Source organism: Magnetococcus sp. PR-3 (assembly GCF_036689865.1).
In the GTDB taxonomy this organism is placed as follows: Bacteria; Pseudomonadota; Magnetococcia; order Magnetococcales; family Magnetococcaceae; genus Magnetococcus.
On the sequence record NZ_JBAHUQ010000017.1, the window covers coordinates 57672 to 115259 of the forward strand.

The 57588-nt window shown below is 52.9% G+C and carries 13 protein-coding genes (1 of these 13 cut by a window edge); 3 read left to right on the plus strand and 10 right to left on the minus strand.

All coding sequences use genetic code 11. The features are described 5' to 3' along the window. A protein-coding gene (locus tag V5T57_RS11485; protein WP_332891359.1) for an MATE family efflux transporter crosses the window boundary here: on the minus strand, positions 1–142 show its 5' portion. The gene continues 1361 nt to the left of window position 1, outside the view; 142 of the gene's 1503 nt are visible here — the first part of the coding sequence; its start codon is at positions 140–142; its stop codon lies off the left edge, out of view. Positions 143–527: 385 nt separating this feature from the next. Between V5T57_RS11485 and V5T57_RS11490 the strand changes: the two genes are divergently transcribed. Beyond that, entirely contained in the window at positions 528–1634 is a 1107-nt protein-coding gene (locus tag V5T57_RS11490) for a radical SAM/SPASM domain-containing protein (RefSeq protein WP_332891360.1), read from the plus strand. Here V5T57_RS11490 and V5T57_RS11495 read toward each other — a convergent pair. Together V5T57_RS11495 and V5T57_RS11500 are read right to left on the minus strand one after the other, a co-directional pair. Continuing rightward, positions 1621–3114, minus strand: a complete 1494-nt coding sequence (locus V5T57_RS11495; protein ID WP_332891361.1) for a hypothetical protein — start codon at positions 3112–3114, stop codon at positions 1621–1623. The two genes, V5T57_RS11490 and V5T57_RS11495, sit on opposite strands and share 14 nt — an antisense overlap. A 30-nt stretch (positions 3115–3144) precedes the next feature. Then, entirely contained in the window at positions 3145–4356 is a 1212-nt protein-coding gene (locus tag V5T57_RS11500) for a glycosyltransferase family 4 protein (RefSeq protein ID WP_332891362.1), read from the minus strand. A 548-nt stretch (positions 4357–4904) separates the two neighbouring features. Here V5T57_RS11500 and V5T57_RS11505 point away from each other — a divergent pair. Beyond that, positions 4905–6071 carry a glycosyltransferase gene (locus tag V5T57_RS11505; protein WP_332891363.1) on the plus strand — a complete coding sequence of 389 codons (1167 nt, stop codon included), beginning with the start codon at positions 4905–4907 and terminating at the stop codon, positions 6069–6071. Between the two features lie 185 nt (positions 6072–6256). On the opposite strand, the gene V5T57_RS11510 is transcribed toward V5T57_RS11505, so the two are convergent. The 7 genes from V5T57_RS11510 to V5T57_RS11540 all read right to left on the minus strand — a co-directional run bounded on the left by V5T57_RS11510 (position 6257) and on the right by V5T57_RS11540 (position 16781). Further along, positions 6257–6964, minus strand: coding sequence for a response regulator transcription factor (locus tag V5T57_RS11510; protein ID WP_332891364.1), 708 nt, complete (start codon positions 6962–6964; stop codon positions 6257–6259). Positions 6965–7299: 335 nt separating this feature from the next. After that, complete coding sequence (locus V5T57_RS11515) at positions 7300–9174, minus strand: preprotein translocase subunit SecA (RefSeq protein ID WP_332891365.1); 1875 nt, start codon at positions 9172–9174, stop codon at positions 7300–7302. After that, on the minus strand, positions 9171–11327 hold the full coding sequence (locus V5T57_RS11520; protein ID WP_332891366.1) for a hypothetical protein: 2157 nt from the start codon (positions 11325–11327) through the stop codon (positions 9171–9173). The genes V5T57_RS11515 and V5T57_RS11520 overlap by 4 nt, the downstream gene beginning before the upstream one ends. A 3-nt stretch (positions 11328–11330) precedes the next feature. Further along, positions 11331–13178, minus strand: a complete 1848-nt coding sequence (locus V5T57_RS11525) for a GAF domain-containing protein (protein ID WP_332891367.1) — start codon at positions 13176–13178, stop codon at positions 11331–11333. Then, positions 13175–14107, minus strand: coding sequence for an efflux RND transporter periplasmic adaptor subunit (locus tag V5T57_RS11530; protein ID WP_332891368.1), 933 nt, complete (start codon positions 14105–14107; stop codon positions 13175–13177). Before V5T57_RS11530 ends, V5T57_RS11525 begins: the two co-directional genes overlap by 4 nt. Further along, complete coding sequence (locus V5T57_RS11535) at positions 14094–15611, minus strand: TolC family protein (RefSeq protein ID WP_332891369.1); 1518 nt, start codon at positions 15609–15611, stop codon at positions 14094–14096. Before V5T57_RS11535 ends, V5T57_RS11530 begins: the two co-directional genes overlap by 14 nt. A 123-nt stretch (positions 15612–15734) precedes the next feature. Further along, positions 15735–16781 carry a helix-turn-helix domain-containing protein gene (locus V5T57_RS11540; protein ID WP_332891370.1) on the minus strand — a complete coding sequence of 349 codons (1047 nt, stop codon included), beginning with the start codon at positions 16779–16781 and terminating at the stop codon, positions 15735–15737. Positions 16782–17402: 621 nt separating this feature from the next. On the opposite strand from V5T57_RS11540, the gene V5T57_RS11545 reads away from it, so the two are divergent. Beyond that, positions 17403–57588, plus strand: a 40186-nt coding sequence (locus tag V5T57_RS11545; RefSeq protein ID WP_332891371.1) for an LEPR-XLL domain-containing protein, incomplete at its 3' end; no start/stop codon positions are given.

Genomic DNA, 57588 nt, shown 5'->3' on the forward strand with positions numbered 1-57588 from the left:
TAAGAAAAGAGAGAAAAAGCTGGTAGGTGGCATAGATCTCAGGCGCCACAAATTTACCCACAAGATACATGACAATTAGGCTGAGAAAGACCACCACCATTTGTAGCTTGAAGAGTCGAAAAAAGGTTGCGAACAGGTTCACATGTTCTCTCCAAGCAGGGTCTTGCTGCTGCAGAAGGGGGGGGGAAGGTTCTATCTCGTGGGAACCTCTATGCTGTATGGGTACCATATCGGTTGGTTTGTGTGAAAGGTCCATCATGGTTACACCAGGGGTGATCTTCTTTTTTCTGTGGTCTAAAGTTCGTGTTCTTATCCTTTTTTCCCCTTGGTTTAGAGGACGTATGCACGAACTTATGGCATGATTTCTGACTCTAAGGTGGCAAGCTTGATGGATGAGATGGTGTAACGCTCATCAGGGGTGAAAACTTAGATGACAGGATGCCTGGGCATTGTTGGGTGCTTTACGTATCATCTGACTGGATGTCTCGGATGACAAGGCTGGACTTTGAAGGCTTGGATGGGAGTGGATGATGTTGCAACGGATGGTGAAAATTGCACGTTGGGGTAGCAAATTACTGTGGCAACGTCCCCGTGGTTGGCATGCGCTGGTCTATAATACGTTAATGGCCAAAGCCAAAGTAACCAAGCCCTTGCTCATGCCGTGTCATATCTCTATTGAGCCCACCAATGTGTGTAATTTACGTTGCCCGGTGTGTGAAACAGGCAACCACTCCATGGAACGACCCTCTGGCATGATGTCTTTAGAGGATTTTAAAGAGATTATCGATAAGGTATCTCCTTACAGCCAAAGTTTAATGTTCTACTTCATGGGGGAGCCCTTTCTTAACCCCTATGCCTATGAAATGATCCACTATGCCCGCCAAAAGGGTATGTATGTAGAGACCTGTACCAATGGTGAGCGGGTTGATCCGCAAGCGCTGATGAACTCTGGCATTAACCGTATCAGCTTTCAAATCGGTGGGATGACGCAAGAGAGCCATGAGGTCTACCGGGTTAAAGGGGATCTGTCCAAAACCCTGGAAAAACTCTATGCCTTGGTCAAATTAAACCGAGAGCTTGGTAGCCCCGTGGAAATTGAGGCGGGGTTTATTGTGATGAAACACAATGAACATGAAGTGCCACTGTTTAAAAAGTGGGCTGCGGAATCTGGCGTTGAGCTGGTGCAGGTGGTGAAACCCTGCGTACGAAATGTGGAAGAGGGCAAGCAGTTTTTGACGGAAAGCCCAGAGTATTGGATCTATGACAAAAGCAAATTTAATCAGGGTGTTTTAACCCCTTCGTCACTTCCAGATAATGAATGTACCTGGGTCTGGACCAGTACACTGGTTAACTGGGATGGAGAGGTTATCCCCTGTTGTCGGGATGCCCACGGCCACCATGGCACAGGTAACCTGTTGGAACAGACCCTGCCTGAGATCTGGAATGGGGATAAGATGGTTGCCTTCCGTCGGCAAATTACCCAAGCTCAGGGGCAGGTGGAGATTTGTAAACTCTGTAGTGGCTTTGGTATTCCCCTGCTGGTTCAGGCTAACTATCAGTCGGATAACAGTTTTGAAATCAGCCCAACCCCCCCTAAACCCCCGCAAAAAATTATTGAGATCAAACCGGTTTAGGCTCTTGGCTATTGGGGCGCTCAAAGGCCAAGAGTTGAAGGTTGTCCATATCCACCACCACCTGGCCTGTTATCTGTAGTTCCTCGGTTGAGGTGTAGCTTTTATCGATCAACAGGTGGGTTAGTTGGTAGGTCTCCATCAACTGATTGACAGAGTGCCGAAGAACCGGAAAAAAAGCCTCAGCCTTTTTGAACCCATAACCATGGGTGCCCCATAACACCGGCTTCTCGGTATGATAGGCCAGTAAATCAGACATATGGCAGGGTAGGCACATGGTTCGTGCGTGTGGGGCGCTGCGTAGATGTTCAATCACCTTCTGCATGGCCGGTGTTAATGCCCCACTGGCATCGGTTCGGCTCTGCATGAACTGCCGGATGATTTGCCCATAAAGAACCAAATGGATAAGGGTAATACTACCGATGAGCAGTTGGGTCGGCCATGTCCAGGTTGGGATAGAGAAGAGCAGTTCTGCCACCAGAACCAAGTTTAGGGGCAGTGCATATTTGATATATTTGGTCCCTTCACCAAACCCCCGTAAAGACTTGATGAAAATCGTCAAAAAAGCCCAAAGATAGATCCCCGTTACCAAGCTCAATAAAAGCGGGGTATAGGTTTGCTGGGGTATCCAGGCCAGCAGTACCAAGGCCAAGATCCATGGGTTATACGCAAACATGCGGACCATTAATCGTTTAAAGACATGGTGGAAGTTTTCCTGGTGGTCTTTGGGGGTGCCGTAAATAGGCGAATCCTGAACAGCGTGGGCTTTAAGTAGATTAATGTTCCGCAGCCAAAAAGTCACAATATCGTGGTGGGCACGGATAATTTTGATCACCAGCTCTTTGTGCAGCAGCAACGCCAAGCCATAGCCCAAAGGTAGGGGCAGGAGATAACGTAGATCCGCCTGGGTTAAAGCCATAAAGGGGAGCAGGAAAAAGACCAGCTGTAAGGTTAATTTATGGGTAAAAATAAGCAGCATGACCCCCGTAGAGGCCACCAGAATACCGATCCATAACCCCTGCTGTAGTGCCAGTACAAGCCCGATTAAAACCATAAAAAAGAGTAACACCCCCAAAGGGCGTGAGGTCAGGTTTGCATACTCCATAACCGTAGAGCCAATGGTGGCATAGAGTAACAGGCCTACCATGGCTGCGGTGGGCCCGCTGGTTGTGTAAAGCAGGCTTGCAATGCCTAAGGCAATAGGCAGATCAAGCAGGGTGCTAAGAAGCCAGTAGTAATGGTTCACAACTCTTGCAGGGAAAAAACCTAAAAAAATACTAAATCCTGGGGGGTACCACTGCTCATCCAGCTCTAATAAGTAGATGTTTGGTAACGTGATGAGGGCTTTTTTTTGTTGGCGATAAACTTGGCTGCACTGCAAAAAATAGTAGGCGTCGCAGCCACTATGGCGAACATGCCAAAAGGGGAGTATGCGCAGTACAACAAAGCCGAGAGCAAACAGTATAATCAGTGATAGTGGCATGGTTGCCTTATCCATAAGAGGTTTATGGGGTTAAGGGGTGTCTAAAACCCGTTGGAACAGGCTGGTTTTTTGGGTATGCACATGGTTTATTTCATGGTTATAAATGGCCCGCTCACGCCCATGTTTTCCTAATCTATCGGCCTGTTTAGGGTCATCCAACAGTTCTATGACAGCTTGGGCCACTTGATCGACAGCACCTTCGGGGAATAAGCGTCCGGTCACACCATCTTCGATCAACTCTTTATGCCACTGCACATCATAAGCGATGACAGGCCGGCCTGAGGCACAGGCTTCAATCAGGCTAAAGCCCCCAACCAAGCTTAGGTTAACACTGGCGGCTTTACGTAGAGAGAGCGCCAATATATTGGGTTGAAAACCGCACAAAAGCACATGCTTTTGTAAAATTGGGTCTTGCGCAACCGTTTGACGGACGCTTTCCCACTCCAAGCCTTCACCAAGCATGACAAGCAAGAAATCATCCCGTGTTTCAGCAATTTTCCGGGCGATGTCCAAACAGCCATAAATATGGTTGTCTTTGACAAAGCGTCCAACAAAAGAGAGGAGATGCTTGGGCCGGTTGGTTGGAAGAAATGTTTCAATCGGCTCCTTAGAGATGGCATCAATCTCATGAAAATCCATGCCATGGGGAAAAACCGCCATCCTGGTATCAGAAAAACCCAGTTTTTTATAATCATCAATCAAGTGTTGTCGTATGGGAAAAACCCACGGGTAGCGACGAATGGTAAAGGATTCCATCCACCAAGCCAGGCTATCACGGCTGCCAAAAATGCGCGGCAGGGCATTCTTAGTATCTAACGATGCCTGATGCCGATAGTCCGAGTGGATGGTCATGCATAGTTTAACATGAGGATTAAGACGTTTTAGGGCCAAGCCCAATAAACCACAAAGAAACGGATCGTTGGAGCGGATGATGTCGATACGCTCCTGACGGATTAAACGATGAATGCGAAAGAGTGTGCGAAGCAGATGAAAAGGGGCCAGTAGATGGCGCAAAGCTTTTGAACGGCTACCGTTGAGCCAGTCGATCCCAAAATCGTAGACACGGTGAATGGTGTTAAGATCAATACAGCGGTTACGGTAGGCGTAAGGGTGTACAGAGATCACCCGTTCAAAAAAGCCGTTTTCATCCCGTTCTAAAATAATATGGTCCACCCCTTTTTCTTTAAGTACAGCATAGTCTGCGGGGACTAGGCAGAGTAGACGGGGTTTTTGGTTGTGCATGGGGGGTGTCCTTATGGTGGAGCCATACCTGAGCCGTAAATGGCAAGCATGGCTCATCGTAGATCAGGAGGCCAAGGGATGAAAGTCTCTCTGTTCTTTTCCTCGGGCTGATGCAATGCCCTCTAAGAACACACGTTTTTTTCATAATGCTGCCTGGGTAGCGTAAGGATGGTTGCCGGTTCAGGCCATTTAGTCGGTGGGTAGACCTCTTTGGTCACAAGCTTTTTAGGTGTGGCTTTTATGCAGGAGCTTGCATCTCACAAGGGGGGGGGGATCTTTCAGTCGGTCATACTTAGAGCAAAGTCTGTGATCTGCTTAGGGTTGAGCCTACAACCTGAACGTTGCTGGTTTCTATGATCTGCTCTGTCATGGTGTGGTTGATCGGCCGGGTACCGACAAAGGCGGGAGTAGGAATTGGGTGTCTTAATCGGGAATGAGGGTGTACCCGCGAGCTTGTGGTCACACACCTGTATTGTTGCGCGGATAGGAATAGGGTAAGTTGCGTAGGGAATGGATTTTGATATGCAGAGAAAGCGCCGTGAATACCCATGAAAATTATACATATTATACCCAAACTTAATACAGGGGGCAGTCAGTGGATGCTCTTTAAGGTTCTGGTCGCGGGTCAGGCCGATGACCGGTTTGAACAGTCGGTTTTATGTTTGGGGCAAGAAGATACCATTGGTCATTTGTTGCAGAAGAAGGGAATTACCGTTCACTATTTACGCATGAGCCGCCCAACACCGGCTCTGCTATGGAAATTCATTCGTTTTTTCCGCCATAACCGGGCAGATGTTGTGGTCAGTTGGTTGTTTGTTTCTGACTTTTTAAGCTTGATCACACGTCCTTTTACCGGCATTCCTCAACTTATTTCCAACCTGCGCAGTTCCGCCCCTAACCGGCAAACCTTGGGTATGCAGGATCTTATCTTACTGCATATGAACCGTTTTTTGTCCGCACGGCTGGATGGCATGCTACACAATGCCCAAGAGGGGCGGCGTCAACTCACGGCGCGGGGGTTTGTGCCAGGTTGGTGGCACTACATTCCCAATGGTTTTGAGCTGGATCGTCTCTCACCAGATCCTGATGCCAATAGGGCGCTGAAGCTCAGGTTAAATCTCTCTGCCGAACAGTCAATATTCGGCTGCTTTGCACGATACCACCCTTCTAAAGATTATCCCGTTTTACTGCAAGCTTTTGCCCAGTTGGTTAAAAAACAACCTTCTGCGCATCTGCTGTTGGTCGGACGGGATATTGATGATCCTCATCTGGCCAAGCGTATTGAAGAATGGGGGGTGCAGGAGAAGGTGACGACACTGGGGGAGGTGACTGATGTGGCGCAATGGATGTCGGGTCTGGATGTCGCCGTCTTAGCTTCCTGTAAAGGGGAGGGCTTTCCTAACTTTCTTGGTGAGGCGATGTGTTGCGGGGTGCCATGTGTTGCAACCGACTCTGGCGACAGTGCCCATGTGGTTGGCCAAACCGGTATAATCGTACCAACCAAGGATGTTGATGCCCTTAGCGCAGCCATGGAGCAGATGATGACTTTATCCCATAGTGAACGCTCCAGGCTGGGTCAAGCTGCGCGTGAACGTATGGAGCAGCACTTTGATATTCATCACATTGCAGAGGCCTACCATCGGGTCTATTTGGCTTTGAAGAATCATCAACATCCGGATGATGTGCCCTTCGACTCTAAACAAGACTCATGTTGAAAATAGCGGGCACCAGCCCAAGCCCTTTTTGAATCGATCTCTTGACCAGGCCTGAAAAGAGGGGATTGAAGGCATAGGTTGCCCTCTAACGTAAGATGGCCTATTTTCACCCCTGTTTTTATGCATGACTATAGTTGATGATATAAGGTGTATCTTGTGGCTTGTTCGTGGTTTTGTGGGCGTGATCAGATGCGATCAATACGGTGTGAAAAGGCAAAGCCGATGGCATAAACGGTACGGATTGGCGCCTCTTCACCGGCGTTCTTAAATATCTTGGTGCGAAGTCGGCCAATCAGTGCGTCTAGGTTGCGGTTACCATATTCATCATGCTTGTAATTCAGCTTCTCTAAAAGCATGGCACGCGGAATGGGCTGACCTGGTGTTTTGGAGAGCAGGTCGACAACGCCCATCTCTTTGGAGGTCAGCTTAATGACAATACCTGAGGCGGTAATCAGGTGCCAATCCGCAAGGTTCAGGCGCCAGTTGCTCTTCGCGGGTATGTTGGAGGGGGCTTTTTCCTGACACCGTTGGGCCAGATTATAAATGGCTGCAGAGACTTCCGTGCAATGAATAGGTTTGGAAAAAACCAGATCCGCACCACAGTGGTAGCCTTCAATCCGATCCTGATCCGCTTGCGATGTGGTGAGCATGACAATACCCAGCATGGGCTTTTGACGTAAGTCGCGTATCAAGCTTGTTCCGTTTTGACTGGGTTGTGTCAGATCAAGCACAGCGATGTGATAGTTTTCAGTCTTTAGCTGTTGATGAAAGGCCGTAGAAGCTTGCACCAGATCTACCATAAAGCCCTGCTCAGCAAGACAGTTATGGAGCACGTGCTGGGTTGGTTGCTCATGACTGACAATGATGATGTTTATTTTTTTATGATCATTCATAGCCATGCCTCTCGATCATTTTACATCACCACAAGCGTAGAGAACGCACATTCATCTATTATTAAGGGGGGCATGCATGGTTCTCCCGCTTAAAAAGCCAGTATATTTGGAAGCGTTGAAGGTGATCTTTTTAAGTATAGATGAAGGCAGAATAAATTGCATGATCTGAGATTGCTATACCGACAAAAAAAATGATATGTGTAAAATTAAAGATTAGGTTGTGTGGGGTTTTCAGTAAAGCACTTAAAAATTTTAGTAGCACCACGTGTGTATAACACAAGGCCTTGCTTAAGCCAGGGTGGTCTGTTGTACCGGAAATGGTCAGGCTCCTGTGGTTAGCTTTGGTTGTGTACGGATGAGCCAAAACCAAGAGATTTAAGCTGATGCGTATGGCTCTGTTGAATGGCCTGAAGTTGCAGGTAACGGATTTTTTTGGCGCGCTGTTGTGCCACCCAGGTCAAGCCTTTCATCAGCCAAGTATATCCTGGGATGGGAAGAGGGCTTAACAGCTGTAAACTTTGGTATATAGCATTGGGCAGGTACTGCTTAAATAGGGCGGCTTGAGGAGAGAGTAGAAGGGTTATGGTGGCATCTGTGGCATGGTCCTGCAGGGGGGCGAGCATATGAAACCATTGGCGCCGGTTTTCCATGGGTTCTAAATAGAGAACATGAGCCGGGGCTGAATGGGCAGAGAGTAGTTCAGGAGCTAAATTTAACCACTGCTGCTCTGTCAGTAATATGGGATATATCTGATCTTCGGTATCTGCCCCATTTGTATCAAACAGGCTGCAGAGTGGTATGTTTTGATCCGTTAACAGATCTTTAACGGTCTGTAAAAGGGGAAGGCTGCGTCCAACCCAAAAATGTGGCCGATGTGCCTGTTTTAGGATCTGCTCACATGCCCGCTGTAGACGACCTGTGCTGAGGTGGTGAATGGTCGGCCACACAACGGGCGCAATGGTTTGTACGGGGTAGTGGTAGAAGCTAGGAATAAAGGATGTCTCATTTTGGGCCGTAGCACAGAGCCCGGAAACCTGCGGAAAGCCTGATAGAAAATGGGAGAAGTTGAGTCTCGCCAAGGTTTCTGAGGGCGGGGTTGGTGGTAACCCTTCTCGGATCTCTAACGCCTGGTGAAGCCCCAGCTCCAACATGCGTTGAGGTACAGGACGTTGGGTAAAAGGATCCAGAAGTTGAAGGGAGGCTTCATCCACACTATGGGTCTGCCCACGCTCAAAAAAATGACGGGCTTTTAAAACATAATTAAGCAGTTCAAGGCCTCGTTGAGGACCCTGCCAAATCCCAGGCAGCAACGTTACCAGTTGCTCAAAATGGCTCTGCCCTTTAGGGGTTAAGGCGATTGATAGATGCTTGTGGTTACAGAGATAATCTTGGTCCAGCTTAAGCTCGCGGGCGAGATTATGCATGGTTTGCAGGGCTTCTAAAAAGGTATCGTTCTTAGCCGGTACAGAAAGCATATGGGGGGTTGTCGCTTCATCCAGTAACAGATGGTCGGCATCCAGCAAGACCAGGGCACACTGTAGCAAAGGGCGTAGTAGGGTCTCTTCTTGTTTGCCTAACAGATAGCGCAAGCGGCGGCGCTGCGTTTGAGCTATAAGCCCGCGGGTTTGAAAACGATCATGTAGATGGTCGTTCATTAATTGGGTGGTTGTGGTCAAGACAATGGCTTGCTTATGGGCCTGTCGACGTTCATCAAGGGTGCTGGTTTCGGCCACATGGGCAAGGGGGATGGTCAGCTTGCTCAGTAAGGGGTGTAGTGCGTGTAATAGGGATTGAGCTTCAGCATCATTGCGCAGAAGAAGGTAAACCGTATAGTCCTGTCGTTGCAAAAGGACCCCATGTAATACCGCAATAAGTGCATGCTGCATACGTTCTGGCCAAAGGACGATCTTGCCTTGCTGAACAGCAATTAAAGCCTCTGCACTCTGTAAGGTCATAGATACTTCAGCCGTTTGGCTGACCAGTGCAAACAGCAGAGCCGCACCTGATAGCCACTGTTGCTGAGCCTGTTGATGATCACCCGCAGCGGGTTGTGGTGCCTGTTGCCAAGCCGTAAAAGCTTCCAGTAGAACATCTGGATCTTGGCCCAGTTTCTGTTTGGTGGCTTCCAGCAGTTGTACCGCACACGTGGTGGCCACCGTAGGGGGGGAGGCGGCAAACATGGGGTAGGTATGGCTGGGGGGCGCCGTCATAGTTGATAGCGTCGTTGTAAAAACTGGCTTAAACGGCGCTTCCACTGGCTGAGTAAGGGCTCTTTAATCAGCTCTAAGCGCATGATGCCGGTGTGCCCATGGCCAATGTTATGCGTCTGCTCTGGATCCAGGTCAGCTTGTAGAAGAAAAAAAGGCTCGCTGCTCTTTAACCCGGCCTGGTCATCCATAGAGATGGCAATATCTCCGCCCCCCAACCAACCCAGTGCCGCTGAAGGCAGCTCTTCACGTTGATAGGGAATGATCTGCATATTAACCGTTTGAAGCTGCTGAGCTTCACGGCCATGCAGCCGAACCGTAATGGCTGTAGGCGTTTGCGCGAACAGTAAAGATGCTTCTTCCTGGTTCAGTACCGCGGTAAACCGGTAACGGTCTGATTGAAGCAGGCGTCCAACCTCCATGCCTCGTGGAACCCAATTTCCCAAACTTTCCAGTTCAGCCGCTGGTAGCCAGCGACCTTGCTCTGGCGCCGTCAGTTCTAAAGCGGCATGTCGCGCCTGTAAATGCTCAATCATGGCTTTTAGAACCGCTTTACGCTGTAGTACAGGTTGTAAATCGGCCTGAGCAACACCGCCTGCCCGTTTTTCCAGCGCGGTCACTTGCTCCCATTGCCCCTGAGCAGATTCCAGTTGAAGGGCTTGGTCCTTATTCTCCAGGCGTAGTATGGGCGCACCGACATCCACATGACGGCCTGGTGTGGGATGAATAGCGACCAGTTGACCTTCGGATTGACTAACGACAGGCGTGTAGTCCAGAGCTTGTGTAATCCCTGGTAGGCGTAGCTCATGGGGGGCGGGGAGGGTGCCTAAAGCCAAGCTGCTCACAGTGAGCATGAGTCCCAGAATGACAAATGCACGAAAACGGTAACCGTGCAGGGATGCTCCATTCCAAAGATAACGGACAAACTTACTCAATAAGCCCCATATCCATGTTCCAAATAGAAAAAGGGCCATGAGTATGCCAAACAGCATGTAGCTGTCGGATACAAAAAGAATAATTCCACCAAAGACAATCAACCGGTAGATCATGCTCAACACACCGTAGCTAAAGAGACCAGCTGCGCCGCGGCGGTTCTGGGATGGATTTTCCCGGTTGGGTAACAATAGAATATAACGTTCGATCAAATAGATCAGGTAACTACGTGCTTTGGCAAATAGGTTGGGTACATCCACCAGGTCTGAGAGGATAAAATAGCCATCAAACCGGAGTAGGGGGTTGGCATTAAAAATCAGGGTGGAGACCGAAGCGATAAACATAATGTTGTAGGCCAAGCTGTGAATAACACCGGGTGCGGATGAGGCCCACAACAGGGTGGCCAATGCTGCAATAAACAGCTCCACCAGCATGCCCGCACTGCCGACTAAGACCCGGTGCCAGCGGTTATCAAAACGCCAGCTATCTGTGGCATCCATATAGGGCATAGGGGTAAAGAGCAGCAGGATTACCCCCATGGTATGTACCTCGCCACCAAAGCGCTTACACGCCATGGCATGGCCCATTTCATGTAGGGTCTTAACCCCTGCCAAGGTTAAATAGAGTAAAATTAAATTATCCGGTGCCAAAACACCCTGAGCTTGGGCCAGTAAAGCTTGTTGATGGACAAACGCTGTGTTCAAAGCCAACCCCATGACCAGAACCCATATGAGCGCCCCCATACGGCTGAACAGCGCATGAATAAGGGGTTGGAGCTGATTAAGAAAAAGATCAGGGTCCCATAGGGGTAAGCGCATGAACAAAAAACCCATAATCTTCCCCTTAAGCATACGGGCACGATACTGGGCTTGGCGTTCATACAGGTGGTCACTGTCAGCGGTGCTGTCAAAATAGAGTAGGTTGGCTTGGTTGAGCTGGGTGAGAAGTTGCAGAGCTTCCTCTTGCCCGGGTGTGCCATCGGGGTCACGCTCCAGGGCGGTTCGCCAAGTCTCTTCTACCGTCTGTTTTAGGGTAAGGTCACGGATAAAGGCATAGGCTTTGGGGCGCAGCCGAAAAAACTGACTGCTAAAAGGGTCCTGAACCAGATACCAAGGTTCACCGCGGAACTGTCGTTTAGAGACCTGAACCGTTGGGCGAAGGGCCAGTTTGATTTTGGCAATGCGGTGCCAGGACTCACTGTAGGTTTTACGGGTGGTCAGCATCGCTTAGATCCACAACATCAGGCGCATAAAGGCCAGTGTACGGTGGCCAATAACCCAGTAGAGAGGGCGCTCTTCAACTTCAATCTTAGCGATACCGCTCATCCCAGGTCTAAACCAGGGGGCCGACTGTTCTTTGAGCTGAGCCTCCACCAAAAACAAGTTTTTTCCCTCTTTGGCCTGCGCAACCGGATTGATCCGTCGGATGTGGAAGGGAAATTTTAAATTGGGGCGACCCACAAAGGCCAGTTCCCCTGTGATCTGGTTGAGTTCCCGGCCCGTTAGTTCATGGATCTGACGTTCATCCACATCTAACGTGGCATACAGATCTTCCAACCCTGCAACCGTAACCAGCATTTCACCTTTGCGGACGGGGGCGCCAATTTTCTGCTTAAGCTCCCCTTGTACAATAACGCCGTCCAGTGGGGCACGTAAAATGGCCTGGTATAAGCGGGTGCGTACCTGTTTCAGTTTGACCTTGGCCTGTTTTTGCATGGCCAGCGCAACCCGCATGTCAGCCAAGGCCCGGCTGGCCCGTGCTTTTTCTGCCTCGCGTCCATAGCGTCCAATCTCGGCTTCAATGGAGGACTCCTCCAATAAGATTTCACGCTGGTCCAGGCTTAAGAGTGGGGTCTCTTTTTTAACCTCATCTCCAAGCTCAACCTTGGCTTGCTCAATATAGCCATCAAACGGAGCTGGAAGCACCCATACCTGTTGAGATTTTAAAATAAAAGGGGCCTCAATACGGTAGGTCCATGGGGTGAACAGTCCGGCTATGAGCATAACCATGGTGAGCATGGCCAGTTTAATCTTGATCTGTTTACGCCCCAGCACCCAACTGGCCATGCGTAACAGACCGGTACCAAGCTTGGCACCAAACCAGCGATCTTGTTGGCTGCGTTGTTCCAGCAGGGGGGTGATATGGTCGGCAATTAGACGCAGGGTCCATACTTCATGCTCTTCAAAGGGGCGTTCGCGACGCTCCAACATAAGTACACCCAGGAGTTGCTTACGGAAATCCAGCGGAATACCAACCAGATGTCCCGCTTGCTGGCTTTGCACATAATTTTGATGCGCCGGAAGCGGGCGGGCCTGTTCACTGGCTAAGGGGTAAAGCGTCTCCTCCCCCAGGTCCAGCACCTCTTCCATGGCGGCTTCCAGGCTTTGCACCGATTGACGCTTTTGGTCAAACCGCTCCATATGGCTTATGGCCCTGAGCTTGACCATATTACCTGTGATCCACCCCAGACCAACCCGATCCACCTCTAGCCGTGAGGCCAGTTCGTTGCATAGGGTGATGGCACTGTGGGTAAAGCCTTCCTGTTCATGGAGCAGGATCTGAAGATCCAGCAGCGTCCCAAAACGGGTGATGTCCTTACGGGCACGGGAGAGTTGACGACTGCGCTGATAGTGGGCAGGAATATCCGCTAACAGCGCAAGGGACGCACTGTGAAGGGTCTCCTCTGCCATAGGGCCCAATACCATGACCAGATGAGGCGTGTTCTCCTGACGGGCCAGGTTAAGACCCTGGAGGATCCCCTGCTCGGTGGGGTGTTGGAGAACCGCGCCTTCTTGTTCGGTTTCGATCTGCTCGGTTAGCGCCAAGATGGCAGGTAACTGGGTGGGGAGCTGGGGGGCTGCCTCTTTGGGGTGCAAAATGAGTGGAGACCATGTTTCCTCCTCCTCTTTTTTTTGCAGAATGATGACAAAGGGCGGGCTGTGTAGCCGATGCACCGCTTCTAGAAAGCGCTGCCAAAAGGGTTGAGCCTGACCTTCAAAGAGACGTAGAGCGTTTAAGCTCAGTGCCGGTTGAGGCATGGTTTGGGTAGGTAGTGTTGCAGAAGGCTCATTCATGGTGCCATCGGGGCAGCTGCTTTAGGCAGAAAAAAACGACCGGAAGATCCCGGACGAATGCGGTTGTTAGGGTTGGTAAAACGTACTTTAACCTCCATCAAACCACTGGCTGGATCAATAACAGGGGCGATAAAGCGTACATGACCTTGCACATAAATGGTCTCAATCCCATCGTTTAAGGCCACGGTTAGGGGCTGACCATTGCGAAGCAGGCGGGCGGTGCGTTCTTCAATGTTGGTCACAAGGTTACAATGGCTTAGATCAACCAGTTGCACCACCGCTCGGTTGGACTCCACACTGCTGCCCAGCTCTGTGTTGAGCTGACTGATAATGCCAGAAAAGGGCGCACGTATACGGCGTCGTTCCAAGTTGACAACAGCCAGTTCATACTCCAGCTTCTCTCTTGCCTCGATCGTCTTTAGGCGTTTGATCTCGGTTTTGGCCAGATCATATTCCAGATCTGCACTCTCTTTGTCTTCACGGCTTATGGAGCCACCTTGGCTGAACAGTTGGCGGGCTGTGGCCCTTTTGGTTTTTGCCACATTAAAGCGCTGACGAGCTGCTTGGAGTTCTGCTTTGCTCTTCCATAATAGCTCCCGGCGTTTGACCTCCAACCACTCCACTTGGGTGTCTTGGTGCAGAATCAGTGTATCCTTTTCTACGGACTCCCCCTCTCGATGGATAATACCCATTATTTTGCCGGTACTGGGAAAACCCATACTGGTCATATAGCGGGCATGCACAATCCCTTCAAAGCCTGAATCATCAGCCGCGGGTACCTCAATAACCTCAGGTTTTTTATAGGGTGAGGTGACCATGGGCTGCAACGCTAACGGTTCAGGGCTTGGGGGCATTTCCTGGGCGTGGATGGGAGTAACCAGCAGCCAGGGTGCCAACAACAGCAGTCGGTATGGGTTAGCGCGCGGCAAGGTTCAATACCTCAAGCAGTGTTCCATTGGTAAGGAGTAGGTCAATACGTGCTTTATGCAGCAGTGCCATATGTTCCAGGTGGTTTTGCTTGGCGGCATTAAGCAGCGTCTCTCTTTCCAGAACTCTTCGAGCGTTGCCTTTGCCCTGTTTTAGGCGGTTCATCTCGATGGCCAGGAGCTCTTCTTGGCGCTCTTCTACTGTTTTAAGGGTCTTTAACTGGCTTTGTAGGCTGTGAATACGCTGGAGGGTAGAGGCCAGCGTGTTGCCGATCTGAACCTCCATCATCTTGGCTTCTGTCGAGGCTTGAATTTGACGGCTACGTGCAGCCAGCAGTTCACTTTTACTCTTACGCCCGCCATCCAGTGGGGAGGTTAAAGTGACGGAAACAGACCAGCTGGCATGGTCCCCCTTCCAGGCATCATCAAAAGCGCGGTTGACCGTGGTGGCCATGCCGTTCACCCCATAACTACCGTTCAAGTCAAGCTGGGGCAGGCGTTGGTTTTTAGCATAGGTTAGCCGTACGTGTTCCTTGGCCATTTTGGTCCGTGCGGCAAACATCTCAGGTCGGTTGTTACGCGCCTGGTTCATGTTGTGCTCATAATCCAGATCCGGTAGCTCGGGCAAGCTCAACGCAGGCACATTTTTAAACGGACGAAACTTACCGTCTGTTTGGTCCATGATCAGGGTCTGCAGGGCTGTGGTAGCCGTGGCCAGCTGCTGTTTGGCATTGAGAGATTCGTTGTACCTTAGATCTACCCCGGTTTGAGCATCCAACACTTCGGTGCGTGCAGTGCGCCCGGCACGGCTTTGCCCTTGGGTGTCGGAGAGCAGCTTTTTGGCAATAGCTACGGAGCTCTCTTGTAAGGCGACCTTCTGGTGGGCCAGTTGCAGATCCAGGTAGGCGGCCACAGCACGGGCAATGACCTGCATGCGTGTCTGCTCTGCGCTGTGTTTGGCGATATCATAATCTTTTTCGCTCATACGCAGGTTGGCTGTAGCCACTGAGCGACCAGCACCTTTAAGTAGAGGCTGTGTCAGGGTCATGCCCACATAGGTATCAAACTCACGTCCCCGTGTGGAGTCGGACTGCAAGTTGTTGTGGTTATCGGTCAGTTTGGTTTCAAAATCCAGGTTGGTACCGGTCACAAATGCTTTAGAGATGGTAAAACCAGTTTCATTGACGATATTAAAATATTCATCGTAGGTCGAGCGGCTGAGCTTCTCTTCAACGGTGTTGCGGGTAAACTCACTCTCCCGCTTGGCATAAGCTGTAAGGGTGGGTTCAAAACTGGATTGTGCATTCTCAACGGATGCTTCGGCAATTTGGCGCTCTAAAGATTGAATCTTCAACTCACCGTTATGCTCCACCAGACGGTCCAGCATTTTTTGCAAGGTAAAGGGGGGCTGCTGCTCGGTCTGGGTCTCGGTCATGGCCCATGCCGAAGAGCTGAGCATTGCACAAAACAGAGCGATAGAAATAAGAGGGCGATGTGTTGCATTCACTGTTTTTTACTCCATGAAACCCGAACGGTCGTCCAATCGTTTTTCTCTCTCTTTTCGGTTTCATGTCGGAAGAAGCTGAGGAGAAAATAATTGTTTATGGTCATCGTGGTATTTGCATGAGGGCTAAATAATGTCACCAATCCACAGTTCATAGAGGTGGTCCCCAATATTTTCAAAATGGGGCATGGTGCGGCGCTCCTGTAGAGATTTAGTCCCTTGTTTGCGGGCTTCGGATGGGGTGATGCCATACTGATCTTTAAAGAGTCGGCTAAACTGCGCGACATCATTAAAGCCAACCGCAAAAGCAACATCTGTGATGCGCTGAACAGCATCTGGATTGGGGGGGGAGACCAGTAATCGGAAGGCACGCTTGATGCGTCGGTTACGGATATAGGCCGCAACCCCACCCAAAGGCTCGAAAAGCCGATAGAGAGATGCCCGAGATAGCCCCAACCCTAATGCAATAGCCTGAGGGGTTAACTTTTCTGAACAGAGGTTCTGCTCAATATAGTTCCGTGCTTGAAGCAGTCTGTGCTGCGTTATCGCTTGGGGGTTGTTGTCCACAACATCCATGGCGCCATTCATCGCCGCCGCCGCTAAGTGGACCAAACTATTGGCGGTATGGGTCCCCACCGCCTGAGACAACGTTGGGGCTGCGATAAAGAGGGCCTCTAAAAAATCAGCAAACAGTTTGCCTTCTGCAATGGTTGAGTCCACCACTGTGCCTTGGATGGTATCCGGGTGGCGTAGTAATGGTGCTAGGCGCTCTCTGGGTATAATGACACTTAGTAGGTCAAAGTCGGTATTAACGCTATCCAGCACTTCACTGAGATCAAACCCCACGACGGTTCGGGTTGGCGCAATGATCTCTTTTTGCCCCACATTCATCTCCACCCGGCCTCGGGTGAAAATTTGGATCATATAGTGGTCTATACCATCCTGGGCAATACGGATGGGGAGGCGATCAAACTTTTGGCAGCCTGCTTTACAGCGGGAAAGCACAATGTTGTCGACCAGATAACTCTCCACAGAAGCTTGAAAGTTAGTCGCTGCAGAGGTGGTGTCTACACGGCTGTCAAGCATGACACCAATACTCTCCTGCCATGCGGAAAAACGCTGCTCAACAGGGAGGTTTTGTGTGGTGAAGAATGATTTTTCCAGTTTTTCCATGAACTCAATGGCATGAAGAACTCAGGCCGCCACCAAAGTGGTTCGCATGGTTCTTAGTCTACCCTCCGTAAAAGTGGTCCATGTGACTTGAACCTGATCTAGATCAGGTTGCCTGTGCTGTTTACGCTGTGTAACAGATTGAAACAATACTGTTTACCTCGTCTTGTTTTCTGCTCAAAAAGGCATTGTTTTCCACGGTACACCTAAGGGGTGTAGTGAGATTTAATGCCTATTGACGTGCGTAAATCTAAATCCCCATTATTCTATTACCACAAACTTTACATCCAGTTGGAGCTTTTTTTAGGCAAAACTCAATTATGAGACTGACAAGCAAAATTTTGAGACATTCACACAAACTGTGATTCCTATTTTGAATTATGATGAGGATGCTGGGGAAAAGGTGTTGGTGACCTCTGTCTGGATCTGGGTGCTTGTTTCTTTCGAGAAAGAAGGGACCGGTTAGAGGTGGTGACACATCCGGGGTACCCAATGTCGGCTGTTGCGTAGCGGCCGGTGCTTGACTCAATAAGTCTTAAAAAGAATCCCATGATAAAAGGGTCTGCTGTCTGATTGGTTCATGATCAATCAGCTAAGGAGGCTTTTATCTGGTTGGGTGAGATTATGAAAAAGAATCGGTTTGTTCTAGAAGCGTTAGAAGAGCGTATTTTGCTGTCGGCTGATCTGATGCCGATGGTGGATACCGCAGATCTGGATGATGCCACTCTGGATGCACTACCGCCTTCGGTACAGGAGATTATGACGCCTGTGCAGACCGCTTTGGCGGCCATCGATCCTGACTTAATTGAGCAGGCCAGTGATGGCAAAGAGAGTATTGAGTATCTGCCAGCTGACCGACTAAACCTGATTGAAGGGCTGGATGAATCCCTGCAGATGTTGGAGGGCAGCGCTCTAGAGGCGCAAACGCTGTTTAATGTGGATGAGGTGGCTGTCTTCACCGCACCTGAGCTTCACTTGGTGACCAATGACCCTGTTATTATTGAAGGGGCATTGGTGGTTAATGAAGATCAAACCGTCAGTGGTATTGGGACCATTGAAGGCGATCTTTATAGTCGTGGGGTCATTGCGCCAGGCAACTCCCCTGGTATTTTAAATGTCGACAGTTTTACCCAGTTTGCCGATGGCATTTTGGAAATTGAACTGGCGGGCACCAGTGCGGGTGTGAGTGATGGCTATGACCAGATCAACGTCACCGGGTCAACGGTATTAGATGGTACGCTGAGTATCTCGTTGCTGGATGGTTTTACCCCGGAAGTGGGGCAGACGTTTGATATCCTCACCTTTGGTGATATCTCTGGCACGTTTGATCATATTGAAGGCGCCTTTGGCTTTGGGGACGGCACCCTGTTCCTGGAGGTGGTGCGGTCGGAAGATCGCTTACAGCTGGTGGTCTCAGAAATCGCAGATATCGGCATTACCACCGGTAGTGATCTCCTCAACGATGCGTTGGGTGAATATTTTAATCTGGATTATTTAAAGTCACTGGATGTCCCTGTACTTGATGGCATTAGTGCCCAGATCCAACTCTCTGAATTCCTCTATCTTGAGGGATCATTCTCCTTTGAATATCTCAGTGGTCTAAGTGTCACCGTTTCCACCGGTTTGCCGGGTAATGCGACAGATCTGGCCAGCACCTTTGCGGGACTACTGCCCGATGATTTCCAGTCCTTCCTGGATGATCTTGGTGCCGATGATCTGAGTACCCTGGAAAACGTAATGGTGGGTGGTTGGGGGATCACAGGCACCAATATCTCGGTCTTTATGGGAACAGGTGGGGCTTACCTGACCGATAGTGATGGAGATGGTGATCTCAGTGATGAAACCGCCAATGGTAGCTCTGTTGGTTTGTGGATGGAGGATCTTGATATTGGTTTGAGTATGCTCAAGCCTACAGATCCTGCTTGGAGCCTGCTGAGTAAAAAACCCAGTTTTGTCGCCGCCAGTGCAAGCACAGATAATGTGCAGATGGTGGGGCTGCCTGCCTTTGATCTGGGGATCGAAAATCTGCAAATTGCGGTCAATCATGGTTCGGAGTGGCCTTTGGGTTTGGGTAATCCGGTCATTGATTTTGCCAGCAGTTTTACCGGGGATGATACCACCCCCGCAGGGTTGGCTTTGGGGGATACCGACCCGGTCTATTTGGCCTGGGATGGTAACCAGCGTATTGGGGCCAACTTTACCGCCACCATGGAGCTCTCCAACTTTGTTTATGCCCGTGGAGATTTTGGGTTTGAAATGGGCCCTGCAAGCCGGGTCAACATTGCGACCGGTTTGCCCGCCAACATCACGCAGTTGATTGAGGATGGTTCCGATCTGGTGCCCTCTGTCATCTCTGACATGATTGATGGTCTAAGCGATGCTGGTGGTATGGGTGATCTGACCGACCTATCTACCCTGGAAAATATTGAAGTTACCTCCATCTCCCTGGCGGCAAACAATGTACGGGCCTTTGTGGGGTTAAATGGCCCCCACTGGGTGGATGCCAACGGTAACGGCATTATTGATGAGGATGCCGATGGTCAGATTCTCGATAGTGAGTTTAATGGTGATGCCTTAGGGCTTGCCTTGGAGGATATGGCTCTGGGTGTGACCATTATGACACCCACTTTGGCCGCACTGCCGGGGTTGGATGGGTTAATGCCTGAGTTTTATGCCTTTAAAGCCACCGCAGACAAGGCGGGGTTTGTGGGGCTGGATGGCATGACGGCGGAAGCGACGGATATCACCGTTCGGGTGAACGCCAGCTCGGGTTGGCCGGGGGATATCGGTGTACCGGTGATCGATTTTGCCAGCAGTTTTGCGGCTGAAGATTCCAACAATAATGGTGTGCTGGATGCGGGTGAAGATCTGAATGGTGACGGCATTTTGGATGCCGCAGGGTTCAAGATTAACACCGGTCATGGGGATGGTGTCTATATTGACCACTGGGGGAGTAATCTGCTCAGTGCCAGTGTTGGCAATATGGAGTTGAATATCATGGATGTATTGCATCTGGGTGGCAGTTTTGCCATCGAGAAGGGCAATACGCATATGATGCAGATGGCTACCGGGTTCCCAGGTGATTTTACCACTATTATAGATGCCGCTGGGGATATCGTTAGTGAGATCCTGGGTTCTGATGAGATCGACCAGATCGCCAATATGGCGGTTGAAGTTCCGGTGGAGATGGAGGTGCTCACCATCGGGGCCAACAACCTAACCGGCTTTTTGGGGCTCAACGGTCCTTACTATGTCGATAGTGATGGCGATGGCGATATCGATGATGACGATATCCCAAATAATGAGGCCATGGGTCTGACCCTGGGGGATACCAGCTTCGGTTTTGCGATGATGACCCCAACCCTGCCGTTGGTTGGAAATTTTACTCCCAAACTCATGGCAGCCAAAGCCAATGTGGGTGAAGTGGCCTTTGTGGGGATTGATGAGGTGGAACTGTCGGCCACCGACATTCAGCTGGATATCAACTATGGGGATGAGTGGTTCCCCAATGATTATATTGAGTTTGGTCGCCCTACCATCAATTTTGAAGGGACCTTTGCTTCGGAAGATACCGATGGCGATGGGGTGCTGGATGAAGGGGAGGATACCGATGGTGATGGTAAACTGGATCCAGTGGGTCTGGAGATCTTTACCGGCAGTGACCCTGTTTACCTGGATTATGATGGCAACTTCCGTATTGGGGCTTCACTGGGGAACGCCACCTTAAAGCTCAGTGAGTTTTTCTATGTCAGTGGGGGCATGGCCTTTGAGTATGGTCCCTCCTTCATGGCGGTGGTGGATACTGGGGTGCCTGGTGAAATCGCCAATGCGTTGGGTAATGTTGAAGCGCTGGTTGCCGATGCCGCACCGGAAATTCAGCAGATTTTTGACCTGCTCAATATTGATCCAACCCTGGCGACCATTACCCACGAAGTCTCCTCCTTTACCCTGTCTGGTTATAACCTTAACGCCTTTGTTGGACTGGGTGGTCCCTACTTGGAGGACACCAATGGTGATGGGGTCACCGATCTGAACGACACCCCCAATGACAATGCCATGGGGTGGCGGGCGGCGGATCTAGACTTCTCCATGGGCTATTATGCCTCTACCAGTCCTGTCTTTGACTTAGTGGCCACCGCTCTACAGGCCCTGGGTCTGCCCACCATTGTGGGTAAGTTGGCGCGTCCACAGTATGTGTCGGTCTATGCCCATGCAGGGGAAGCAGGGCTTGTTGGGTTTGAGGATTACATCCAGTACCAGGGGCAGGGGTTTGACTTTGGTTTCAACATGGGTGTGCCACTGACGGTTGGCAACCTCTTTAACATGAACTTTGCCATTGATTGGAAAAAAACCCACCCCGATACCGATGGCGACGGCCAAGCTGGGCTGTTGTTGGATATGCCTGGTGATCCGGCCTACTTTGATTTTTCGGGCAACTATCTAACCGCTGAGCTGCATCGGGTCACCCTGACCATTGCTGATTTTATTCAATATTACGGCAGCTATAACTTTACGGTTGGAGAGTCTTTTCTTGGGGAGTGGAACACGGGGATCACTAGTGATACCTCAGACTTGTTCCGGGCATCGGTCGAGTCTCTGGTTGGTCCTGAACATGCGGATACCATTGCCGGTATTTTTGGTAACTATGGTGAAACTGTCGTCTCTGGTATGAATTCGGCGACCATTGGTGCCTCTAACTTACAAGCCTTTGTGGGTATCGGCCCCTATTTCATCGACAGCGATGGTGATGGGGATGTCGATGATGAGGATGAGCGTAATCCTGATGCGGTTGGTTTGGTGTTGGATGATGTGGATATGGGCTTTATGGCGTCCCGCCTGGATTGGGCTGAGATGCTGCCGGTGCTTTCGTTTTTTCTACCGAAATTTTATAGCTTCCACTCCACCGCTGGAAAAGTGGGCTTTGTCGGGTTGGATGATTTCCAATTAGAAGCCAATAATCTGGAAATTTCTGTCAACACGGCGCTGGTCGATCTTATTCCCACATGGGTTCCTACGCTGAACTATGCTGCCTCGTTCCCGGAAGATGCCGAAGCAGGAACCCCGACCGGTATTGCCATTCCCACCGGTTTTGACCCTGTTATTATCGATTTTGAAGGGGAGCTGCTCCGTGCTGAGGTGGGGGATGCTCTGCTCAAGGTGGGTGAATTTTTACACCTATCCGGTGGTTTTACCTTTGAACGTGGTCCCAAACATAAGGTGACGGTGGATACGGGGCTTAACCTGTCGTTGCTGGAGAGCTTTGGTATCGAACCGACCTTTGAGCTCGAGTTGGAGACCATGACCATTGGAGCCTCTAACCTGAGCGCTTTTGTTGGGGTAGGGGATTACTTTCAGGATACCAATGGCGATGGCTATTACCGCGAAGATGATCTGCGCAATACCGATGCCGCAGGTCTGGTCATTGATGATCTGGATGTCGGCGTTATCATCGCGACCCCCGCCTTGTTGGGAGCTGTAAGTCTGCCTGCTGGGTTGGATGCCTTTATGGATGCGGCCAAACCCAAATTTGTGGCCATTCATGGCGATGCTGAAAAGGTGGGGCTGACGGGTACTGGGGATGATGTCAAGCTGGAGGCCAATAACATTCAGGTGGACCTGAATATCAGTACCGTTAGCCTGCCCGGTGCCAATACCCATGTGAAGTGGGCGGATAGTTTTGAAGGGGATGATGAAACCCCCACTGGTTTTGCGGTGCGTGCAGGTAGTGATTTTGTCTACATAGACCATAACGAATTTCTTATGCGGGCCTCCGTTGATAAGGCGATGCTGAAGATCTCCGACTTTATATTCCTGTCGGGGAATTTTGCCTTTGAACGGGCTGATGTTGCCACGCCGATGTTTATTGAAACCGGCTTTGATGAGGTTCCTGATTTCACCACCATGCTTACCGGCATGACCATTGGTGGTAGTGACATTAATGCCTTTGTCGGGATGGGTCCCTATTTTGAAGATACCAATGAAGATGGTTGGTATGACAAAGATACCGATGATTTTAACAGCGACGGCAACGCCATCGGTTTGGTGTTGGAGGATCTTGATTTTGGTATTGGTCTGTTTAAATCCACCGATCTAGGCCCCTTTACCTATCTGCCTATGGCCCCCACCTTCTTAGCCATGAAGGCTGAAACAGGGCGTATTGGTACGGTAGGTATGGGCGATATCTCGATCGGTGTGGACCGGGTCGAGATCCAAGCCAATACCACCTTAATGCCAGGGTTGCCCCCACCGCTGGCCCTGGCTCTGACACTGCCTTCCATTAATTTTGCGAAATCCTTAGAGAGTTCTGAGGGGGCTAATGATGGGGCGTTTGAACTGAAAACCGGCACCATGGCCGCCCCGATGGAGCTGGATTTTTCATCCGAGTTAATGTTGGCCTCCTTGGTGGGGGCACAAGCGCGTGTTATGGGGTCGGTCTTCTTAAACGGCAACCTGTTGTTTGAAAAAGGTGCCACCCGTGACTTTAAGCTCAGTGACGGCACCACCAAAACCCTGACCAGTACAGTGCTGGCCATGAGCGATGTAACCGGTTTTGCCGGGGTGAATGGTCCCTATGTGGAGGATACCGATGGGGATGGGGCCATTACCGATGCCGATGAGCGTAATGAAGATGCTGCCGGTTTCTCTTTAGAGGATGTGGATGGGGCCATTGCCCTGTTCCGTTCGACAGAGTTGCTGGACCCCGCGGCCTTTATTGCCGCTAAACTGGATGTAAACAGCGTTGGGTTAGTTGGTATTGATGCGGTGGAGTTGGAGGCCAACAATATTTCGCTGGCCATGAATTTGGGGGTAAGCCTGACCGCACCTTCTGGCACCGTCATCGATTTTGAAAACAGCTTCCCTGCTGAGAGTGATACGGACAGTGATGGGGATGGCAAAATCGACCCTGTGGGTTATGAAATCGCCCCGGGTGGTGAATCCATCTATTTGGATTTTGATGGTAATAAACGCTTTGAGTTTGTCCTTCCCGATGCACACCTGACGGTTTCTGACTTTATCCATGCCAGTGGCAACCTGCTGATCGAAATGGGCGCTAAACAGCGGGTTACCATCGGTACCGGCCTGCCGGGTAACATCACCGATATCATCAGTAACGCAGGTGATCTGCTGCCCGATGCCATCGGCGATTTCGTGGATGGTTTAAGTGACATGGTAGGGGCGGGGGATCTCACCGACCTCTCGACCCTGGAGAATATTGAAGTCTCCACCATGAACTTCAGTATGAGCAACGTCACCGCCTATGCCGGCATGGGGGCCATCCCCGACTTTGTAGGGGCTGAGAGTGATTTTGTTGGGGTGCGACTGGAAGATCTGGACTTCGGTATGTCCATCTTCAAACCCACCGTTGGGCAGTTCCCTGGTTTAAGCAAGCTGATCCCCACCTTCTATGCCGCCAAAGCTGAGGCCACCAATGTGGGCTTAGTGGGGATGGATGATATTCTGGAAGCCAATATCGGCCGTGCCACCCTTACCCTGAACCATGGGGATAGCTGGCCCGGTGGCTTTGGGCCGCCCGTGATTGATTTTGCCTCCAGCTTTGCCGCAGAAACCGATGAAGATAGCGATGGTGACGGCAAGCTTGACCCCATGGGGTATGAGATTGAGACCCTGAATGACTCCATCTATCTGGATTGGGATGGTAATCAGCGTATTGGGGTTAGCATAACCGATGCCCAGTTGACCATTGCTGACTTTATCCATGTCAGTGGCAATATGGCTTTTGAAATGGGGCCCCAGACCCGTGTCAACATTGGTACCGGGTTACCCGGTAATATCACCGACATCATCTCTAATGCTGGGGATCTGCTGCCTCAATCCATTAAGGATTTTGTAGATAATCTCAGCGACATGGTGGGGGCGGGGGATCTGACTGATCTCTCCACCCTGGAGAATATTGACGTTACCTCCATGACCCTGGGCATGTCCAACGTCACCGCCTATGCCGGTGTGGGCGGTCCCCTGAAGATTACCGATGCCGACGGCAATGAGGTAATCAATGATGACTTTGTGGGTGTGGCCCTGGAAGATACCGACTTTGCCATGGCCATTTTGGAGCCCACCTTGGGCTCCCTGCCTGGGTTGGATGGTCTGATCCCCACATTCTACGCCGCCAAAGCTGAGGCCACCAATGTGGGGCTGCACGGCTTTGAGGATATTCTGGATGCCGATATTGGCAGTGCCACCCTGACCTTTAACCATGGGGATGAGTGGCCCGGTGGCTTTGGTCCGCCGGTAGTGGACTTTACCACCAGCTGGCCTGCTGAGGGTGAAGGGGATGATGCTGACCAGGATGGCAAGATTGATCCCATGGGGCTGGAGGTCAAAACTGGGGCAGATCCGGTCTATATCGATTGGGATGGCAACCAGCGCATTGGGGTGAACATTCACAATGCCAGCTGGTCTTTGGCCAACTTTGTTCACATGCGTGGAGATATGGCCTTTGAGATGGGTCCCCAGACTCGGGTCAACATCGCCACTGGTTTCCCTGCCAACATTACCGAACTGATCTCCATGGGTTCGGATCTGCTACCCCAATCCATCAAGGATATGATTGATGGGTTGAGCGATCTGGCCGGGGTGGGGGATCTAACCGATCTGTCGACCTTTGAAAATATTGATGTCACCTCCATCTCCTTAGCCGCCAACAATGTACGCGCCTTTGTGGGGTTGAATGGCCCCCACTGGGTGGATGCCGATGGCGATGGCATGATCGGAGAAGATGCCGACGGTAAGATCCTCGATAGTGAATATAATGAGGATGCAGTAGGTCTGGCCATCGAAGATATGTCCATGGGGCTGGTGGTGATGCAGCCCACCCTTGCGGGTCTACCTGGTCTGGATGGGGTGTTGCCAGAGTTCTACGCCTTTAAAGCCGAGGTGGATAAGGCGGGCTTTGTGGGGCTGGATGGGCTGACGGCTGAAGCTGAGGATATTGTTATTCGGGTGAATACCAGCTCTGGCTGGCCCGGTGGCTTTGCGGTGCCGGTTATTGATTTTGTGAGTAGCTTCCCATCCGAAGATACCAACGACAACGGGCTGTTGGATGAGGGGGAGGATGCCAACGGTGATGGTCTGTTGGATAAAGCTGGATTCAAGATCTCCACGGGTGGTGGAGATGGGGTCTATATTGACCACTGGGGCAGTGATCTGATCAGCGCCAGTGTGGGCAATATGGAGCTGAATATCATGGATGTGTTGCACCTCTCTGGCAGTTTTGCCATTGAAAAGGGCAATACCCATATGATGCAAATGGCCACCGGCTTCCCCGGTGACTTTACCAACCTCATCGATATCGCTGGGGATGTGGTCAGCGAGATTTTTGATGCAGAGATTATCGATACCATTGCCAACATGGCTGTGCAGGTGCCGGTGGAGATGGAGACCCTGACCATTGGGGCTTCCAACCTGACGGGTTTCTTGGGCTTAAATGGTCCCTATTGGGTGGATACTGATGGGGATGGGGATATCGACGACGATGATGAGCGCAACGTTGAGGCGTTGGGGCTGGCTCTAAGCGATACCAGCTTTGGCTTTGCCCTTATGACCCCTAATCTGCCCTTTGTGGCCGACATGTTCCCCAAAATGTTTGCCGCAAAAGCCCGTGTAGGTGAAGTGGCTTTGGTGGGGATGGATGGTATTGAGCTGGCTGCTCGGGATATTACCCTGGAGGTCAACTATGGGGATCTGTGGTTAAAGGATTTACCGATCAACCTGGGACGTCCCACCATCAATTTTGCCGACACCTTCCAGGCGGAAGATGCCAATGGTAACGGTCTTTTGGATGAGGGCGAAGATGCGGATGGAGATGGCAAGCTGGACCCCATGGGGTTGGAGGTTCTGACAGGCAGTGACCCGGTCTATTTGGATTTTGATGGGAATTTCCGCATCGGTGCCCAGCTGGGTCAGGCGGTTATTAATATTCAGGATATTTTCTATTTAAGCGGTGGCTTTGCCTTTGAATATGGTCCTTCCTTCATGGCACGGGTCAATACCGGTATTCCCCAGGAGTTGACGGAACCTCTGGGTGACATCGGTCAAATTATTGCGGGGCTGGATCCTGAGCTGCAAGCCATTGCGGACCTTCTTCAGATCGATCCGACCCTCTCTACCATCGCTATGGAGGTGGCCTCCTTCACCCTAACCGGCACCAATATCAACATGTTTGCCGGTATGGGCCCCTATCTGGTCGATACCAATGGCGATGGGGTGACCGATTTTGATGATGAATTTAATGAAAATGCCATCGGTCTGGTGGCGGCAGATGTGGACTTTGGCATGGGCTACTTTGCCTCCACCAGTCCCATCTTTGATGTGCTGGCCCTGGTTCTTAATGCTGTCGGTGTACCCAACTTTGTCGGTAAGTTGGTGCGTCCTCAGTTTGTCTCTGCTTATGCGCATGCTGGTGAAGTGGGCATGGTGGGGCTGGATGACTACATTCAGTTTGCCGGTGAGGGGCTGAACTTTGACTTTAACTGGGGTACACCCATACCTACCCCTGTGGGTGGGGTGCTGACCTCCATCAATTGGGAAAAAACCTTCCCCGATGAGGATGGGGATGGCCAAGCCGGGATGGAGCTAAAAACCGGCAGTACACCTATGTATCTGGATGCCAAAGGTCTGTTGGCCTCAGTAGAGGTGGAGCGCGGCATCTTCAGTCTTGGGCAGTTTATCCACCTTTCTGGTGGGTTTAAGCTCTCTGCTGGTCCCACCTACATGGCCAATTGGCGCACCAGTTTGACCTCGGATATCAGTGATCTGATTAAATCGGCGGTGGATTCCGTCGCTGGGGATTATGCCCAGGATGTCGAGGATTTCTTTGGTGGTTATGGTCAGATTGTCCGTTCCGAGATGTACACCATCAGCTTTGGGGCCAGTAATCTGGAGGCCTTTGTGGGCTTAGGTCCCTACTTTGTCGACAGCGATGAAGATGGTGATATCGATGATGATGATGTGCGTGGGGAAGATGCCGTCGGTCTGGTGCTGGATGACCTAGATTTTGGCATGCTCTTCTCCTCGCCCTTGTTGGGCAATGTCTTACCCCCATTACAGCTAATTCTCCCTAGCTTTATTACCGTTCAGGGCATGGCCAATAAGGTGGGCTTTGTAGGGCTGGATGATTTCCAGCTGGAAGCCAGCAATGCCGAGTTTGGTGTCAACATTGGTATGTCCCCCGCAATCGGTCCCGATTGGCAGCCTGCCATCGACTTCCAGTCCAGCTTCCCCGCCGATGAAGAGGTAGGGACTCCCGCTGGATATGCGTTGGATATTGGTGGGGATGAACTGCTGCTGGATTTTGAAGGCAAGTTAGAATATGCCCATGTGGATGAGGCGCTGCTGCGGGTTGGTGAGTTTTTACACCTCTCCGGTGGTTTCCACTTTGAAAGGGGTTCTCGTACCAAGGTTGATGTGGATTTAGGTATTCCTTCTACCCTCACCGAATGGGCCGGGCACGACGGCACCATGGAGATGGAGATGGAGGAGATGACCATCGGGGCCTCCGACATCAACGCCTTTGTTGGGGTTGGGGATTACTTCCAGGATACCGATGGCGATGGTCGCTATACCGAGCTGGATGAACGCAATGAAGATGCCGTGGGTCTGGTGATCGATGACATAGATGTGGGCATCGCCATGATGACCCCCACCTTGCTCTCCGGTGCCAGTTCTATTATCGGTGCCATTGCACCCAAATTTGTGGGCATCCATGCCGAAGCCGATAAGGTGGGATTGGTCGGTGGTGGGGATGTTCTGGTGCTGGAGGCCAATAACATTCGGGTGGATGCCAACCTCAGTACGGTGGCGCTACCTGGGGTGACCTCCCACATCAAGTGGGCTGACAGCTTTGTGGGTGAAGATGGCGCACCAGATGGATTTGCGGTGAACACTGGTGGTGGGGCCGATGTTTATCTGGATGCCAACGAATATCTGTTGAGAGCCTCAGTCGATCAGGCAATGTTGAAAGTTGCCGACTTTATGTTCCTGTCCGGTAACTTTGCCTTTGAGCGGGCTAATATAGGTACCCCGCTGATTGTAGAGACCGGTCTAGATGAGATCCCCGACATCTCCATGCTGATGGGGGCTATGACCATTGGTGGTAGCGACATCAACGCCTTTGTGGGTATGGGTCCCTACTTTGAGGATACCAATGGTGACGGTTGGTTTGACCGTGAAACCGATACCTTTAATGCCGATGGTCATGCCGTAGGCCTGGTGTTGGATGATCTGGATTTTGGCATCGCCCTGATGAAACCGGCGGATTTAGGTCCCTTCGCCTATCTGCCGGTCATACCTACCTTCTTAAGTATGAAGGCCCAGACCGGTCGTATCGGTACCGTGGGTATGGGGGAGATTGAGCTGGGCGTGGATTCTATCGAACTTCAGGCCAACACCACCATTCTGCCCAATATCCCCCCCCTGGCGGCGGCGGCTCTTACCCTGCCAGCGGTTAACTTCTCCAAATCTCTGGAGAGTAGCGAAGGGGCCAATGATGGGGTGTTTGAGATCAAGACCGGCACCACCGCAGCCCCCATAGAAATTGATTTCTCCTCAGAACTGATGCTGGCCTCTCTGGTGGGGGCCCAAGCCCGTCTGATGTCTGGTGCCTACTTCAACGGCAATATGCTGTTTGAAAAAGGTGCAACCCGTGAATACACCCTGAGCGATGGCAGTAAAAAGACCCTGACCAGCACCCTGCTGTCGGTGAACGATGTGGCGGGCTTTATTGGGGTGAATGGTCCTTATGTGGAGGATAGCAACGGCGATGGCATGATCACCGAAGCGGACCCCCGTAATGAGGATGCTATGGGTGTGGCCATTGATGATGTGGATGGGGCCATCGCCCTATTCCGCACCTCATCTCTGATGGATCCCGCTTTCTATGCGGCAGCCAAGCTGGACTTTGAAGGGGCCGGTCTGGTGGGGCTGGAGGCGGGGCTTGAGCTTGAGGCCAATGAGCTGAACCTCGCCTATAACGGCGGCCTGAGCTTTACCAACCCTATTGGTACCGTGATCGATTTTGCCACCACCTTTGCCGATGATCCTACCGGTGGTATGGCCATCGGCAGCGGTGGTGAGCCGGTGGTGCTGGACTACAGCGATGTGGTGGCCAAGGTACAGGGTCAAGGGGTGGTCTCCTTCCATCCTGGCGGGGTGGAGCTGTTTAGTGCCTCGGTAACCCTAGACTTTACCCTGCAAGAGGGGCTGCTTAACCTCTTTATGGATGGTCAACTGGCGGTTGGCCCCAGTGACTCCCCCTTGATTGGCTTTAATGCCATGGGGCTGTTGCAGATTAGCGCCAATGGTGTGGCCACACGTCTGGAGATGAGCCGGGATCAGGGCATCGCTTCCCTGATGCGTATGGATATGGCCATGGCTTTGACCATGAACAGCACAGGGGATGTGGTGACCTATACGGTCCCCGATGCCTATGTGGATGCTCTGGGTTACAGCAGTGTCAGTATTGATGCCGGTGCCCCCATGCTGGATGGCAGTGAGGACGATGCAGGCTTCTATATTGCCATTGAAGGGGAGGGTGCGGCCAGTCTGCTGGATACAGTCGATCTGGATGGCCGGGTTCTACTCAAACTGTCAGAAAGTGGTATTACCGCTGGGTTTGATGCAGCCTACGAATTAGGGCCGCTGGGGTCTATGGATGCCCTGGGTACAGTGAATCTGGGACTGGATGGTATTTATGGCAATCTGGCCCTAACCCGTAGTGCTGATCTGGGTGTGTTGGGTAACAGCCTGTTTAGTCTGGATGGTACCTTTAACCTGGAACTTAACCTTACCGCCAGTGAGCAGTCGGTATTGACCCTGGATATGGATAAAAACTCTGGAACGGTCATTGGGCGCTCCTATGCAACGTTGGCGGCCCATTCGGTTAGGGTAACCGCCGGTGGTCAGCTATCGGTGCTCAATGCCTTTACCATTACCGGTGGGTATACGTTGCAGGCCTCGGCAGGCAACGGCCTTGACCTAAGCATGGATGGCAAGGTGAGCCTGGGTGGCTTTGGTGTGCTGTCGGTCGCGGGGGCAGGGGGCATCTTCATGGAGGGTGGCCAGCTGGTCATGGCGGCCAACGTCAACATGGGGGCCAACAGCTTAAGCATCCCCTCGGTGACGGTGCAGGGTGACTTCTCCATGCAGCTGAACACCAGCCAGAGCACCAGTTACTATGGGGTGTCGGCTGATACGGCACGGGTGGCGATTGATGGTACCGTGCGGGTGCTGGGCTTTGAGATGGATGCTGCACTTAGTCTGGGTAAAGAGGGTAGCACCTTCTATGTAAGCCTTGACCGTCTCTCCATGAGCTTCTTTGGTATGGCCAATATGGAGGTCAGTGGCTTTATCCGTTCAGATGGTACATTCCGTATTGCGGGTGATCTGGGCTACAACCTGGGGTTGGGGCCCTTTGATCTGGATGGTGGTATTCGGGTGGACTTCACCCAGGATAGCTTCTGGGGTCAGATCTACGGCAGTGTGGATTACACCATCAAGTTCCTGTGGTTCTCCAAAACCATCTCTCTGGCGAATGTGACAGGTGAGCTGAACTTTACGCCGGCCTCTGCATCTGGCTCCATCGGCATCTCCATCGCCGGTATCAGCCTCTCCGGCTCCATCGGTTGGAGCTGGGGACCAGAACCGGTTATTGCCACTCAAATTGGCGACACCCTGCGCTTAAACATCGGTGCTGATGCCGATGCACGGGGTGAAGACTATCTCGATATTATCCACGACAGCTACAACATCACCCATGCGGGCGGCAGTGCAGGTAATGAGAGCCTGACGGTCTCCTCTCTGGGGCTGACCCAGACCTTCCATGGGGTCTCGAACATTCTGGTGAACGATGCTGGGGAGGGTAATGACAGCATCTACATTGGCCCCGAGGTGCGGGCCAACGTCAATATGCGTGGTGGTCGTGGGGATGACTCCCTGATCTATGTCGGCTATGGCGATGCCACCCTGTATGGGGATGATGGCAATGACGCCTTGGTTTCAGGTCGTGGGGATGACTATCTGGATGGTGGCGCTGGAGATGACCATTTGGAAGGGGTGGATGGCAACGATACCTATGTTCTGCACGATGGCGGCAATGATACCGCTTTGGGGGGTGCGGGTGATGACACCTTTAGTGTCATCATGGATCGGGCCCATCTGGGGCGCTCCACCATTGATGGGGAGGATGGCAACGATCAGGTCACCCTAACCCTGGATCATGGCCAGGAATCGGTGGATTGGAACGGCATGGTCATGGGATATGCCGGGGCCAGCATGAGTTTTAATGACTCGTTGGAGTACCTGACCGCAAACCATGGTGCTGCCCAGACCATTATCCAAGGCAGCCAAGCTGCCCAGTTGGGGGCTACGGCGGTTACGCTGAACAGCAACCATGTGCAGGTCGTTAATGATTTTGAGGGTGGGGATTTGACCCTCAACGCCAGCAGTATGGTTGTTGAGGGGGATATGGCGCTGGATAATCTGACCCTGCAACTGGGGGGGGCTCTTGAGGCCACCGGCCTTTTGGCCGCCAGTGAGACGCTACAGATTAATGCCGGATCCACCATCACTACCGGGGTACTGTCTGCGGCAACCCTGAATATGGTGAGCAGTGGTATTCAACAGATCAACGGTACGGTTCAGGTTGGCGATCTTACCTTCACATCAGGGGCTAGCATCACCTTGGTAGGTGACCTGACGGGTAATGGCACCGTGAGCATGAATGCGGGCGGAGACTTGGTCCTGGCCAATGTACAGGGCGGGGATCTCATCCTGGATGTCGATGGCAACCTGATGTTGGGTGGGGATCTTGACCTGGCCAATATGAACGCGACAGTGGATGGCACCGTGACGGCAACGGATGATTTCGCCGCTTCTGGTACCGTCACCATGACCGCTGGCCAGGATGTACAGTTTAATACACTAAACATGCATACCCTGGGTCTTCTTGGCCAAGGTAACCTGCTTATCTCTGGTTTGGCCTCTTTGGCCAATTTAGGGGCCCAGCTCAGTGGTACCCTGACGACACAGGCCATGCTGACCAGTACAGCTTCCATTCAAATGACAACCGGTGGGGCTATGCATTTAGCCCGTATCCAGGGGGTCAATGCTGTACTGGATAGCCGTTCAAGCATAACCCTGAATGAAGCGGTGGATCTGACAACCCTTAGCGCCAATGCCGATGCCTCCATTCATGCCGTTGGTACACTGACTGGCCATGATGTTATGCAGTTCACGGCGGATGGGGCACTGGCGTTTGCACAGGTCAATGGCGGTACACTAAACCTTACCGGTGGTGCGGATCTACAACTGGGTGGGGCTGTGACACTGGCCAACCTGAGTGTGGATGTGGCAGAAGGTCTACGTGGGGCCTCTTCCGTCGTGGTTAGTGGTAGTGGTGCGGTCACGGCACGGGGTGGTCATGTTGTTTTTGAGCAGACGCTTAGTGGTGGGGATCTGACCATCTACAGCAGTGGGGATACCCAGTTTGCCGGTTCGGTGGAGCTGAACAACCTAACCGCTACGGTTGAGGGGGCTTTGAGTGCAGATGCCGCAGTAACGGTGGATGAAACGGCACAGATAACGGTGGCCGGTGGTGATCTGCGCTTTGATAGTGTGGTAAATGGTGGCAATTTTGCGCTGACGGGCCATGAGGATCTGATTTTTGCCGATGCCGTTGCCGTGACCAACCTCACCGCGACTTTGGATGGCGGTTTGGCGGTGCAGAGCAGCCTTGAGGTGACCGAACAGGCTGTTTTAACCGCACGGGATGGTGATCAGGTCTTTTCTGGAGCCATGTCAGGTGGTCATTTTAACCTGACGGCCAGTGGTGATATCACCTTTATGGGATCGCTGGATTTGAGCACGCTGATGGCCCAGGTTGGCGGTGATCTGCAGGCTCAGTCGAGCATGACTGCCGCCGGTGATGTAACCCTGTTGGTGGATGGTGCTGTTGTGCTGGATGGCGCTGTTGAGGTGGGGGATCTGTTGCGGGTGACCGCGGGTACCCCCACGGCTGAGGTGGCTGGAACACATACCATCACCGTTAACAGCACCATGCAGGCTGGGGGCATAAGTCTGGAAGCCCAAAATGGTCTTACCCTCATGGATAACCTAACGGTTACCGGCGACTGGCATGTGGCAGGGGATACCGGGGTACTGCGTCTGTTCAGTGCTGAAGGGGCGTTAACTCAAAATGTTGGGGTCACCCTAACCGCAGCCGATGGCCATCTCATCGTTGATAGCCGTGGCATTGTTCAACCGCTGCTGACCACCGTAGATGCCGCGACCCTGAATAACCGGGGGACAGGGGCTCAAGGGGGTGTAACCCTACGCGAAACCGACAATCTGAACCTGATGACTGTCGATACGGATGATGCTCTGGTGAGCTTGGAAGGGGATATCTCGGTAGATCTGGCGGCCTATGGCGCCATGCTTACCCTGGTTAGTGGTCGTCTACGTATGGCGGAGAGTGGTCGTACCATAACCCTTCATGCCGATGAGCTGGATTTCTCATCTGGTGAGGCGATGGTGCAAGGGGCTGGGGATTTGGTGATCCGTACCTCCCACGATGCGGTGGATTACCGTATTGGTAGTGCCGCGGAAGGGGCAGGGGGTAATGATCTTAGTGTAGGCGATGGTCACTCCTTGGAGATGGATCTCTCCATGACCGACTTTGCAGCCCTTGCCAATGGGTTTGATTCAATCAGCATTGGTCATACGGCCGCCCATATGACATTTGGCGATCTGGAAAATGCCACCACACTGAAAGCTATTGATGCACCTCGTGTGGTGAATGCTCAAATTAAAGATACCACCGAGTTTGTGGCCAGCACCATGCAAGTGCGGGGCGATGTTCAGGCAGGTCATGAAACCCTGACACTCCGTGCCGATACCCTGCAGATCAATAGCCGTAATGTGCATGATGCGTTGGGTGATCCGGACTCAGGGGTGCAGGCTGGCAGCTTAAACCTAAACGTTGCGGAACAGCTGTTGGTCAGTGGTTGGTTGACGGCCCAGGACCATATGCAGGTGAACATCCACAGCAGTGATGGTGTGGGTGCGATCCAAGCGGATGACGATGGGGTCAACGCCCTGACCTTGGATAGTACGGGTCGTATGGTGGTGAACAACGACCAGGGTGTTATGGATATCGACACCAACGCCGGGGTCCGTTTGAGTGGTTTGATGGAGGTCGAAGGCCAAAATGGTTCGATAGATCTGGATGGTGGTGGGTTCCTGGTTCTGGAGTTGGGTGCGGTGGTTAAAGGAACCGCTGATGGCGCAGACCTGGATCTCAATGCCGGTGGATTTGTTCACCTGGAGGCGGGGAGTGCTGTCACCGCGGGTGCGGTGTTTGATGAAAATGCCGATGCTTCGATCAGTGGCTACAACGCTGATATCACCATCACCTCGGGTGGGGATATGTTTGCGGCGGGCTCTTTAACAGCCTCTCGCGGGATCGATCTGGTGGGTGGAGCTTCCATCCATCCCCATGCAGACTATTTTGATGGATTAGCTGATACCAATGCCGACCATCCACTGATCGGACAGCGCGGCTTTGGTCTGCTCATCGGCGGTACAGTGACCACCTTGATGGATCAGGCCGACTTAACCTTTACCTCTGGCGATGCTTTGATCATGCGCGGCAACATCGACCTGCTGGGTGAGGATGCCGACCTGACCTTGCAATCGGACAGTTGGGTACACTTTGAAGGTCGGGCCAACGTGAGTGGTGATCTTGCCCTGTTAGGTGGGGTGGCGCTGGATGGTACGGACCAAGGGGGCAGCAACAGTGCGGGTAGCTCTCTGGTGATTATGGCGGGCTCTATCGTCTCTACCCGTGATGCAGGCACCACCGTGACCTTGCAATCCAGCCGGGATATGGATGTGGATGGTGCGGTGATCGCAGGTGGCCATATCGGTGAACAGGGTGTGACGTATGCCGGGCCAGATTCCAGCATTATTCTAAAAGGTGGGGAGCAGATTCGCCTGAACAGTGGTTTGCAGGCTGCAGGACGTGTGAGTATTGAAACCGGTAGTCCGGGTGCGGATGATGGGGGTGTCTCCTTACGTTTGGACAGTGCTGCGGGTATTACGGTGTTGGGTGATACCGCCGATAACAGCGGCGCTAAAATTGAGATTACCGGTCACGGCAACCTGGAACTCATGGGACGCATGGTAGCCGGGGCTTCGGTCAGCCAAACCCGTGATGATGATGGGCAGTTACTCTCTGAGGATTTTGTCTGGAGCAGTGATCCTGGGCTTATCGATATCACCACCAGTGGTCAAGCTTATGTGGGGGGCATTACCACCGATATCGATGGTAATGCGGTAGAGATTGGCAGCCGGATGATGGCAGCCTCCAGCATCTCGGTTGTTGGTGGTAGTGCCAGTGATGAGATCGCGGTGAAAGTAGCAGGCAGTTCGGCGTTGAGCGTAGCCCAGGCTGATGGATCCTTAACCCTGAAAGGGGATCAGGATGTCGAGGTGCTGGGGCTGCTCATGGCCGGTGGGGAAATTACCGATGTGCGGGATGCCGATGGTAACTTGATGGGGCGTGCGCTCAAGGATGCCGGTGGGGACTCCTCCATTCATATTGAAGCAGGTCATCAACTACGTCTTGGGCGCGATCTCAGTGCTGGTCAATCCATTACGTTGATTGGCGGGGACGATCCCCTGGAGGCTGATCCTGCGGATGGCAGCCCCAACTACTCTGGACGTGGGGTGGTGTTGTATGGCTCTGTCGGTATCGAAACCTGGTCGGATAACAGTCGGATTCAGCTGGATGGTCATGGGCGTATGGATATTCTGCCTTCTGCCCATCTGCAAGAGATTGAGGCCGAGGATTGGGCTGAACATCAGAGTGGTGTGTTAACTGAAGATGTCACCCTGCTGGTCGAGGTGGATCGGGGTTCGTACATCGCCCAAGGGTCGGTCGTGATCTCAGCTGCTGCAACGGCAGACAATGTACAACTGGGGGATCTGGCTGACGATATCCAAACCGCTTTGGATCAAGCAACCTACACCATTACAGAGAGTCGCCATCCCGACCATGGAGTGGGTGAGGTTCGTAGCCAGGATGGTACGTTTGAGATCAAGCGTAACCAGGGCAAGATGCAGTGGACCGCCTCATCTGGGTTTACACTTTTACACACAGGCTCCAGCCACGCCGATCTGGTGGGGTTAAGCCAACTGAGTGGTGGTGATGTAGAGTCCAGCCGTCCCTATACCTTGTCGGCCACGGGTGAAGGCTCGGTGGTGGCTCTGGGGTCGGTGGGTGGCGATACTGGTAAGCTCTACATTGGTGGTAATGTTCTGGCCCATACCGCCATTGAATTGAATGGTGGCAGCTCACCGGATGGCATAGATGTTGACCTGGATTATACCGGTCGCCTGGAGACCTTAGCGGGCTCTATTGACTTTAACCCCGGTGCGTTGGGGGTTGTAAAAGGTGACATCATTGCCGGTGGAACGGGCTCTGAAGTACGGGTGCATTCTGCTGGGGCTCTAGAGCTCTATGGCCATATTGAGGCGGATTCGCGCATCCATCTTTACGCAGGGGATAGCCTGCAATCCGGTGCCACCAGTATTACGACCCATGGTACCAGTGATCTGCAAATTACAGGAATAGATGGTGAGATCCGCATTGAGGGGATGAATGACATCAACCTTAACAGCAAGATTGGGGCTGAGGCTGGAGATCTGGACAAGCTCTCGATCACATCAACCCACGGCTCTTTGACCATTGTTAAAGAGTCTGGACGGTTGGAGACCGACGCTCAGTTGTCCCTGCAAGGGTACCATGTGGATATGCAAGGGGTAATTGAATCCACGGCTGCAACGGCAGATGGTGATGATTATGAGGTCACCATTCAAGCGACCCATACCGCAGAGTTGACCGGTTCTCTTGAGCTGGCTGGGGCACTGTCGGTTACGGCCGGACAAAACATTTATCTCTACGATACTCAGTTGGTTGCTGAGGATGCTGGGCAACGTATTCTGCTGGACTCTGCTGGGGATATTCAGATCGGTTTGCCCAAAACTGTGGATGGGGTAGACACCATCCGGGTGGGGACCATTCGTGCGGCCGATGAACTGAACATACAGGCAGCAGGCACCTTGACCGTTATGGCGGGATCGCAACTGATCACCACTGCAGACGATAGCCAGCTGCTGATCCGTGGCGGTTCCATGAATCTGGTGGGTGAGGTGCTGGCTGGGGCCCGTATGAATGAGGATGGCAGCTACGGCTGGGCGGGCTCCTCTGCGGATGTTGTACTGAATCTCTCCGATCAGCTGATTCTTGGTGGTAGCGCTCTGGATGTGGATGGTCATACCATTGATCGTGGTGGTGTTATCCGAGCAACCGGGGTTATTGATATTGATGTGGTGGGTGGTGCCAGCAGTGCCGCCATGGTGATCAGTGCGGATTCTCTGATCCAATCTGACAGCAGTGGAGAGGGCAGTATTATCGGTGGGGGTGTCTCGACCATTGATATGGATGCAGATCGGGAGATCCAGATCAATGGTGTTATCCGCAGTATGGATGAGGGTTCCTCTTTAAGTATCGATACCGGTGGCCGTCTGTTGGTTAATGGATTTGTTGAGGCTGAAGATACGGTCAATCTCTCTGCTGGTTTGGCGGGGGCGGTTATCCAACCTCTGGTGCTGAAGGCCATTAACGGCCTTACGGTGGATGATCAGGATCGTTATGTAGATGGCCTGGGTTATCTGATTGATAGCGATGGTCACTATGTCGATGAAAATGGTATCGCTCTGGCTGATGGGGCTGCCCCCATTGAAGGGGGCGCACCTGTGCGTCTCTCCGGCGGTACCATCACCACGGGAGCGGCAGGCACTATTAACCTGTCAGCCCAAGGGGATATCTCCATCCAAGGTGCGTTGGGTGAGTTGCAGATGGTAAATGATGTGCTCAGTGTGAACACGGCACATCTTAATGTGACTTCTGCCTTGGGCACCATTGCGGTAGAGAGCCGGCTCAATGCCAATAGCAGCATCAATCTACAGGGTAAAACCGTGTTGGTGGATGCTGGAGCCACCGTTAAAGGGCGCCAGGCTGACACCTCAGTTATGTTGTCCGGTTCGGATGGTGTGTTGGTCATGGGGGCTGTAGGTGAAACCTCCGCAGGGCAGGTGCAAGGTCAAGGGCTGGTCCATATTGATGGGGGTAACCTCTCGATCCACGGTAAGGTGTTGGGCGAGTCTGCCGAAAGCCGGGTCCTGTTTACCGCGACCGATCATCTAACGCTCAGTGGTCAGGTTATCTCACAAGGCACCATTGATCTCCGGGCGGGTGTGGGCAGTGGTTGGACGGATGCTCAGTTAACCGCAGCAACGGTAGAGAGTACCACCCTTAGTGGAGGGACCATTACGATCCTTGGCGCTGGCCAGTTGGATGGTACAGGGGCCGTGACGGTACAGGCTGGAGAAGCGGTTAACCTGAGCGCTCAGGCTGAAGAATCCGACGAGACTAAAGAGGTCTTAATTCCGGTTATCATTACAGAAACCCAGACGGTGCAGCGCCCCAGTGGTGAGGTCAACCTAATACCGGATGGCACCATTACCATCACCCGTGTGGAGTGGGTGGATACCACCGAGGTCGTGGAGCTGGACCAAGTACAGGTACAGACAGGTACCACCACCAATACCATGAGGGTCACCTTGACCCAGGATGGTTACTATAACGGCACGACCTTCCGTGAATATTTCATTGAAGGGTCGGACTATAATAATGGGGATATCTCCTGGGGTGGAGCCGGTACACCAACCAGCGGCACCACCTTTAGTGATCTGTCGGATGCTCAACGCCAAGTTGTTTTAGACACCCTGGGCTATAAGCCCATGTATGACTTTAGCTACGCCAACCCCACCACTTGGACCACCGAATATGGTGTAACCTCTCAGAGTAGTTGGACCCCGGATTGGAAGGATAACGGCCATGTTCGGGTGATTATTCCGGTCGATGGTCTGCGGGACTTCTATGTGGAACTGCCTGATGGGGCTCAGGATGATTTTGTTCGAGCCGTCACCGTGGGTGAAGCCAGCAGTTGGCAGGAGCATGTGGGGACCTACCGGGAGCATGGTCGTCTGGACTATAGCCAGAATGCCTCCGCCTACACCGCCAGCTATAAAACCTTCTCAGGTTATGAGCCCTACTACAATACGGTCGATGGCAACGATGAGTGGAATGACACGACCCAGTGGACCACCGATCTGGATGCCATTGATGTGGCGCGCTGGTCGGTGGCGTATGAAGGTAGCGGTTCCCAATCCTTTACCATCTTTGATGGACGCAATTGGGAGGTTGTCTCGGGGCGTGATCCTGGTTGGGTTAACGATACCAACTGGATCTCTACCACCACCGACCATGCCGACAACAGCAAATATGTCACCATTCAGACGGCTTTGAGTAGCCAGGGTGGCAGCTACACCTTTGTGGATGGTTCTTACAGTACTCAATCGACTCATGTGGGTACTGAGTGGCAGTACAATGCCCGTCAATATGTCGCCTCCACAGGAGGTTTTGCCACCTATGATGATGCCCAGGCTTGGGCTGAAAATTATGGTGGCCCTAATGGCTCCAGAATGGCCGCCCCCATGACCGAGGCTGCTGCGACCCATCTGATGAACACCTTCCACACCACCCCTTACTATCTGGGCTTGGTGCAAGATACCGTCAATGGGGTGCCTGAGGTCTATCGTCTGATCGAGGGCAATCGTTACTATTGGAATGGGTTTAACTATTTGGGTGGTATCCCCTCATCCGCTGATCATCCCAGTGCAACGTATGATGGGGTCAATTATATCCATACTGCCAAATTGGACTATCATGTCTTTGGTGTGGATGGACCCAGTGATAAGCCTGACTCTCACTATGCCTATGTTATTCAACATAGTGACCCTGCTCTGGATTATTGGGGGTGGTCGGATACTTCATGGGATCGCGGGTATGACACCATTGCTGAAATTAATCCCTACTGGACCCATGATCTGGCCGTTTATGAAGACTTCTCCAGCTACCAATGGGATTGGACCTCGGTTGACCACAACATTAACGACAACCGTACGACCGTTATCTTTGATGTCGATGGCTCCACAGACACGGTCTATGGTTGGGAAACCCCGACGGAGACGGTGCATCGCCAAGTAAAAGTGGAGTCCAGCCAGGAAGTCACCAACTGGGTAGAACAACCGGTCTATATCACAGAAACGCTGACCACCAGCAAGCGGGTCTTTGAGAGTGCGGGTAACTTTAACTTTGGCTCTTTTGATGGCAGCTCCATCCACAGTGATGCCGCTTTGACCATTGAGTCAGGTAATCAGGTCACCATTCAAGCGGTTATTGATTCCGATGCAGCGGCTGGAGGGGTCACCATTAGCGCCGCTGGGGATATCACCGTGGAGGGGAGTATTCCAGATGGGGCCGATGCTTCGGTACTGGCCGCGCGGGCTGAGATCCATGGGGATACCATTACCTTAAACGCTGGGGGCAACCTAACCCTCAAAGATAGCTCCCAACTGGGTACCTCCACCGGTTCTCCGGTGACCGAGCATATCTACCTGACTGCAGGGGGTGACCTCTCTGTCGCCGGACAGCTGGACTCTGCCTGGGTCATCGATATGGATGCCGATGGTGATATTGATCTGGATGGCACCCTCACCGCTGTGGGCTCTATTCTGGCTGACGCTGGCCAAGGCGAGAGTGGGCGTGGTTCCATTACCGGCTCTCTGAGCACCAATCTTACCGCGACGGTTAGTAATGCTGATATTCGCCTGACGGCGGGTAGCCAGGGTGGTGATCTTAACCTGGGTGATGCCTCGGTTACCTCCAGCAGTTTAATCCAGCTCAGAGCCGCAGAAGGCTCTCTGATCCATGATCAGGGGTTGTTGACAGCTGCAACATTGGATGTCGATGTTGCCGGATCCTTGACCGCCAATATTGACAGCAACGATCTGTATGCCCTCAGTCGTCACAGTGGTGATATCACCATTACGGATCTACAGGATCTCAACCTTGCTGATGTGCGGACCACCAAAGGGGCGATCGATATTACCGTCTTTGGTGATCTGGATGCCCGCTACGTCGAGGCGTTTGGGGGGGAAGAGAACCATGACATTACCCTGAATGCGCTGGATTTGAGCAGTGGTGTGACAGGTGACCTAACTTTACGTCAGGTGCGGGCTGCGGGTTTGGGGGATCTGCATGTAACGGGTGCAAGCAGTATTGACCAGACCAGCTATCAAAGTGCGGGAGATGATTATCTGAGTGGTGATCATCTGCATGTGACAGGGCAGAACACCTTGGATCTGGATGTCGATGTTCATGCGCTGAGTATGAACATCGCCGGTACCGGTGTTGTGACAGTTGATAGCGAACGGGCCACAACCCTGACCTTGGATGAAGTGACCATCGCCCGTGGTGAACTGTTGGTTAACCACCTAAATGGCAGTATGCGGGTAGAGGATTTAAACCTCAGTGGTAATAGCGATGCCTATGATCTGCATTTGAACAGTGGTGGCGACCTGTTGGTGGATAACATCAATGTGGGTGTCTACCGTACGGCAACCATTGATGGATCTGCGGGCACCTCATCCTCCGGTGATCTCTTTATTACTGCGGCGGGTAAGGTGGGGCAAATTCTGGCTGACGATGCTGTGGATATGGTGGCCGATACGATCAATATTACGGCTGGTACCGGAATTGAACAGATTGATTTGGCGGCCAATGTTCTGGGCCATGTGCAGACCACCACCGGTGATATGGTCTTGACCGACCGCGATGGCGCCGGTGAGCTTTACGAAGGTTTACGCCTGGAGTATGTGCAGGCAGACGCTGGTTCGGTGACCGTTACTGCTGCGACCACCATGGTGGTCGATGAGGTGAAGGCTCTGGGCGCCAGTGGTGTGGCCCGACTGACGGCTGAAACCGGCAATCTGGCTGTGTTGGATGAGGCCGCTACGGCGATTGACGTCGGCTCCGGTGTGGCCTTAAGTGCCGGTGATATGCTTTCCATGGCTCAGCTGGTGGATGCGCCGAACCTGATTGAGCTACGGGCGGCGAACCGGTTTGATCTCCCTCTGGCTGATGGTGAGACCCTGGATCTCTCGGCCGATACCATTATTTTACAGACAGGCGATGCCATTGTTGTTGATGGAACCCTAACCGCCAAAGATCGTATTGAGCTTCTCTCCAAACAGAATGTTGAGGTTACTGGTACATTAACCAGTAGCTTAAATGCCGCCATTGGGCAGGTTGTGATTGAGGCGACTGGGGCGGTTCAGTTCGTCGAGGCCCAAAATGACACAACCTACAACCTGGCCCGCTATACCGCAGCCGATGGGACCGAACTGCTCTACTCCCCGGCCGCCGATGTGATCTATCAGGATGATGGCCATGGGGCGTTAAACGATGTCTCTGCGAGCTACAACCTAGCCGATCTGTCTCGTGTGGAGATCGCCACCGACTCTGGCGACATCACCATCGATACCGGGTTGTTATGGGTCGCTGATCTGGATCTGCATCTGGCGGGGGATCTTAACCTTACCAGCAGTGAAAATCTGGTGCTCTCCGGCTCCGTAACCGGGGCGGGCAGTGATGAGACGGCGGATAACATCACCCTCTACACCCGTGGGGATATGACCCTGGATATGGGGGTGATGCAGGCCGATGGGGTGATGGATGTTGGCAGCGGCTACAACATGTGGGTGGATGCCAGCACCGTGCTGCGGGCTGATACGGTCAAGGTCGTCGCCGATTATGGCTTTAGCCTCAACACCTTGGCCAATACGATTACCGCCCGCGCCCTGGTGGGGGGGGATATTGTCATTAATGAAGGGGATGCCGTCACCCTGACCCATGTGGAGAGCAACAGTGGTACGGTGACCGTCAACAGTGGTGGGGATCTTACCGCCAGCTATGTGCGGGTCAATTCTGATGTATCGGGTCACGATATTACCCTGACCAGTGGCGGTAACCTCTATGCCGATGATGTCGCCACCGGCTACAACAACGGTGTGGTGAACTTGAGTGCGGCGGGCATGGTTGCTGAGAGCATAGCCGATGATGCCACCGATGTTACTGCCCATAGTCTGAACATCACCTATGGGGAGGTTAACAGCTCCGATAGCATCGATCTGGAGGCGGTCACCTACACCGCCCCCACCGAGACACAAGAGGTCGGCGGCGGGGCGATCTCCCTCTCCGATGTCAATGTGGATGGGGATTACCTGATCATTGCGCCAGCCTGGAGTGGGGATATCAATGTCACCGCAACCGGAACCATTACGGTGCTGGAGTTGGGGGATATGGTGGGCCACCACATGACCCTGAATGCTGGCCAGGGGGTTGTCTTTGTCTCTGCCATGGATATTGGCGAGGGTGATTATGACATCACCGCCGGTACCACCATTACCACCGGGGGGACTTTGGTTGGGGATCGCGGTAGCTTCACCGTGGGTGAGGATCTGACCCTGGATGTTGCCCTGAACTCTATGAGTGCCCATTTAACCGCTGCTGCTGACCTGACCGTGGTGGATGATGGTTGGTTGGTGGTGGAGCATATTCAGAACTCCAGCGGAGATGTTGAGCTCAGTAGTGAGACGGGCATTCAGTTGCTGGATGTCGATATGACCGGTGATCTAACCGTCACCGATAGTACCCAGAGCATTGCCATTGGGGATGTCAATGTGACTGGGAATGTTCATTTAAATGCAGCCAACCAAATTTATATGAACAGTGGTGGACGCCTTACCGCCCAAAACCTTATCGCCCGTGCCAGCAGTATGATTGATCTGGATACCACCATTGATCGATTGGATGCTGAAAACAGCAGCGGCACCCTGACGGTGGAGGATAGTGATGGCCTGATTGTAGACCGTGTGGTGACAGGTGGTGGAGAGACCGTATTGTCAGGCTCTTCCTTGACCGTCCATAGCCTTGTTTCAACCACCGATAGTGATGCTCATGATGTGCATCTACGCACCACGGGTGGGGATATGCTTCTTGGCGCGGTGGATGTGGGCCTGCAGGGGGATCTGTTCCTGTCGACCATTGGTGGTGCGGTTCATGACAGTGCGACCAGTGCCATCCAGAGTGATTGGTTGACGATCAATGCCGCGGGTGCCGTGGATTTGGCTGTTGATGTCAATGTACTCAACCTGACGACCTCTGCGGTTGGGGATGTAACCGTGGTGGAGAAGGGCAGTGTTGAGGTATCTCATTTTGAACTTCACGATGGGGCGGGGGCCATAACCGCCAATGAAGGGGACCTGACGGTTCTCTATGCCTGGAACAGCGGGACGGATGAGACCGATGACTCGACCTTTACAGCGTTGGGGGGTGGGGTAAACCTGGTCAATGTAAATACCAATGGTGCTGGGGATGTCATCGTTCACAGCAGCGGTGACTTCACGGGGGCCGTTGGTGGTCAACAGCTCACCGCGACCGTGGCCGGTTCGGTAGATATTGATACCTGGGTTGAGACTCTGGATCTGACCCTCACAACAGATGGCTCTGTGGCTGTGGATGAGGCCAATGCGCTCTATCTGGCGGGGTTGGACCATCAAGGTAGTGGTGATAGCCGTATTTACAGCGGTGGCTGGTTGGACATCAATGGTGATGTGCGAGCATCTGGTAATCTAGATCTACGCAGCATTGGAGATGAAACCACCTTGGCTGTGACCGGTTCTGTTGCCTCCAGTAGTGGGGACCTGCTACTGGTCAGTAACGGAGATATTCAACTGCAAGGCGATATCAGCGGCCATGGAGTGCGTGTTTATGCCGATGATAACAGCGACGATTTGGGTTTAATCCAAATGGGTGATGGTGTGGTTGCCGATGCCCTGGATGGTCAGGCGATCTTTACCGCAGGTGAGTCAATTACCATTGCACAGATTCGTAGCAGCAGTACGGATAGTGATGCCATCTATGTAAATAGCCGAGCTGGTGCTCTGGAAGATGCTGGGGATACCCACATTGATTTAGAAACCGATGGTGGGGCACAACTGCGCAGCCGCTTTGGGGTGTCTGGCCTAGAGAGCCGTTTGGGTGCCTTGGATGTGGTCAATATTGGCGGCGGTGATATCGTTCTTAACGAAAAGGATGATCTGACCCTGGTGACGGCCCAGCAAGTTGCGGCTGATGCCCATATAAGCATCCAAAGTGGCGGAAGTTTGAGCGTTGCGGGTAGCAACCTGACAACAGTGGGTGGTGGTACGTTTACGCTGGAGGCTGGGCAAGATTTAACCGTGAATAGTCAAATCACCACACAGAGTGGAGCCTTGACGTTACGTGCCGATAACCATGTACAGATTAATGCCAATCTAACCACCACAGGTGGTGCGGTTACCTTAACGGCGGATGATGATGCCGATGCCAACGGCAGTGGGGGTAACTTCACTCAGGTCGATGGCACCACAATCCAAGCAGGGGAAGGTAAGATCACCCTTTCGGCTGATGGTGCGATCACCTTGGCCAACCTTGTAAGCAGCAGTGATGCCGCCGATGCCATTACAATAACCACCGCAGGTGAGGTGATTGATGGAGGCGATAGCCATGTTGATCTGCAGGCTGGTGGGGTGGTTGTTCAAGCAGGAAGCGGTATTGGCGCGGCAAACGCCCTGGAAGGTCAGGTAGATATACTGGACCTGAGCAACCAAGGTGGATCTATGGGCTGGAATGAGCTGGATGGCGTGACCCTGAGCAACCTGGATCAGAATGGTCAGGGTGGGGTCAGCTTCCATGCGGCGGGTGATGTTGTGGTTCAGGCCAATGGTGCGCTCACCACCCAAAGTGGTGCTTTAAATCTACAGGTGAGCCAGGGGGCGTTGGTCAGTTTTGGCGAGATCTCTTCAACCTCTGGGGATATCACCATTACGCTTGATACGGGTGATTTTTCACTGCTCGGTGCCTTGCATGCAGGGGGTACAGGAGATCTGGTGGTTGAAACAACCCAGGGTACCCTCTACAGCGGCGCTGCCCCTTGGGCGAGCAGCTTAGGGGCTGAAAATCTTAACTGGGTTCTGGAAAATGGTCGCTTTAGTGTCGACGCGGCAACGGGTGAGGTGGTTGTTGCCGGTGCAACCGCTGCTGAAGAGGCCGCGTATCTGCTCAATGGTACGGTTATACGTACGGCTGATGGCGCCTACCTGAATGCAGAGTTAGGTCATTTGACCCTGCGTGCAGGTGGTGAGCTGGGGCAAGCCACTGCGGGGTATACCTTAGGACCTTCTGCTCTGTTGCTGCATGCTGCCACTATGACTGCCACTACTGGTGGTGGGGCCCATCTGATGAGTGTGGGGGATACCCGTATTGGTGATGTAGGGCTTAACCGTACCACCAGTAGCCAAGGGGCCATGAACCTGATGGTGCTGGATGGTGGCTTGACCCTGGATCAAACACTTAATGCGGGTGGGGGTGATCTGTGGATTGGTGCAGAGACCATTCACATTGGTGCGGATCTGCAAAGTTCAGGTGGGCAACTTACCCTGACAGCGTTAACCCCGGATGCTCAGATAGGGCTTGGTGATGGTGCGGTAGGCTCTTTCCAGCTTGATCAGGCTGAACTGGACCATTTTGCGGGTGGTTTTGAGGGTGTGACCATTGGCCAGTCAGGTGGGGCTTACCAGGTAACGGTTGGTACCCAGAACGGTTCGGTTGTCTTTTCGGATGCATGGACCGTACAGGCCAAGGGTGAGGGTGGTCATATCACCGTTGCTGGCGATTGGGTGGGAACAGGGCCTGATGCGCAGTTAACCCTGGAAGGCTCAGGTTCAACCACAGATCTGCAGGCCGATATCACTGTTTCAGGTGATGTAACCCTGAATGATAAAATTGCGGTGAGTGGTGACCACACCATTTCAGGTGACCATGTCACGCTGGCGGGCTCTGGTGCTGCAACTGTTGTTGGTTCTGGGGGGGGTGATGCCCTTACACTGACGGCCAAACAGGATCTAACGCTCTCAGGCCGTATTGAAAATAGCCTTGAAGATCTGACGTTGAACGCTGTGGGTGATGTGGTGGTGCATGGGGATGTTGAACTCTCTGGCCAGTTAACCACCCAAAGCACAACCTTAACGCTGAACCAGGCTGTACGTGCCACACAGATAGCCTTTGAGGCTGATCAATCCATTACTACCCAAGCCTTAACCACAACCATTGGGGACCTTAATCTGCTGTTGAACCATGCCGATGGGCAGGCAACCCTGCAAGGCGCTGTTCATACCGCAGGTGATATGGATGCGCACTCAGCGGGTCACTTAACCTTGGCCAATACCTTAACAGCACAGACGGCCACACTGCAGGCTGCGCGTGTATTGGATCTGCAAGGTCTGGTAACGGTCACCCAAGATCTGACCCTGACCCTGGATGGTGGTGTAGATGCTGAGCGCTTGAATACGGTGAGTATTATGGCCAGCGGGGCTGTGCATGTTGACAGTGATGCCACGGCCTCGCTGGGAGGGGATCTCACGGCGCAGAGTGTAACCTTACAAGGGGATGCCGCCTTAAGTGTGCAGGGTGCCGTCGTTACTACAGATGATCTTAGCCTGACCGGTGGTGAGCAGGCCCACTTTACGGCCCATGGGCTGCTCTCTGTCGGTGGTGATCTGACGGTCTCCCAGATAGCCTCAGCCACGTTGCAGGGGAATGTTGATGTGGCTGAACAAGCCACGTTTACGCTGCCTGGAACATTAAATGTGCTGGGTGATTTGGCTGTTCAAGATCACCTGACCTTAAGCAGCAGTCAAAATGTTGAGCTTACTGGCTTGGTCACGGTTGGGGGCGATATGCAGCTTACCCAAACCGGTGAGGTGACAACCCATGATCAGATCACTGTAACGGGGCAGCTGGCACAAAGTGGGGGTGTGAGCACTCAAATGAACGCTGCTGTTTCAGCTCAGGGCGTTACCCTGGCTGTAGACCATGTGGCGATCTTGGGTGGCATGAGTGTGACAGGTGGCGCTGATCTAACGCTACAGGCTGCTAGTATGGATCTAGGTACCCAAGCCAGCAGCATAAGTGGCTCGGGTGCGTTGGTGATCCGTGCGGATAACAGTCAGCGTACCCTGCGGGTGGGGGATCATAGTGGCGCTACCAGTGATGATCTAAGCCTCTCCCAGCAGGACTGGAATAGTCTCGCCGCTGGGTTTGATCATCGTCAGCTGGGTCGAAGTGAGGATGGCTTAGGCGTGATGGTGTTGGGCGATCTAAACAGCCAGGATGATCTCTATCTGAATGCCGCCAGTTTGAAGGTTCAAGGCTTGGTAAGCAGCAGCGGTTCACTACAGGGTGACCTGCGTAACGGCATAACCATTGATGGCCGTTTGGCAACCACTGGGGCAGCGACACTTACCCTTATGGGGAGCAGTGTTTACCAGGAGGGTGAGTTGGCCAGTGAGCAAGGTGAGCTGATTGTGACCGCCCGTAGTGGCCACATCACCATGGGTCAAACCTCCTTGACTCAATCTGCAGCAACCATTGAGCTTAGCGCCTATGAAGACCTAACCCTTGGTCAGGTCGATGCCGGGCAGCAGGCCATCCATATTACCGCGGATGCTCAGAACCGTGGGCAAGGGGCCATTCTTTCTGCCTTGGATGGCTCAGTCGCCAACTTGGTTACGTCCGGGACGGCAACTTTGCAAGCGGCAACGGGCGTGGGGGATGCCTCTACCGCCATTACTTCTGATGTTGCCCATGTGAATGTGGTATCCCATGGCGTGCGAGGTGGTCTCTCTCTGACCCAAACCGGTTCTCAGGACTTAACCGTTGACCAGCTGTCTCTTAGCAATCTGCTAAATACCGCTGGGGATATTCAGCTGCAAAGCGAGCAAGGCTCACTGCTGCTGTCTACAGGTGTGACGGGACAAGGTGGGGATGTCACGGTTGCTGCCGCTTCTGCACTACAGGTGGCAGCCCATCAAACGGTTCAAAGCCAAGGTGGGGATGTCACGTTGGCTGCTGGCCTGCTGGGTCTGACGCTGGAGGCTGGCTCCCAAATAGATGCAGGGTCTGGGCAGATGGTCGTGACCTCTGCGGGTGATATGGTGGTCTCCACCCTAAAAACCACCCATACCGCCCATGACGCCTTAACGATCACCGTTGCTGGGGCGTTGCTGGATGGGGATGACCTAAACCGGGATCTGGATGTTGCCCTGGGTGGTGCGGTAATTTCAGTTGGTAGCAGCCTTGGAGCTTTGGATGCTCTTGAGACCGATATGGCGACGCTTAGTCTGACCCAGACCGGGCAGGGCGTGGTGCGCATCAGTGAGCTGGACGCCCTTGAAATAGCCCAAACCACTGTTGCCGGTGAGCGGTTGGTGTTGGTATCGGAAACGGATTCGATTCATATCACTGGTGCCGTTGAAGCTGGGAATGCTGCGCGTCTTTCCGCCGCAACCACAGTGACTGTAGCGGCAGATGTTCATGTTGGGGGTGATCTCTCCTTGATCAGTCAGCAGGAGATGACCCTTCATGGTCAGGTGAGCAGCGTGAGTGGCTCTATCGATATGGCCAGTCTGGGCGGTTCCATTGTGCAGGCCGATGGTCAACAGGTCAGCAGTGGTGCCTTAAGTGATGGCGATATCCGACTTTCTGCTGCCCAGAATATACACATTGCGGCTGTGGAGAGTGGGACAGGCACCATGGCCTTGCTGGCGGGTGGGGATCTGGTTCAGGTTGGTGATCAGCATATGGATCTGTCCGGCGCCGCCGCCATCGTGCAGGTGGCTGGGGAGGTCGGTGCGGATAGCGCACTGCAGACCAATCTGGATCGTTTGACGCTCTCAGCCGCTTCTGTCTCGTTGGTTGAGCAGAATGGTTTGGATCTGAATGGTGTGGAACTGACCGTGAACCGTGTGGGCATCGCCTCCACTGACCTGACGGTGCTTGCCGCTTCCGGTGAGGATGTTCAGGTTCACTCAGGCGGTACTGTTGATCTGCACCTTCTGCAAGGTGATCTGACCCTTTCCCATATGTTCAGCAGTGTTGGTGGTGGTGCGGTGACCCTTCAAGGGGGGGGATCTCTGGATCTGCAAGGTAGCCTTGATGTCGATGGTGACCTGACCCTTACCATGGGGGCGGACATTACATTAGGTGCCTTAGCCCAAGTTTATACACACGGCAGCCAACAGAGCTGGAGTGCCCAAGGCGGGGTTGTTCAGGTCGCGGATGGTGCTCAAATCCAGAGTGCTCATGGTGATGTGAGCATCCAAGCTATGGGTGATATCACCATAACGGCTTTGGATGCTGGAAGCGGCGATGTAAGCCTGACATCGGTTACAGGTGCGATCTTGGATGGGGGCGCCCTTCAAACGGATCTCGCCTCTGCAGGGTTAACCTTGGTAGCTGGTACGGCCATTGGTGGGGTGGACAGTGGCTTGGTGTTGGATGTCGATACCCTGACTGCCACAGCCCAGGCAGGGGGGATGGTTCTTACCAATATGGGTGCCCTACAGATTGTCGGTGATGGTTTGCGGGCCTTGAGTGCGCAGGGCGGTATTGATCTTCAGGTCGCCAGTGGTGATCTGGATGTTCTGGCCGCCCTCCACAGCCATGGTGCTGGAGATATTACCCTGACCAGTGCAGGTAGCATTAACCAGTTTGCAGATATCATCGGGCAAGATGGTGACCTGACGATCACAGCCCAGGCTGGTGACTTGGTTCAGGGTGATGGCGTTAAAATGATGTCAAACCATGGGGACCTTACACTGCAGGCGGGTGCTGTGGTGCTCTCTCAGTTGGTCAGTGTGGATGGTGATATCACGCTAACAGCCCGTGGGGCCATTACAGAGGCTCTAAGCACAGAAGCCGCTAACCTGGCAACCCAGGGTGCGGTTTCACTCCAGGCTGGCAGTGGTATGGGTGGGCTAGGGGACAATGATCTGGACTTGGATGTTGCAACACTTAGCCAAGCACATACCAGCACAGGCTCAATGGTGCTGCACGAAGTTAATGATCTGGATGTGGCCAGCCAAGGGATCAGCAGTGGTACGGGTGATCTCTCGTTGATCGTAGAGGCTGGCACGTTACAGCTGGATGGCGATATTAACTTTGCTGCGGGTCAGGTTGTCATACAAGCGGATGAGATCCTTCATAACAGCCAATTAATCAGCTTAAATAACACCAGCCTGAATGCTCAGGATGGCGCCATTACCATGGCTGCGGATGCCCACCTGCAAAGCCATGCAGGGGATGTCATGCTGACCGCCACAGAAGCGATTGCCTTAGGTCATGTTGCGGGCCAAGGGGTGGTGGTTGATGCGGGATGGTCTGTGGATAATAGCCGTACAGATGGTGGTCTGAACATTGTAGCCAGTAACCAGTTGACCCTCAATGGTGAGACAGGTATCGGTCGATCCGAGCAGGCGCTCTATCTGGAGACCCCTCAGTTGGTGCAGGCACTGACCACCCATGGTGGGGTGTTCCTGACCAACACCTCAGCTCTAACAGTTCAGGCTGGGGGTATGCAAATTGCCCAAGGTAGTGGGGACTTGGCTCTGACACTAGAGACAGGGGATCTGACCCTTCTTGGTGTAGCTGCCGCAACGTATGGTGATGTGACCTTGGATGTTGCGGGTCATATTGACCAGCAGGCCAATATCTCTACAGCAAGTGTGGGGGAAGTTCATATAACCGCGCAGCAAGGTCATTACACCATGGCCGATGGGACCGATACCTCAACCCTGTTGGGGGATGTGCATATCTCTGCAGCAGGCTCCCTTAATATCGCAACGGTACGTAGTGAAGTGGGGGATATCCATCTAACCAGCGGTGCTATGCTAACCGAGGTAACGGCAGATGAAGAAGCTAACCTCCGTACTGCGGGTGGTTTAACCCTTTCGGCTCAAAGTGGTATTGGGGCGGCAGGGGATGCGGATATCGATACGCTGGTTGGGTATTTAAATAGCGTTGGTACGGCCAGTGGCACGGTCTCGTTGCAAGAACAGGATGGGCTGACGGTTGGCGATATCAACGTGGGGGGCGGAGATGGCACCATTGTGCTCTCCCTGGATACCGGTTTGTTGGAGATTCTGGGAGATGTGGTGGTCAACGAAGGGTCGTTAACCCTTTCAGCCAACGCTGTGGTGCAGCATGGAGATGTGTGGGTACAAGGAGATGGTACCCTTCATGTGGTCGCACAAGATGGCAGCATTGTTATGGACGATGGGGTTCATTCCACCACCAACAGTGGCTCTATTACCTACCAGGCCAGTGAGGATGTACGGGTTTCTCAACTGCTCAGCAGTCATGGGGATATTCATATCATCAGCCAAACAGGTGCCATTGTGGATAACCTGTCTGATGAGTCTGCCAACATAGCCAGTTCCGGTGGTTTAACCCTCTCAGCTGCGGGTAATGTTGGTTCCTTTGATGATGATTTAGATCTGGCCGTTGCAACACTGATTACAGCCCGCAGTGAAGCTGGAGAGATTCACCTGAGTGAAGCGGATGCACTAACCATTGCAGGTGCGGTGGAGGTGCTGAGTGGCCAGGGGGATATCAACCTGGATGGCGGTGCTCTGATCCTTCAAGATCAACTGTCGGCCAGCGGGGGGGATATCACTGTTGAGAGCCACAGCCTTGATCAAGGTGGAAATATGACCACCCAGGGCGCGGGTCAAATTGCGGTTACCACGACCTCTGGTGATCTCACGCTACACGCCCAGTTCGCAACCACAACAGAGCAAGGTCTGATCGATTATACTGTCGCAGGGCGTATGGATCTAGATGGTCGCATGGTTAGTCAGTCCGGTGCCATTACGGTTCAAGCCCATACACTGCAACAGCAAGGGGATGTGATCACTGCCGGGGCTGGTCCCTTAGCGGTTACCACGACAGCAGATCTGATTATGGTCTCGGATGCCTCGATGCAAAGTGAGACCGGTTCCATCACGCTTAACGGTGGTGGGGATGTCGCGGTGGCACAAATTAGTACCATACAGGGCGAGCTGCATGTGACTGCTGGTGGTTCTATTGTTGATGCTCAGATGGATGAGTCGGCCAATCTCTCTACAGCAGCAAGTTTGACCCTACAGGCCGGAACAGGTATTGGACACGTTGGTGAAGATCTAGATATCGATGTTCCGCTGCTGGTTTCAGCCGCAAGCAGTCGTGGGGACGTGGTGATAGAAGCGCTCTCAACGCTGACCGTGCACGATGCCATGACCGTAGAGGATGGCCAGCTGCACCTCCATGGTTCAGCGGACCTGAACGTGAATGGCACATTGAACAGTCAAGATCTGACTCTGACAGCCATGGGGACCTTGAACCATGCGGGTCAAATGACCAGCGTTGGCCATGTGGATCTGCAAGGTGATGCGGTGGTCATGACCGGTCAGGTTGAAAATACGAATGGATCCATTCACATCACGGCAGCCAATACCTTGGATCTGGATGGTCAGGTTGAGAGTATTTCAGGTGATGTCACCGTCACCGCAATCGATGTTCTGCATGATGGTCAGTTGATCACCGGTGAGGCGGGTCAACTGGCGGTTACCGCGACCCTTGGTGCTTTGAGCATGGGCAGCAGTGCCGTGAGCCAAAGCGGGACAGGAAGCCTGACCCAAACGGCCAAGACAGCCATGACCCTAGAGGGTCAGGTGCAGAGCCATGGTGGCGACATGACGCTAACGGCCGCCTCCTTAGATCAGCAAGGGGTGGTAAAGACCGAGGGGCTCGGCCAGATAAGCTTACAGGCCAATCAAGGGCAGATGGTTCTGGGGGCCGATCACCGTATCACGACCGAGCAAGGATCTTTGAGCCTTCATGCTGCGACCACACTGGCGCAACAGGGTCAGATCCAGAGCGGTCAAGGTGATATGACCCTTACAGCCGGTGAGGGTATGGATATCTCAGGTCAGCTCACCACCTTGGGTGGGAACATGGCACTCACCGCGGCCAGCTTGGTGTTGACGGGGCAGCTAAGCACCGCCCAACAAGGTGAGCTGGATATCACACTGACTCAAGCGGGGTTGAATATTGGGGTGGATGGTCGTGTTCAAACCGGTATGGGGTCCATGTCTATGACCGTGGCTGGTGATATGATCATTGGCGGGGCTGTGCAGGGTCAAGGTGGAGATATTACCTTGGTTGCGGCATCGGTAGATCAACAGGCACGCTTGGCAACGCTTGGGGATGGTGAGCTTTCTGTTGAAGCCATGAGTGGAACCCTTACCATGGCCGATGGGGTCATGACCCAGAGTGACGCAGGCCGTATTAGCTATCAGGCTGCGGGGGATCTCTCTGTTGCCCAAATCGTGAGTGTGCAAGGGGATGTTGTCCTTAAAAGTGGTGGCACCATTTTAGATAACCAGCACGATGAGCAAGCCAATATCTCCGCCACAGGGCAGGTAAGCTTGGATGCTGTCACTGGTATTGGTACCGACGTGGATGATATCGATACAGCCATGACGGAGCTGCACCACGCCATCAGCCAATCCGGTACGTTGCATCTGCAGGAGCTTGATGATCTGCAGGTAACCGGCGCCCTTAGCCTAAGCCAGGGGGATGCGGCTTTAGAGCTGGATGTGGGGGGATCTCTAACACTGTCTGGGCAGGTGACCCATGGTGCAGGTGATATTCGTATAACCTCCGGTATGGATCTGACTCAAGAAGGGATTGTTCAGACTCAGGCTCAAGGGAATATTCACCTTCAGGCTGTTCATGGTGCCTTAGAGAGTACGGCGGCAGCCCAAACAGTAAGCCTGTTTGGTGATGTTGATCTTATTGCCAATCAAACGGCAACTCTTCATGGTTCACTGAGCTCAACGGGTGGAGATCTCTCCATTCAAGCGGCTCAGGTGGTGTTGGATGGGGCTGTGGAAACGGGTGATTTGGGTGCAGTCACCCTAACCGCTTCCTCTGCTTCGATAACCACCTCCGACCTTGGCATGATCACCACGGCTCAAGGTGATGTCCGCTTGGCCGCTGAGACAACTATGACGCTGGAAGGTGCTGTTGTTTCAACGGCTGGGGATCTTACCCTCACCGGCGCGAGCTTGGACCAAGGACAGCATGTGATCACTGGAGAGAATGGTGTGATCACGGTGACCATCGAAGCAGATGCCAATATCCGAGATGGGGTGGTTAGCCGCAGTGCCGATGGTCAGCAGGTTTGGCAGGTGGGTGGCGAGCTAACAGTTCAAGGGCAGCTGGAGAGTGCTCATGGTGCTCTTGATCTGCACGGTGGGCAGATGACCATTGAAGGGGGTTTGCTGAGTGACAGTGGGTCCATGGCGGTAACGGCAGCAGGTAGTTTAACCCTGAATGGGACCGCACAAAGCTTATCGGGTTCCCAGCAGTGGCAAGCGGCCAGTCTGTTGATCAATGGTGATATCTCCACCGCACAAGCAGGTACGGTGGATCTGACTACAACACAGAGCAATATTCTGGTGACGGCAAACCATGCCATCCAGACCGTAGAGGGAGCACTCAACCTTAACGCCGCTCAAATGTTAATTATGCACGGCAGTGTGCTTAGCCAAAATGGCGCCATGGTCTTGCAAGGGAGTGGTGTGCAGCAAAGCGCCAATGTCTCTACAGCTCATACTGTGGAGATTACAGCCCGTAGTGGTGACCTTAGCACCGGTCTTGGGGCCGTAACTGCAACAGACACGGGCACCATAACCCTCACCGCGGCACAGTCCGTGACCTTGCAAGGAGAGCTGACCAGCCGATCTGGCGCCATTGCCGTAGAGGCTCAGCAAGGGCAGATCAGTGGTCTGGTGCAGGGTGGGCAGGGTGCCGCAGTTACACTGACTATGAACCATGGTGATCTGATCACCACACAGAGCAGCCAACTATTGGCCGACGCTGGTACCTTGACCCTGCAAGTGGCTGGAGCAGCCGAGCTGGATGGCGAGCAAGGTACACAATCTGGTCATCTACAGCTCTCTGCAGATAGGGTTGAGCTGAAAGGTAACCTGCACAGTGGTGTTTCTGGTGAAATTCAGATTAGGGCCAACCAAGGTGACTTGGCCATGGTGGAGGGTGCTACGGTCACCTCTGTCCTGGGTGATATTTCGCTGATGAGTCACGGTGACATGATTGTTACCTCCGTATCCAGTACCCGTGGCCTGATTGATCTCATCTCAGGTGGGGCTATCTTAGATGGATCCCAGGCCGAAACGGCAAACCTGTCAACCGATACGACCTTAACGATGCAGTCTCAGTCTGGTGTCGGCCATGCTCAGGAAGATCTAGATCTGGCTGTACAGATGTTGGGTCATACCCAAGCCAGCCAAGGTGATATAAATATTCAGGCGCAAGGTGCGCTGCAGGTGACCGGTCAGCTGGCCGTGATGCAAAATAGTGGTGCGTTGAACCTGCACGTGGATGGCGATCTTACGTTGGATGGTTCCGTGACGGCCCACACGGGTCATGTGACCGTAGTAGCCGGTACAGACCTTACACAGAATGCCTCGATCCAAACTTCTGGGCAGGGCAGCATAACTCTAACCGCACAAGCGGGATCTCTGCTCAGTGCAGATGGCACCACAACAGAAACTGAAAGTGGCCAGATCCAAATAACCGCTCAAAATGCGATGACACTGCATGGCGATTTAAACAGCACGCGTGGGCATGTGGATCTTCAAGCCGCAACCCTGTTGTTGGATGGTGATCTGACCACAGGAGAGACTGGCCAGGTTCGTTTGAATACTCTGGCTGGTGCTCTGACACAAACAGAGAATCATATCATTCAAACAGATGCAGGTGATCTCTCCGTAACCTCTCAGACTGCCATGGCCCTTCATGGTCATCTCAGGAGTGTGTCTGGTG

What these genes read in the sequence shown, in the direction of transcription:
- V5T57_RS11490 (WP_332891360.1), top strand. Translation starts at nt 528, where the DNA reads ATGATGTTGCAACGGATGGTGAAAATTGCACGTTGGGGTAGCAAATTA.
- V5T57_RS11495 (WP_332891361.1), bottom strand. Translation starts at nt 3,114, where the DNA reads ATGCCACTATCACTGATTATACTGTTTGCTCTCGGCTTTGTTGTACTG.
- V5T57_RS11500 (WP_332891362.1), bottom strand. Translation starts at nt 4,356, where the DNA reads ATGCACAACCAAAAACCCCGTCTACTCTGCCTAGTCCCCGCAGACTAT.
- V5T57_RS11505 (WP_332891363.1), top strand. Translation starts at nt 4,905, where the DNA reads ATGAAAATTATACATATTATACCCAAACTTAATACAGGGGGCAGTCAG.
- V5T57_RS11510 (WP_332891364.1), bottom strand. Translation starts at nt 6,964, where the DNA reads ATGAATGATCATAAAAAAATAAACATCATCATTGTCAGTCATGAGCAA.
- V5T57_RS11515 (WP_332891365.1), bottom strand. Translation starts at nt 9,174, where the DNA reads ATGACGGCGCCCCCCAGCCATACCTACCCCATGTTTGCCGCCTCCCCC.
- V5T57_RS11520 (WP_332891366.1), bottom strand. Translation starts at nt 11,327, where the DNA reads ATGCTGACCACCCGTAAAACCTACAGTGAGTCCTGGCACCGCATTGCC.
- V5T57_RS11525 (WP_332891367.1), bottom strand. Translation starts at nt 13,178, where the DNA reads ATGAATGAGCCTTCTGCAACACTACCTACCCAAACCATGCCTCAACCG.
- V5T57_RS11540 (WP_332891370.1), bottom strand. Translation starts at nt 16,781, where the DNA reads ATGGAAAAACTGGAAAAATCATTCTTCACCACACAAAACCTCCCTGTT.